The organism is Streptomyces sp. NPDC002206, from assembly GCF_053593595.1.
Genome location: NZ_JBSFCW010000015.1, coordinates 1 through 56,661 on the forward strand (window position 1 = coordinate 1; position 56,661 = coordinate 56,661).

General features: G+C 70.5%; 51 protein-coding genes. 25 read left to right on the forward strand and 26 right to left on the reverse strand.

Features of this window, described 5'->3' with window-relative positions; translation table 11 throughout:
• Positions 1 to 672: 672 nt before the first annotated feature.
• Positions 673 to 4,443, reverse strand: coding sequence for a S8 family peptidase (locus tag ACWCP8_RS24860; protein ID WP_451118206.1), 3,771 nt, complete (start codon positions 4,441 to 4,443; stop codon positions 673 to 675).
• A 211-nt stretch (positions 4,444 to 4,654) separates the two neighbouring features.
• Here ACWCP8_RS24860 and ACWCP8_RS24865 point away from each other — a divergent pair, with 211 nt between their 5' ends.
• From ACWCP8_RS24865 to ACWCP8_RS24875, 3 genes are all read left to right on the forward strand, one after another.
• The gene (locus ACWCP8_RS24865) at positions 4,655 to 5,644 is read left to right on the forward strand and encodes a helix-turn-helix domain-containing protein (protein ID WP_352264936.1); all 990 of its coding nucleotides are present in this window, start codon (positions 4,655 to 4,657) and stop codon (positions 5,642 to 5,644) included.
• A 117-nt stretch (positions 5,645 to 5,761) separates the two neighbouring features.
• Positions 5,762 to 6,244, forward strand: coding sequence for a DUF456 domain-containing protein (locus ACWCP8_RS24870; protein WP_352264934.1), 483 nt, complete (start codon positions 5,762 to 5,764; stop codon positions 6,242 to 6,244).
• A 167-nt stretch (positions 6,245 to 6,411) separates the two neighbouring features.
• Positions 6,412 to 8,808, forward strand: coding sequence for a glycosyl hydrolase family 95 catalytic domain-containing protein (locus tag ACWCP8_RS24875; protein ID WP_451118209.1), 2,397 nt, complete (start codon positions 6,412 to 6,414; stop codon positions 8,806 to 8,808).
• A 142-nt stretch (positions 8,809 to 8,950) separates the two neighbouring features.
• Here the strand turns inward: ACWCP8_RS24875 and ACWCP8_RS24880 are convergent, their stop codons facing one another.
• The gene (locus ACWCP8_RS24880; RefSeq protein WP_451118211.1) at positions 8,951 to 10,303 is read right to left on the reverse strand and encodes a DNA-3-methyladenine glycosylase 2 family protein; all 1,353 of its coding nucleotides are present in this window, start codon (positions 10,301 to 10,303) and stop codon (positions 8,951 to 8,953) included.
• Positions 10,304 to 10,387: 84 nt separating this feature from the next.
• The gene (gene rsgA / locus ACWCP8_RS24885; RefSeq protein ID WP_451118213.1) at positions 10,388 to 11,560 is read right to left on the reverse strand and encodes a ribosome small subunit-dependent GTPase A; all 1,173 of its coding nucleotides are present in this window, start codon (positions 11,558 to 11,560) and stop codon (positions 10,388 to 10,390) included.
• A gap of 366 nt (positions 11,561 to 11,926) precedes the next feature.
• Between rsgA and ACWCP8_RS24890 the strand changes: the two genes are divergently transcribed.
• Positions 11,927 to 12,427 (forward strand): DUF5949 family protein, encoded by a 501-nt coding sequence (locus ACWCP8_RS24890; RefSeq protein WP_451118215.1) that lies wholly within the window; start codon positions 11,927 to 11,929, stop codon positions 12,425 to 12,427.
• Positions 12,428 to 12,553: 126 nt separating this feature from the next.
• On the opposite strand, the gene ACWCP8_RS24895 is transcribed toward ACWCP8_RS24890, so the two are convergent.
• The 6 genes from ACWCP8_RS24895 to ACWCP8_RS24920 all read right to left on the reverse strand — a co-directional run bounded on the left by ACWCP8_RS24895 (position 12,554) and on the right by ACWCP8_RS24920 (position 15,800).
• A complete protein-coding gene (locus tag ACWCP8_RS24895) occupies positions 12,554 to 12,961 on the reverse strand; it encodes a rodlin (protein ID WP_451118217.1) in 408 nt (135 codons plus the stop codon).
• Between the two features lie 134 nt (positions 12,962 to 13,095).
• A complete protein-coding gene (locus ACWCP8_RS24900; protein ID WP_451118219.1) occupies positions 13,096 to 13,299 on the reverse strand; it encodes a hypothetical protein in 204 nt (67 codons plus the stop codon).
• A gap of 233 nt (positions 13,300 to 13,532) precedes the next feature.
• A complete protein-coding gene (locus ACWCP8_RS24905; RefSeq protein ID WP_330246871.1) occupies positions 13,533 to 13,943 on the reverse strand; it encodes a rodlin in 411 nt (136 codons plus the stop codon).
• A gap of 191 nt (positions 13,944 to 14,134) precedes the next feature.
• Entirely contained in the window at positions 14,135 to 14,425 is a 291-nt protein-coding gene (locus ACWCP8_RS24910; protein ID WP_352264923.1) for a hypothetical protein, read from the reverse strand.
• Between the two features lie 439 nt (positions 14,426 to 14,864).
• Positions 14,865 to 15,098, reverse strand: coding sequence for a chaplin (locus tag ACWCP8_RS24915; protein ID WP_451118221.1), 234 nt, complete (start codon positions 15,096 to 15,098; stop codon positions 14,865 to 14,867).
• Positions 15,099 to 15,389: 291 nt separating this feature from the next.
• Positions 15,390 to 15,800 (reverse strand): rodlin, encoded by a 411-nt coding sequence (locus tag ACWCP8_RS24920; RefSeq protein ID WP_451118223.1) that lies wholly within the window; start codon positions 15,798 to 15,800, stop codon positions 15,390 to 15,392.
• Positions 15,801 to 16,232: 432 nt separating this feature from the next.
• Between ACWCP8_RS24920 and ACWCP8_RS24925 the strand changes: the two genes are divergently transcribed.
• A complete protein-coding gene (locus tag ACWCP8_RS24925; protein WP_451118225.1) occupies positions 16,233 to 17,132 on the forward strand; it encodes a chaplin in 900 nt (299 codons plus the stop codon).
• Positions 17,133 to 17,290: 158 nt separating this feature from the next.
• On the opposite strand, the gene ACWCP8_RS24930 is transcribed toward ACWCP8_RS24925, so the two are convergent.
• The 4 genes from ACWCP8_RS24930 to ACWCP8_RS24945 form a co-directional block, all read right to left on the reverse strand.
• Entirely contained in the window at positions 17,291 to 17,749 is a 459-nt protein-coding gene (locus ACWCP8_RS24930; RefSeq protein ID WP_352264920.1) for a MaoC family dehydratase, read from the reverse strand.
• A 32-nt stretch (positions 17,750 to 17,781) separates the two neighbouring features.
• Complete coding sequence (locus ACWCP8_RS24935) at positions 17,782 to 19,125, reverse strand: MFS transporter (protein WP_451118227.1); 1,344 nt, start codon at positions 19,123 to 19,125, stop codon at positions 17,782 to 17,784.
• Positions 19,126 to 19,549: 424 nt separating this feature from the next.
• Entirely contained in the window at positions 19,550 to 20,779 is a 1,230-nt protein-coding gene (locus tag ACWCP8_RS24940; RefSeq protein WP_382831821.1) for an acetyl-CoA C-acetyltransferase, read from the reverse strand.
• Between the two features lie 150 nt (positions 20,780 to 20,929).
• On the reverse strand, positions 20,930 to 21,829 hold the full coding sequence (locus ACWCP8_RS24945) for a LysR family transcriptional regulator (RefSeq protein WP_411089733.1): 900 nt from the start codon (positions 21,827 to 21,829) through the stop codon (positions 20,930 to 20,932).
• 157 nt (positions 21,830 to 21,986) lie between these two features.
• Here ACWCP8_RS24945 and ACWCP8_RS24950 point away from each other — a divergent pair, with 157 nt between their 5' ends.
• From ACWCP8_RS24950 to ACWCP8_RS24960, 3 genes are read left to right on the forward strand one after another with little or no spacing between them, the layout of a single operon-like run.
• Positions 21,987 to 22,898: a CoA transferase subunit A gene (locus ACWCP8_RS24950; RefSeq protein WP_352265162.1), complete on the forward strand. Its 912-nt coding sequence runs from the start codon at positions 21,987 to 21,989 to the stop codon at positions 22,896 to 22,898.
• Positions 22,899 to 22,924: 26 nt separating this feature from the next.
• The gene (locus tag ACWCP8_RS24955; protein WP_352264913.1) at positions 22,925 to 23,686 is read left to right on the forward strand and encodes a CoA-transferase subunit beta; all 762 of its coding nucleotides are present in this window, start codon (positions 22,925 to 22,927) and stop codon (positions 23,684 to 23,686) included.
• A 49-nt stretch (positions 23,687 to 23,735) separates the two neighbouring features.
• Positions 23,736 to 25,280 carry a 3-hydroxyacyl-CoA dehydrogenase gene (locus ACWCP8_RS24960; protein ID WP_451118230.1) on the forward strand — a complete coding sequence of 515 codons (1,545 nt, stop codon included), beginning with the start codon at positions 23,736 to 23,738 and terminating at the stop codon, positions 25,278 to 25,280.
• On the opposite strand, the gene ACWCP8_RS24965 is transcribed toward ACWCP8_RS24960, so the two are convergent.
• Complete coding sequence (locus ACWCP8_RS24965) at positions 25,210 to 26,241, reverse strand: aminoglycoside phosphotransferase family protein (protein WP_451118232.1); 1,032 nt, start codon at positions 26,239 to 26,241, stop codon at positions 25,210 to 25,212. The two genes, ACWCP8_RS24960 and ACWCP8_RS24965, sit on opposite strands and share 71 nt — an antisense overlap.
• 112 nt (positions 26,242 to 26,353) lie before the next feature.
• Here ACWCP8_RS24965 and ACWCP8_RS24970 point away from each other — a divergent pair, with 112 nt between their 5' ends.
• The gene (locus ACWCP8_RS24970) at positions 26,354 to 26,800 is read left to right on the forward strand and encodes a VOC family protein (protein WP_382831814.1); all 447 of its coding nucleotides are present in this window, start codon (positions 26,354 to 26,356) and stop codon (positions 26,798 to 26,800) included.
• On the opposite strand, the gene ACWCP8_RS24975 is transcribed toward ACWCP8_RS24970, so the two are convergent.
• The gene (locus ACWCP8_RS24975) at positions 26,737 to 27,480 is read right to left on the reverse strand and encodes a helix-turn-helix domain-containing protein (protein WP_451118234.1); all 744 of its coding nucleotides are present in this window, start codon (positions 27,478 to 27,480) and stop codon (positions 26,737 to 26,739) included. The genes ACWCP8_RS24970 and ACWCP8_RS24975 overlap by 64 nt on opposite strands.
• A 71-nt stretch (positions 27,481 to 27,551) precedes the next feature.
• A complete protein-coding gene (locus tag ACWCP8_RS24980; RefSeq protein ID WP_352264904.1) occupies positions 27,552 to 28,748 on the reverse strand; it encodes a YihY/virulence factor BrkB family protein in 1,197 nt (398 codons plus the stop codon).
• 17 nt (positions 28,749 to 28,765) lie between these two features.
• On the opposite strand from ACWCP8_RS24980, the gene ACWCP8_RS24985 reads away from it, so the two are divergent.
• The 13 genes from ACWCP8_RS24985 (at position 28,766) to ACWCP8_RS25045 (ending at position 42,287) form a co-directional block, all read left to right on the forward strand.
• Positions 28,766 to 30,403, forward strand: coding sequence for an acyl-CoA dehydrogenase family protein (locus ACWCP8_RS24985; protein ID WP_352264902.1), 1,638 nt, complete (start codon positions 28,766 to 28,768; stop codon positions 30,401 to 30,403).
• Between the two features lie 242 nt (positions 30,404 to 30,645).
• A complete protein-coding gene (locus ACWCP8_RS24990; RefSeq protein ID WP_451118237.1) occupies positions 30,646 to 31,929 on the forward strand; it encodes a GAF domain-containing protein in 1,284 nt (427 codons plus the stop codon).
• Between the two features lie 148 nt (positions 31,930 to 32,077).
• The gene (locus ACWCP8_RS24995) at positions 32,078 to 32,668 is read left to right on the forward strand and encodes a GNAT family N-acetyltransferase (RefSeq protein ID WP_451118239.1); all 591 of its coding nucleotides are present in this window, start codon (positions 32,078 to 32,080) and stop codon (positions 32,666 to 32,668) included.
• A 350-nt stretch (positions 32,669 to 33,018) separates the two neighbouring features.
• Positions 33,019 to 34,716: a nitrite/sulfite reductase gene (locus tag ACWCP8_RS25000; RefSeq protein WP_352264897.1), complete on the forward strand. Its 1,698-nt coding sequence runs from the start codon at positions 33,019 to 33,021 to the stop codon at positions 34,714 to 34,716.
• Positions 34,713 to 34,892, forward strand: coding sequence for a hypothetical protein (locus tag ACWCP8_RS25005; RefSeq protein ID WP_352264895.1), 180 nt, complete (start codon positions 34,713 to 34,715; stop codon positions 34,890 to 34,892). Before ACWCP8_RS25000 ends, ACWCP8_RS25005 begins: the two co-directional genes overlap by 4 nt.
• Positions 34,889 to 35,590, forward strand: a complete 702-nt coding sequence (locus ACWCP8_RS25010) for a phosphoadenylyl-sulfate reductase (RefSeq protein ID WP_451118242.1) — start codon at positions 34,889 to 34,891, stop codon at positions 35,588 to 35,590. The genes ACWCP8_RS25005 and ACWCP8_RS25010 overlap by 4 nt, the downstream gene beginning before the upstream one ends.
• Before the next feature lie 23 nt (positions 35,591 to 35,613).
• Entirely contained in the window at positions 35,614 to 36,159 is a 546-nt protein-coding gene (gene cysC / locus ACWCP8_RS25015; RefSeq protein WP_030917145.1) for an adenylyl-sulfate kinase, read from the forward strand.
• Entirely contained in the window at positions 36,156 to 37,091 is a 936-nt protein-coding gene (gene cysD / locus ACWCP8_RS25020; protein ID WP_352264891.1) for a sulfate adenylyltransferase subunit CysD, read from the forward strand. Before cysC ends, cysD begins: the two co-directional genes overlap by 4 nt.
• Positions 37,092 to 38,429: a sulfate adenylyltransferase subunit 1 gene (locus ACWCP8_RS25025; protein ID WP_451118244.1), complete on the forward strand. Its 1,338-nt coding sequence runs from the start codon at positions 37,092 to 37,094 to the stop codon at positions 38,427 to 38,429. It abuts the gene before it with no gap.
• 244 nt (positions 38,430 to 38,673) lie between these two features.
• Positions 38,674 to 39,789, forward strand: a complete 1,116-nt coding sequence (locus ACWCP8_RS25030) for an aliphatic sulfonate ABC transporter substrate-binding protein (RefSeq protein WP_356003004.1) — start codon at positions 38,674 to 38,676, stop codon at positions 39,787 to 39,789.
• A 38-nt stretch (positions 39,790 to 39,827) separates the two neighbouring features.
• Positions 39,828 to 40,619, forward strand: coding sequence for an ABC transporter ATP-binding protein (locus ACWCP8_RS25035; protein WP_030974941.1), 792 nt, complete (start codon positions 39,828 to 39,830; stop codon positions 40,617 to 40,619).
• Positions 40,606 to 41,514, forward strand: coding sequence for an ABC transporter permease (locus tag ACWCP8_RS25040; protein ID WP_356003008.1), 909 nt, complete (start codon positions 40,606 to 40,608; stop codon positions 41,512 to 41,514). The genes ACWCP8_RS25035 and ACWCP8_RS25040 overlap by 14 nt, the downstream gene beginning before the upstream one ends.
• 8 nt (positions 41,515 to 41,522) lie before the next feature.
• Positions 41,523 to 42,287, forward strand: a complete 765-nt coding sequence (locus tag ACWCP8_RS25045; RefSeq protein WP_451118247.1) for a sirohydrochlorin chelatase — start codon at positions 41,523 to 41,525, stop codon at positions 42,285 to 42,287.
• 36 nt (positions 42,288 to 42,323) lie between these two features.
• Here ACWCP8_RS25045 and ACWCP8_RS25050 read toward each other — a convergent pair whose 3' ends face one another.
• From ACWCP8_RS25050 to ACWCP8_RS25080, 7 genes are all read right to left on the reverse strand, one after another.
• A complete protein-coding gene (locus ACWCP8_RS25050) occupies positions 42,324 to 42,956 on the reverse strand; it encodes a mycothiol-dependent nitroreductase Rv2466c family protein (protein ID WP_352264881.1) in 633 nt (210 codons plus the stop codon).
• Positions 42,957 to 43,024: 68 nt separating this feature from the next.
• A complete protein-coding gene (locus ACWCP8_RS25055; RefSeq protein ID WP_451118249.1) occupies positions 43,025 to 43,609 on the reverse strand; it encodes a TIGR03086 family metal-binding protein in 585 nt (194 codons plus the stop codon).
• A gap of 82 nt (positions 43,610 to 43,691) precedes the next feature.
• Positions 43,692 to 44,693: a ketopantoate reductase family protein gene (locus ACWCP8_RS25060; RefSeq protein ID WP_451118251.1), complete on the reverse strand. Its 1,002-nt coding sequence runs from the start codon at positions 44,691 to 44,693 to the stop codon at positions 43,692 to 43,694.
• A gap of 306 nt (positions 44,694 to 44,999) precedes the next feature.
• On the reverse strand, positions 45,000 to 45,380 hold the full coding sequence (locus ACWCP8_RS25065) for a nuclear transport factor 2 family protein (protein WP_352264875.1): 381 nt from the start codon (positions 45,378 to 45,380) through the stop codon (positions 45,000 to 45,002).
• Positions 45,373 to 45,921, reverse strand: coding sequence for a DUF1697 domain-containing protein (locus tag ACWCP8_RS25070; RefSeq protein WP_352264873.1), 549 nt, complete (start codon positions 45,919 to 45,921; stop codon positions 45,373 to 45,375). The genes ACWCP8_RS25065 and ACWCP8_RS25070 overlap by 8 nt, the downstream gene beginning before the upstream one ends.
• Before the next feature lie 88 nt (positions 45,922 to 46,009).
• The gene (locus tag ACWCP8_RS25075) at positions 46,010 to 47,035 is read right to left on the reverse strand and encodes a S8 family serine peptidase (protein ID WP_451118254.1); all 1,026 of its coding nucleotides are present in this window, start codon (positions 47,033 to 47,035) and stop codon (positions 46,010 to 46,012) included.
• Positions 47,036 to 47,069: 34 nt separating this feature from the next.
• Positions 47,070 to 47,261 (reverse strand): hypothetical protein, encoded by a 192-nt coding sequence (locus tag ACWCP8_RS25080; protein ID WP_451118256.1) that lies wholly within the window; start codon positions 47,259 to 47,261, stop codon positions 47,070 to 47,072.
• Positions 47,262 to 47,392: 131 nt separating this feature from the next.
• On the opposite strand from ACWCP8_RS25080, the gene ACWCP8_RS25085 reads away from it, so the two are divergent.
• Complete coding sequence (locus ACWCP8_RS25085) at positions 47,393 to 48,259, forward strand: phosphotransferase enzyme family protein (RefSeq protein WP_451118258.1); 867 nt, start codon at positions 47,393 to 47,395, stop codon at positions 48,257 to 48,259.
• Positions 48,260 to 48,374: 115 nt separating this feature from the next.
• Here the strand turns inward: ACWCP8_RS25085 and ACWCP8_RS25090 are convergent, their stop codons facing one another.
• Both ACWCP8_RS25090 and ACWCP8_RS25095 read right to left on the reverse strand, forming a co-directional pair.
• Entirely contained in the window at positions 48,375 to 49,103 is a 729-nt protein-coding gene (locus ACWCP8_RS25090; RefSeq protein ID WP_451118260.1) for an exonuclease domain-containing protein, read from the reverse strand.
• Between the two features lie 163 nt (positions 49,104 to 49,266).
• Entirely contained in the window at positions 49,267 to 50,499 is a 1,233-nt protein-coding gene (locus ACWCP8_RS25095) for an SAV2148 family HEPN domain-containing protein (protein ID WP_037821892.1), read from the reverse strand.
• A gap of 358 nt (positions 50,500 to 50,857) precedes the next feature.
• On the opposite strand from ACWCP8_RS25095, the gene glgX reads away from it, so the two are divergent.
• Both glgX and treY read left to right on the forward strand, forming a co-directional pair.
• The gene (gene glgX, locus ACWCP8_RS25100; protein WP_352264867.1) at positions 50,858 to 53,053 is read left to right on the forward strand and encodes a glycogen debranching protein GlgX; all 2,196 of its coding nucleotides are present in this window, start codon (positions 50,858 to 50,860) and stop codon (positions 53,051 to 53,053) included.
• 157 nt (positions 53,054 to 53,210) lie between these two features.
• Entirely contained in the window at positions 53,211 to 55,610 is a 2,400-nt protein-coding gene (gene treY / locus ACWCP8_RS25105; RefSeq protein WP_451118263.1) for a malto-oligosyltrehalose synthase, read from the forward strand.
• Here the strand turns inward: treY and ACWCP8_RS25110 are convergent.
• Entirely contained in the window at positions 55,570 to 56,595 is a 1,026-nt protein-coding gene (locus tag ACWCP8_RS25110; protein ID WP_451118265.1) for a cytochrome P450, read from the reverse strand. The two genes, treY and ACWCP8_RS25110, sit on opposite strands and share 41 nt — an antisense overlap.
• Positions 56,596 to 56,661: the final 66 nt, after the last annotated feature.

Below are 56,661 nucleotides of genomic sequence, written 5' to 3' on the forward strand. Positions count from 1 at the left end.
GGCGGAGCCGGGGCCGGGGCCGAAGGCGGAGCCGGGGCCGGGGCCGGAGGCGGAGCCGGGGCCGGGGCCGGAGGCGGAGCCGGGGCCGGGGCCGGAGGCGGAGCCGGGGCCGGGGCCGGGGCCGGGACGGGTGGTGGTCCATCGACGATCCCCGGCCGCTCAGCGCCGGGCGGCGGGGCCGGGGGCGGCTCATCGACGAGCGGCGGCGCAGGAACCGGCGGCGCGGCGAAGATGCCTGGCTCTGCGGCGCCGCGCGGTGGCTCCCACGGGGCGCGCTCGGCCTCCGCCGGCGGCTCCCACGGCGCACGCGCCTGTACAGGTGGCTCGGGCGGAGTCCGAGGATGTGGCACGGCCGCGTCCACCCCTCCGTACCCGTCATCACGACCGGGCCCGCCCCACCCCGCCGGACCCACCGCGTCCGAGGCCGAGTCGAAGCGCTCGTCGAGACTGTCGGCCGCGTTGGTCGACCCCGTGTCCGCGGCGGTTTCGTCGTACAGCCTGCGCCACCAGTCGTCCTCGTGGGCGGCGGGCCTCTCCCCCTGCTGACTCATGCCCTTATTGTCCACCGCACGGGCCGTACGAAAACGGGTCATCAGGAAAAAAGAGGTCCGCCGGGCGACCCCACCCCCCACGGGAAGGACGCCCGGCGGACCGGTTCTGGTGTGACCCGGGTCAGCGCACCGCGTATGCGCCGACGATGGTCTGGACGACGGAGTTGCCGTTGGCGTCCGTCAGTTCCGTCTTCAGCGTGACCGACTTGCCGGCCGCGCCCGCGTGATTCACGGTCGCGGTCCAACGCCCGTCCCGCTGTGCGGTGGTGGCCTGGGTCCAGGTCGTGCCACCGTCGTACGAGTACGAGACCTTGGCTGCGGTCAGCTTGCCGGGTGTGTAGCCCGCGTGACCGGTGACGCTCAGGCCGATCTTCTGACCGTCCTGCGCCGCCAGGGTCTTCATCCCGTCCGTCGCCAGGTCGTAGCCCGGGAAGAGGAGCGGGATGCCCTGAGAGTACGCGTTCTCGTCCCGCTTCGAACGGAATTTCCAGGTGGTCTCGGTCTGGGTGGACCGCTTCCACACGGCTGCGGGCTGACCGACCTTCATGGTGACCATGGTCAGTTCGTACGGTGCGTCCTCGGCCGGCACCTCGAACACGCCGGACGGGTATCCGGTGCTGCCGAAGTCCTTGTCGCCGCTGGTCAGCGTCATGTTGCCCAGATCGCCGAACGAGCCCTGGATACCCCCGTGTTCGCTGTCGGCCCAGAAGCCCGGGGCGACGCCGATCAGGTTGTCCTGCCGCTCGGCGGCGAGCACCTCCTTGCCCTGGAGGTCGCGCGGAGTGGACGGGCCGACGATCCCCCGGTACCAGTTCTCCGTGCGCTGCGAGCCGGACTTGTAGGTGTGGGCCGGGTCGACCATGGACTCGCCCCAGGGGAAACTGGAGGAGACGAAGCGCCCCCAGGCACTGTCGCCCGCCGAGTAGTACTCGGTGCGCTTGCCCGGGACAGCGACGGTGTCGAACACGGCGGAGAAGCGCCCGCCGTACGGCCGGTCCATGACCAACGAGTCGACGTAGTCGGCTGCCAAGCCCATCGCCTCGTATGTGGCGATGGACTTGCCGAGCGTGCTGTCACGGACCTTGTACGTACGGTCCGAGGTGACCGGACCGGTCTCGGGGAAACCGAGGTTGTAGACGAACGGGCTGGCGGCGGTGGCCTTCCAGCGCAGCGTCACGGGACCGTCGGCGAGGGCAGCGGTCAGGCCGGCGGCCTCACTCGTCTCGATTGCCAGGGAGGGCAACGGCGCCGAACCGAAGCCGAGGGACGGCAGCCATGTGCCCGCGGACGGCCGGTACACGATGATCGCCTTGGCGCCGGCGGCCTTGGCGTTCCGCGCCTGGACGGACATGAATCCGTTGTCGGCGACCTTCACCAGAGCGATCTTGCCCGCGACGCCGGCGGCCTTCAGCTCGTCCGGAGTGCCGGTGCCCGCGTCGACGAGCTCGGCCTCGCCCGTACCGTCGAGGTTGACGGCGCCGGTGCTCGCCGTCTGCGGGTGCAGTTCGGCACCGCCGACGACCGAGAGCCTGTCGATCTGCGGGGCGTACGCACGCCAGAAGCTGGCGAACTCGAAGTCGCCGTCACTGGCCCTGCCCTCGACGTCGGCCAGGTAGTTCTTCACGATGCGGCTGCCGGTGACGGAACCCGAGTGCAGCCACGTGTCGTCCCAGCTGCGGCCGAAGCTGAGGGTCGTGGAGCGGTTCTCGGACCTGCGGTCCTCGGTCTTCACCTGGAGCCGGTGGGCCTTGCGGGCGTCCAGTACCAGGGTGGTGTCCTTGGTGACGTTCAGCTGCGGCCTGGCGAGGTAGCCGACGGACTCGACCATCCTGCCGGTGGCGTCCTTCGGGTCCGGCGACATGACGAAGCTGGAGACGAAGTACGCGCCGGGGCGCACCTGGTACACCTGGTCGGCCGCCCCGTCGTTGAAGCGCCGCTCGCCGCCGGCGGTGTCGGTGCCGATGACGTCCAACGAGGAGGAACCCGCGGCGGGCTTGCCGGTGCGGTCGATGAGCTTGACGCGCAGGGTGACCGTCTCGGCGCCGACGTACAGCGAGAACGGAGTGGAGACCTTGACGCCGTCGGCGTCGGTGGCCAGTACGCGCCCGGTGACATCGCCGTACTGGGCGGCCTTCAGCTGCGCGGTCGGGTCGATGTGCAGCGGGACCTTGACGGTCGCTCCGGCCGGCACGGTGACACTGCTCGCGTCGAGCTCGGCGACGGAGGAGCGAACCGCCGAGCCGTCGTTGCCGGTGACGCCCTGGACCTTCAGCGACAGCTTCACCGGCTTGGTGCCGGAGTTGGTGTACGGGACGTCGACCGTGGTGCGGTCGCTCCTGTCCTGCGGCCAGTTGAACGTACCGCCCTGGACGGCGGGGGCGCCGACGACGGTGGTGTCGATGGCGGCCTTGACATCGAGGCGGCCGCCGCCGGTCTCCCGCACGTCACCGGGGATGTCGCTCTTCGCGGACGACACGAGGGCCGCCTTGATCTGCTGCGCGGTCCAGTCCGGGTGACGCTGCTTCACGATGGCTGCGGCGCCCGCGACATGCGGGGTGGCCATCGACGTACCGGACATCGTCCGGTACGCGTACACCCCGCGGCCACCGGCCGCAGCGGCCGAGATGTTGACGCCGGGGGCGGAGATCTCGGGCTTGAGGGTGTGCGAGCCGATCACGGGTCCGCGGCTGGAGAACTGGGCCGTGGAGTCGTCGCGGTCGACGGCGCCGACGGTCAGCACGCTGGGGGCGCATCCCGGCGAGGAGACGGTGTTCAGCGACGGACCGGAGTTGCCGGCCGCGATCACGAACAAGGTGTCCTTGCTCTGGGCGAGTTCCTCGGCGGCGACACTCATCGGGTCGGTGCAGTCGGTCGGCGTCGGGCTCCCGAGACTCATCGAGACGACGTCGGCCTTCTGGTCGACGGCCCACTGCATACCGGCGATGATCCAGGACTCGGCGCCGAAGCCGCTGTCGTTGAGGACCTTGCCGGCAAGGAGGTCGGCGCCGGGGGCGACGCCCTTCTTCTTGCCGTCGCTGGCCGCTCCGGAGCCGCCCACGGTGGAGATGGTGTGGGTGCCGTGGCCCTGCCGGTCGTCGGTGGTGTCGGAGTCGGTGAAGTTCTCCGAGGCAGCGATCCGGCCCTTGAGGTCGGGGTGTTCGGCGTCGACACCGGTGTCGAGCACGGCGACCTTGGTGCCCTTGCCGTCGTAGCCGGCGGCCCAGGCGAGGTCCGCGCCGACCTGCTTCGTCGACTGGTCGAGAGTGGCCTGAACCTTGCGGTCGAGCCAGAGCTTCTTCAGACCGGAGACCGAGCGGGAACGGGTGTCGGTGACGTCCGACCAGAAGTCGGCGGCCTTCTCCTTGTCCGCCTTGAGCGCGACGCCGTCGATGGCGTCGAGTGCGAGTCCGCGCTTCGCACCGCGCGGGGTGACGGGCGCCGAGCGGGCCAGGTCCTTGCTGTACACCGCGATCAGCGGCAGCGACTTGGTGCTCGCGTCGTCGTAGCCCTGGCGGATCAGTCCGGTGACGTTGAAGAGTTCCTCGTCGACCTTGCCCGCGGCGAGCGCCCCGGTCGCGGTGTCCGGGTAGACGTACAGGTCCTTGCCGGACTGCCGGGTCTGGATGAGCGGCACGGTGCCGTCCTCCCGTGGCAGCGCGGTGGCGGACGCCGCCCCCGAACGGTCCGTGCTCACCAGAACCTTGTCCCCGGTGACCAGGGTGACGGTGACCGGCTTGCTGCCCTTCCCGGCAGTGGTGGCTGCCGCACTGCCGGTGAGCGGTCTTGTCGCGGCGGGCGCGTCCTGTGGCACGGCCACGGACGGCGCTACCACGGTGGCGGCCAGGACGGCGGCTGTCGCCGCTCCCAGCGCCGTACGCGATATCGGGCGCATCGCACTCCCCAGGTGATTCCGGAAGAAGGGCGCACAAAGGCCTTGTTTCCGGAGGTTGTTGGTACTGCGGTGGCGCCACATTGGCAGAGGTACGTGCGATACAGGGATGATGTACACGGCGGGTTTACGCCGTGGCCGCTTTCCGCCACGGCCGACCGGTCGAAGAGTGCGCAACGATGCGGAAATGACATGTCCGGGGAGGGGTCCGAGGGTGCTGGGAGCCATAGGTCTCGACGAGAGACAGGAGTCCGCCTACCGCGCACTCGTCGCGATGGGGGCGGCGGAGGTCAACGACCTCGCGCACCGGCTGGGGCTTCCCGAGTCGGAGACCGAGCGGGCGCTGCGCCGCCTGGAGCAGCAGGGCCTCGCCGCCCAGTCGTCCGCCCGCACCGGCCGGTGGGTGGCAGCGCCTCCCGGGGTCGCACTGGGTGCGCTGCTCACCCAGCAGCGCCATGAGCTGGAGCAGGCGGAGCTGGCGGCGGCGCTGCTCGCCGAGGAGTACCGGGCGGATGCCGCGGAACCCGCCGTGCACGATCTGGTCGAGGTGGTCACGGGCGCGAGCGCGGTGGCGCACCGCTTCCACCAGTTGCAGCTGGGGGCGGCGACCGAGGTGTGCGCCCTGGTCACCGGGAACCCGATCGCGGTCAGCGGGCTGGAGAACGAGTCGGAGGAGCGGGCCGTCACCCGTGGGGTGTCGTTCCGGGTGGTGATCGAGCGCGAGGTGCTCGCGCTGCCGAGCGGGATCCTGGAACTGTCGGCGGCGCTGAGCCGGGACGAGCAGTGCCGGGTCGTCGACCGGGTGCCGACCAAGCTGGTCGTCGCGGACGCCTCGCTGGCCATGGTGCCGCTGACCGGCCGCGGCGCCGAGCCGGCAGCACTGGTCGTCCATGCCTCCGGGCTGCTGGAGTCCCTGATGGGGCTCTTCGAGGCGGTGTGGCGCGAGGCCATGCCGCTACGGCTCGGCGAGAGCGGCTGGGCCCAGGAGACCGCCGTGGGACCCGATCCGACCGACCTGGAGATTCTGTCGTTGCTGCTGGCCGGGCTGACGGACGCGAGCGTGGCGAAACAGCTGGAGCTGGGGCTGCGGACCGTCCAGCGGCGGGTGAAGGGCCTGATGGAGCTGACCGGCGTGTCGACGCGGCTGCAGCTGGGCTGGCATGCGTACGAACGGGGCTGGGTGGCCCGCACCCCGCGGGCCTGAGGGGCCTGCCCGGCAGCGCCTCGCGACTACCTCATTACGCCTCTGAGCTGCATCGACGGCTCCCGCCCGGCACCTTGCTGACGAGCGGGACCTGCCGGACTCCGGCAGGCTGGTCAGATGGGTGTGTGGCAGCTCATCGCCGTGGGCCTGGTCATTCTGCTCGGCCTGGTCGGCGTGCTGGTGCCCGGGGTGCCGGGGCAGGCGATCGTCTGGGCGGCCGTGCTGTGGTGGGCACTCACCGACAGGAGCCCGGCCGCCTGGGCCGTACTGATCGGCACCACCGCCCTCCTGCTGCTGAACCAGGCGCTGAAGCCACTGCTGCGGCCGCGCCGCCCGCGCGAGTCCGGCGCGCCGCGCAAGACGCTGATGCTGGGCGGGATCGCCGGGATCGTGGGCTTCTTCGTGCTGCCGGTCGTGGGCGGGATCGTGGGGTACGTCGGGGCGATCTACGGTGCGGAGCGGCTGCGGCTCGGCAGCGGCGGGGCCGCCCGGGCCTCGCTCCGTTCGGTGATGCGGGCCACCGGCTACTCCGTGCTCGTCGAGCTGTTCGCCTGTCTGCTGGTGACGGGGGCGTGGCTGGTCGTGGTGATCCGGAGCTGACCGCTCACCTCTCTCTCGATGGACATCAGGGTGGACGCCGTCCAGATAGGCAGTAACACATCGGATCTCTCCCGCTCTGTTGACGCCAGGATCACCCTTGCCTACCTTCCATGAAGGAATAGCTCGGATGAATTGATGCGCCTGCGTACGAGTCGCCAGGAGACGCCTTGCCCACAGCACCGGACCCTTCCTGCACGCCCCGGACTCCCCGGACGGCCTCCTCGCCGCCGTCCCCCTCCCGAAGAACTGTTCTCGCCACCGGCACCGCGCTCGGCGGCGCCCTGGTGGTGGGCGGGACGGCCGCCGTCGCCCAGGCAGAAGCCCCGGCCACCGCACCTGCCGCCTCCGCCGCGCCCGTCGTGCACTCCCCCGATGACAGCTGGCGCACCGTCCTCGACGATGCCGATCTGCTCTGGCAGAAGCTGCCGAAGACCTGGTACGAGGGCCCGTATCTGGGCAACGGCCGCCTCGGCTCCGGCATCTACGCCGAGCCGGGCGCCACGACCACGGCCGTCCGTTTCAACGTCCAGCACTCCGAGGTCCAGGACCACCGCCCCGAGTTCGGCTCCCTCTTCGGCCTCGCCCGCCTGCCGATCGGCCACTTCACCCTGGAACCGGCCGGCACCATCACCGGCATCGAGTGGTGGATGCGACTGCGCACCGCCGAGCTCGAAGGCACGATCACCACCACCGCGGGCACCCTGAAGCTCCGCGCCTTCGTCCACTCCTCCAGCGACCTGCTCGCCGTCGAAATCACCCCGAGCGAGGGCGAGCAGGGCTTCCGCTGGGTCTTCCACCCGGCCGACGCCATCAGCCCGCGTGCCGACTTCAAGCCTCTGCCGGACGGTTACACGGGCAACCCGCCGGCCGTCGTCGAGCAGCACGGCGAGATGACCGCCGCCGTCCAGCCGCTGCTGGCGGGCGGCCAGCACGTCACCGCCTGGCGGGAGCGCACCAGGGGCGACAGCCGCACGCTGTACGTCACCGTCACGCACTCCCACCCGAAGACGACCGCACGTGACCGCGCGCTGCGTACCGTCAAGACCGCATCCGCGCTCCCGTACGCGCTGCTCGCCACCCCGCACCGCTCCTGGTGGGACCGGTTCTACCGGAAGAGCTTCCTGTCTCTTCCGGATGCCCGGCTGCAGCGCTTCTACTGGATCCAGCTCTACAAGACGGCGTCGGCGGCCCGCAAGGACGCGCCCGTGATGGCGACGTCGGGCCCCTGGCTGGAGCCCACCCCGTGGCCGAACACCTGGTGGAACCTCAACGTCCAGCTGGAGTACTGGCTGATCCACGGCTCCAACCACCTGGAACTGGACGCCGTCACCCGCGCCCTGAGCGAGTTCCGGGACCAGCTCTCCCGCGAGGTCGCGGCCCCCTACCGGGCGGACTCGGCCGGCATCCCGCGCACCACCGACCCCCAGCTGGTCAACGGCGCGTCCGTGACCGACGGCGGCTACGGCGTCGGCATCCCCGGCCAGGACCCTCCCACCCCCGAGGTCGGCAACCTCACCTGGGCACTGCACAACGTGTGGCTCTCCTACCGGCACACCATGGACGAGTCGATCCTGCGCGACACGCTGTTCCCGTTGCTGCGCAAGGCGGTCAACTACTACCTGCACTTCCTGGCGCCCGGTGCGGACGGCAAGCTGCACCTCCCGGCGACGTTCTCCCCCGAGTACGGCGTCAACGCCCCCGACTGCAACTACGACCTCATGCTGCTGCGTTGGGGCTGCCGCACCCTGCTGGACTCGGCCGAGCAGCTCGGCGTCCACGACCCGCTGACGGCCCGCTGGCAGGAGGTGCTGGCCAAGCTCGCGCCCTACCCGGTCGACGCCAACGGGTTCATGATCGGCGCCGGGGTTCCGTTCGCGAAGTCGCACCGCCACTACTCGCACATGCTCGCGGTGTATCCGCTGTACGAGCTGACGGGCGCGACGCCCGACGAGCGCGCCCTGATCGAGAAATCCCTCGCCCACTGGGTGGGGTTCGAAGGCGCCCTGCAGGGCTACACCTTCACCGGTGCCGCCTCGATGTCCGCGCTGCTCGGCAAGGGCGAGGACGCGCTGAAGTACCTCGGCCAGCTGATGAGCCGCTTCATCCAGGCGAACACCATGTACAAGGAGTCGGGCCCGGTCATCGAGACCCCTCTCTCGGCGGCCCAGTCGCTGCACGACATGGTGTGCCAGTCCTGGGGCGGCACGATCAGGGTCTTCCCGGCGCTGCCCGCCGCCTGGCAGGAGCTGACCGTCCACGACTTCCGTACCCAGGGCGCGTTCCTGCTCAGCGCGGTACGGGAAGAAGGCCGGACCCGCTGGGTGCGGGTGACCAGCGAGGCCGGCGCCCCCTGCGTCGTACGCCACGGCATGGACGGCCCGATCGAGATCCGTGACCGCCACGGACGGCCGTTGGGGTACGAGGAGGTGGCGGACGGCACGGTGCGGATCGGCCTCCGCAAGGGCGACTCGGCGCTGATCACGGCCCGGGGCGACCGCCCGGACCTGACGATCCGACCGGTCGCCCCGAACGCGGCGGCGCCGCGCTGGGGTCTGCCGGTCTGAGCCGGCCCGGTCGCAGGTCGTAAGGACCACGGTCCGATGCGACGGCCGACGGGGCCGGCACACGGGGCCGGCCGATGTGCCGGGAGGCCGGTCCCGAATTCCGGCCGGGCGAAGGGAATGCGCGCCCTCGACGGGGCCGATGTCACCGGCAGTCCAGATGGCGCACGGCGTACGAGCGCCAGGGCCGCCACCGCTCCGACCCGGGCGACCCGTGCGGATCCACATCGGGATCGCCGAGCGCCCGCATCCTGATCAGCGCCGCGGCTGCCGGACCGATCCCCGGCAGCCGCAACAGCGCCTGCTCGGCCTCGTCGCGGTCGGCCCCGGCGTCGAGACGCACGGTCCCGTCGGCGAGCGCGGCCGCCAGTGCCCGCAGCGCCGGCTCGTCCGCCGCACCGGCCAGCACTCCCGGCTCCGGGAACACATGGGTCAGACCGCCGCACGGCACGTCGAGGACCTTCCCGTACGTCTCCACGAGCCGCTCCGCCGCTTCCCGGCCGACGAGCGTCCGTACGGCGAACTCCTCGGGGTCCGCGGCCCCGGGCGACCTCAGCCCGGGACGGGCCGTGACGCGCGGTGCCAGCGCTGGGTCGGCGCCGAGCCGCTCGTCGACGGCATACGGATCGGCATCGAGGTCGAAGAGGCGCCGCAGCCGCTGCACGGCCGTGGTCAGATCGCGCAGATCCGTGAGGTTGATCCTGGCGTCCAGCCACGCCCCGGCGGACCGCTCGTCGACGGCGACGACGCCCGTGCCGTACGGCAGCCGCAGGGTGCGCCGGTAGGTGCGGGCGCCGGGCTCGCCGCTGACCTCCTCGACCCGGGCGACCGCCTCGCAGGCCAGCAGATCGAAGACCTCCCGGGCGGCGTACGGTCCCCGGTGGGCGAGCCGGAGCGGGATTCCGGCCGTGCGCGCCTCCCGTACCGCCGCTCCCAGTCCGGTCCCGGCCTCGGCCCGCAGCGCGCTCGGCGTGCGGGCGTAGATCTGCCGGATCGTGTCGTTGAACTGACGCACGCTGGCGAAGCCCGACGCGAACGCGATCTCGGTGACGGGCAGCCCCGTCGTCTGGAGCAGCACCCGTGCGGTGTGTGCCCGCTGGGCGCGGGCCAGCGCGACGGGTCCGGCACCCAGTTCGGCGTTGAGCTGCCGCTGCACCTGGCGCGAGCTGTAGCCGAGTCGGTGCGCGAGCCCGGGCACGCCCTCCCGGTCGACCACGCCGTCACCGATCATCCGCATGGCACGGCCGACGACATCGGCCCGTACATTCCACTCCGCGGACCCCGGGACGGCGTCCGGGCGGCAGCGCCTGCACGCCCGGAAGCCGTTGCCCTGGGCAGCGGCGGCGGTCGGGAAGAACCGGACGTTCTTCCGCTTGGGGGTGACGGCGGGGCAGCTCGGCCGGCAGTAGATGCCGGTGGTCTCGACGGCGAAGAAGAACTCCCCGTCGAACCGCGCGTCGCGGCTGCTCACCGCCTCGTACCTGGTCCGTTCGTCCATCACACCGTCCAGTCTGCGCCACCGAGCGGTGCCGCACTCGCGGTTTTCGGACGTCGACCCGGTGCCCCCGGCCGGGGCGCGGCACTACCGCACCCGGCCCCGCTTCGCGTCCATGGCGGCCCGGCCAGCGGCCCCCCTGCGCTTCCATTCACGCAGCATCTCGGACCGCACCCGGGCGTCGGTCTTGGCGACGATGCGCTGGTTCTCGCGCAGCAGCTTGCGGAAGCTGTCGAGGCGCCGCTCGGAGAGCGAACCGTCGTCGATCGCGGCGAGTACCGCACAGCCGGGCTCGGACTGATGGGCGCAGTCGTGGAACCGGCACCGCCGGGCCAGGTCCTCGATCTCCGAGAAGACCTGGCCGACGCCGGTCTCGGCGTCCCAGAGTCCGACCCCGCGCAGTCCGGGTGTGTCGATCAGTACGCCCCCGGAGGGCAGAACCAGCAGATTGCGGGTCGTGGTGGTGTGCCGGCCCTTGCCGTCGACGTCACGGGCGGCCTGTACGTCCATCACGTCCTCGCCGAGCAGCGTGTTGGCAAGGGTCGACTTGCCCGCACCGGACACCCCGAGCAGCACACTCGTGCCGCCCGAGACGACGGCACCGAAGACGTCGAGCCCCTCCCCGGTGGCGGAGCTGACGGGCAGCACCTGCACACCGGGCGCAATGGCTTCGATGTCCTGGACGAAATACGACAGCGTGTCGGCGTCCGGCACCAGATCGGCCTTGGTCAGCACCACGATCGGCTGGGCTGCACCGTCCGTGGCCGACACACCGTCCCGCAGCAGCGCGTCACCGCTGGAGCTGGACATGGCGAGCGCGAGGAAGCGCTCCACCCGCCCGAGGTCGAGCTCCAAGGCGAGCGAGACGCAGATGGCGATGTGGTCGACGTTGGTGGCAAGCACCTGCCCTTCGGAGCGCTGCGACGACGTCGAGCGCACGAAGGCGGTGCGCCGCGGCAGCAGTGTCCGTACGAACTGCGGATCACCGTCGGGGTCGACGGCGACCCAGTCGCCCGTGCAGACGATCCGCATCGGGTCGCGGGGGACGACGAACGCGGTGTCCGCGCGGACGGTGCCGTCGGGGGTGACGACATCGCACTGACCACGGTCCACCCGCACCACCCGTCCGGGCAGCAGCCCCTTTGCGGCGTGCGGTGCGAACTCGGCCGCCCAGGCGTCGTCCCAGCCGTACGGCGACAGCGGATGCGACGAGGACGGTCCGGCGTTGGAGGAGAGCGGGGAAAGCGGGGAGAAAGACAAGGGAAACCCTTCGGAGGGTGGCCCCGGCAACGCGCACTCGGGCGCGGAGAAGTACGAAAGAAGGTCAGCCGGCGACCACGGGGGTGAGAACAATGCTCTTCCGGTTGTGGGCAGCGCCCATCGCAACGACAGTCATCAATGTCCTCACCTCCTGGTTCACAGCACGGGCCGACACCGGCGGTTTGTCCGCCGGCCGCAACGCTGCACACGATAGCCGGGAGCCGCCCGACGCCGTCAACGCATTTATTGCCTCAGGTCCTCGTGGGCGGACCGGTCCGGGACGTTCGTCGGAGTTATCACGAACTCTCCCTCGATCAGGTGAAACAGGCGCACAACGACCGATCCATGGCCGTTATGGTGCCGAGCATGACCTCACCCCGGACCGCCACCGGCACGTTCACACCAGCCCAGTTGGGCACGCTCTCCCTGATCGGGTGGAGCGGCGAGCACCCCGACGGCAGACACGACGTCGCCTTCCTGCTCGTCTACTCGCTGGGTGACGGGACGGACGGCCCGGCCGCCGGTGAGGCCGCGATGCGAGTGGCCCTGGAGCGCTGCGGGCTGCCGGTCGGTGCCGGTCTCGTGCGCGCCGCCGAGACGCCGGGCCTCCTGGTCAAGCTCCTGGTCCAGGCCGGCCAGGCCGTGCTGACGCTCCCTCACTTCACCGCGCAGTACCGGGTGCCGCCCGAGTGGCTGGTCGCGGCCCGCAACCAGGGCGAGGTCCACGCGATGTTCGCCACCCGCCCGTGGCCGGCGGCGGTGCCGGGCCGGCCGGTCAGCGAAGAGCTGCTGCGTTCCTTCGCCGCCGACGAAGAGGTCGTCATGACCTCCGCCCACTGTCTTCTGCCGGTGCGCTCCCTGGGCTGATCCGCCCGCCCGGTCCGTCCGATGCCCACCGCCCCCCGTCGAGCGGTGGGCATCGTCGTGCGCGGCCTCACATGGGAGAGCGGGCGGCCCGGGGGTACCCCTGGACCGCCCGCAGCTCACGCGGCGTCAGCTGTTGTCGGCGCCGTTGCCCGACAGGACCGGGACGTCGTCCACGATGTGCGAGAGAGCCTCGTCACCCTTGGCCTGGGTGGAGTTCTCGGCGCACTGCTGGTTCTGCGGCGAGTGCAGGGCGTTGACGTCCTGGACCGCGACGGGCACCAGACCCACGACCGAGCCGACGTTGGCCTTGGCCGGCAGGCCGACGCACGCCTTGTTCAGCGAGCCCTGGACGAGCTGCAGCTGCGGGCTCCCATCGCCCTGGGTCACGCTGTTGCCGAACTGCTGCTGCGTCCCGTTCCCGTTGACCGACGTGGTGCCCTGGTCATTGCCGATCGCCATGGCCGAGGGGGCCGCGGCAGCCGACAGACCGACCAGGGATACGGCCACTGCCGCGCCGGCCATCATCTTCTTCATCACGCTTCACCTTTCAGAGCGTCCCGTTCTGCAACGTACTGATCAACCGGATACGGAAGCGTCGGTTCCGCAGTACCACTCAAATGGGTTGGATCCAGGGTGAGTTCACTGCGGCCGACCGCCTTCAGGTCCGATCAGTCACCGAACATCTCGCCGGAGGTGCGCGCCGCGGGGACGAGGCGACCCGCGCAGGGCGGATCGGACTCGGGGCGCGGCAAGGCCTGCTGCCTGGCCCGCTGGGCTGCCTGCCACTCGGCGAGCAGCCGGTCGTAGATGGGTGTGACGTCCTCCGTGTGCCGGTGGCGGCCGCACGGGCGCTGACTGTCGTAATGGTCCATGACGTGCCTTTACCCGGTGCGGCGGCCGACCGCAGCCGCCACTACGGCAACCGGCCCAGTGCGCCCCTCCATCGAGGGTTTTCGGCAGGCTGAGGCCTGTCCCGCAATCCCCGGTGGATCGCCCCTGGGCGCACGACGAGGGGCCAGTCCGTCCGGGGCGCCGAGGAATGGCCGCCGCGCGGAAGAACTGGCCCCACGGAGTATCAGGGAATGGTGTCCGGAGCGGTGAGGCTCTAGTTGTTGCCGGTGCCGTTGCCGGACAGGACCGGGATGTCGTCCAGGATGTGCGACAGAGCCTCGTCACCCTTGGCCTGGGTGGAGTTCTCCGTGCACTGCTGGTTCTGCGGCGAGGACAGGACGTTGACGTCCTGGACCGCGACCGGGACCACGCCGACGAGCGAACCGACGTTGGCCTTGGCCGGCAGGCCGACGCAGGGCTTGTTCAGCGAGCCCTGGACCAGCGCGAACTGCGGGCTCCAGTCACCCTGGGTGGCCGAGTTGCCGAACGACTGGGCGTTGCCGTTGCCGTTGTACGACGTCGTACCGGTGTCGTTGCCGATGGCCATGGCCTGCGGGGCGATCGCGGCCGAGACGCCGACGATCGCAGCAGCTGCGGCTGCCGAGGCCATAATCTTCTTGATCATTAAATAGCCCTTCTGGGGTTTTCCGTTGTCCGCCTGCCCGGAGCGCTTTGATCAACTCGCTCCGGCGGGATTGGATGTGACACTTCACCCGAACGGGGCTTCTGCCTTCCGAATGTTGCCGAATGCGCGGTAGCGATACCGGAGAATTACAATCGCCGCGAATGCGATGGGAACTGCCGTCTTTTGACGGATCAGCCGCCGAGGGGCACGCCACCGAGCAGCGGAGCCGCGCTCCTGGCCGCACCGGTGGCCTGACCGGCGACCTTGGTGACGGTGCCCTTCTTCTGTACCGATTCCGTGGCGCCACCGACGGTGTCGACGATCGGGTCGACGCCCTGCGGGGCTGCGGCCAACACCTGGTTGACGCCGCCGTCGAGGCTGAAGCTGGGGGCCGTGGCGGTGGTAACGGCGAAGGCGGGAGCAGCCGTTCCGAGAGCAACCACGGAACCGGCAACGAACGCAGCAGTCTTCGCGTACTTCACTTTCAGGTTCCCTTCTGCAGCGGCATCTGTTTCGGTCGCGTCCCCGCGCCGCACAAGCCTTCTTTACCTGTGACTTCTGCCGCTTTCGACCTGGGTAACGATTCGGTTCCGGTCGGGAAACTGCGCGGTCCACCTTTTCTGGTGGACCACTCGATCGATCGCATGACTATTCACTGGAACGAGTGTTGCAGGGGTTCCACGGCCGGAATGGGTGGTGCACTGTCAAGTGCTCCGTTCCGCGCAGCTGTCCGGGTGTCCGCCTCCAGCCGCCGGCGCACCGCGCCGCGGGCGATGCGGAACGACTTCGGCCGTTCCACTGCATCCGGAAGCATGGCGAGCTCGCGGAACGGAGCACGCGGAAAGAGGAAAGCCCCGGATCGCACACGAGGCGCGATCCGGGGCGGACGGGCGGTGAGCACTGGGCTCAGCCGACCGGAATTCAGCCGTTGGAGCAGGCGTTGCCGAACGCGGGGTTGAGCAGACCGATCACGCTCAGCGTGTTGCCACAGACGTTGACCGGGATGTGGATCGGAACCTGAACGACGTTGCCGGAAAGGACACCCGGGGAGTTGTTGGCCGCGCCCACGGCACCGGAGTCGGCGAAGGCGGGAGTTGCGGCACCGATCGCCATCAGGGTTCCGGCGGCGATGGCGGCAACCTTGGTGTACTTCACTTTCATCCCTTTCTTTGACGGAGTCCGGAGCGGCCACGACTTTCGTGCCGCACGAGCGCAGTCCTGAACGCTCGTAACTCCGCCACTACAATTCGTAACGACTTAAGACCGTACGCGAAACTCTTCAAGAAGAAGATTCCTGAAAATCCGCCCGAATGATGCAACATTCCTTACTCGGCACAACCGCAGGGATCATTCGATTTTCCGATGCGCCGAGGGACCGAAAGGCAACAGCAGGCCCGGGCCGCACGGAGGGAGGAACCCCGGCGGGCCCGGGCCTTTGCGTCCGGCTCAACTGTTGCCGGTGCCGTTGCCCGAGAGCACCGGAATGCCGTCCAGGATGTGCGACAGCGGCTCGTCACCCTTGGCCTGGGTGGAGTTCTCCGTGCACTGCTGGTTCTGCGGCGAGGACAGGACGTTGACGTCCTGGACCGCGACCGGGACCACGCCGAGGAGCGAACCGGCGTTGGCCTTGGCCGGCAGGCCGACGCAGGGCTTGTTCAGGCTGCCCTGCACCAGGCCGAACTGCGGGCTCCAGTCACCACGGGTCTCGGAGTTGCCGAACGACTGCGAAGAGCCGTTGCCGTTGACCGAGGTGGTACCGGTGTCGTTGCCGATGGCCATCGCCTGCGGAGCAAGCGTCGCCGAGATGCCGACGATGGAGGCGGCGACAGCACCCGTAGCCAGGACCTTCTTGATCACGATTAACCCTTCTCGTACTTGATGCCCCGCGTCGGAGCGCCCTGACCAACTCACCGCCGGGCGTTTGGTTCTCTCCAATCACCCGAATGCCGGGTGTCCACGGATGCTCGCACCGAAGCGCGTTGCGGAACCCGTCATTCTTTCTGCGTTGCAGAGTGACGAACGCGCGTACGTAATCCGTCCGGGTGGTTACATAATTTCCACGAAATTCTGAGTTTCCCCCACCAAATCCTTGTCGTTATGGCTGTCGTCAAGCGCGACTTCGGGACGCGTGTCAGAGGAGTCCGTGTGAGTTCCGCTGAGCCGTGACCGCCGCTTGCCGAATCGCGTATGGCGAGCCGCCGGGGCGATATCCCCGGCGGTAGCTGCACCGCCTGATGAATGAACTGCGGGCGATCCGCCCGCGCGAAATGTCCTAAGGAAGGGCAACCAATGCGAAAAGCCTTGAGTAAGAGCATGCTCGTCATGGCGGCGGCGTCAGGCATCCTGACCGCGGCAGGCGGATACGCACAGGCGGATGCTTCGGCCGACGGCTCCGCCGTCGGCTCGCCGGGCGTCGGCTCGGGCAACGCCGTACAGGTGCCGGTGCACGTTCCCGTCAATGTCTGCGGCAACACCGTCAATGTGGTCGGTCTGCTGAACCCGGCATTCGGTAACACGTGCGAGAACGCGAGCGACCGCTCGGACGACGGCGGCGCCCAGGGCGCGAGTGCCGTCGGTGGCACCAGCAACTCCCCCGGGGTGCTGTCGGGCAATCTGGTCCAGGTTCCTGTTGACGTCCCGGTCAACGCCTGCGGCAACACGGTCAATGTCGTCGGCGCACTGAATCCCGCGGTGGGCAACCATTGCTCCAACGGAAGCCGGCCGTCGACGGGCGAGCCGCCCGTCGTGGAGCCCCCCGTTGTCGAACCGCCCGTCGTGGAGCCCCCCGTTGTGGAGCCCCCCGTTGTCGAACCGCCCGTCGTCGAACCGCCCGTCGTCGAACCGCCCGTCGTCGAGCCGCCCGTCGTCGAGCCGCCCGTCGTCGAGCCGCCCGTCGTCGAACCGCCCGTCGTCGAACCGCCCGTCGTCGAACCGCCCGTCGTCGAACCGCCCGTCGTCGAACCGCCCGTCGTCGAGCCCCCCGTCGTCGAACCGCCCGTCGTCGAGCCCCCCGTCGTCGAGCCCCCCACCGTGGAGCCCCCCACCGTGATCCCTGCCGGCGTGAACACCCCCGGCTCTCAGCTGGCCCACACCGGCGCAGCCGACCTCGGGCTGGCGGCCGGTGGCAGCGCTGCTCTTCTACTCGGAGGCACCTTGCTGATGCGCCGCGCCCGCGCTTCGCGGAACTGACGTATGCGCAGAATTGTCGTAACAGGGAAATAGCGACAGGTCCGGCAGGACAGCCTCAGCTGTCCTGCCGGACCTGTCGTGTTCCGCCGGCCTCGCGTACATGCGGGCCATCTCGCTGCGCGTCACCCGCGCAGTCGGTGCGCACAGGGCCGGCGCCCCTACGGGTAGAAGTGCGTCAGCGACTCGGCCACGCAGGCCGGTTTCTCGGACCCTTCGAGTTCGAAGGTGAAGGCACGGGTCATCTGTACGCCGCCCCGCGCGACCTCCTTCACCCCGACGACCGACGCATGCAGCCGCACGCGGCTGCCGACCGGTACCGGCGCGGGATAACGGACCTTGTCGACCCCGTAGTTGAGTGCCCGGCCCACGCCTTGCACCTGGAGCAGTTCACCGAACATCGGGATCCCCCAGCTGAGGACCATGTACCCGTGGGCGATGGTGCGTCCGTACGGGCCTGTGGCGGCGCGTTCGGTGTCGGTGTGGATCCATTGGTGGTCCCCGGAGACGTGCGCGTAGGCGTCGATGAGTTCCTGGGTGATCTCCTTCCAGCCGGAGTGGCCCAGGTCGCGCCCGCTCAGGGTGAGGATCTCCGGGATGCCGTGCACGGTCAGCGGCATGGTCCGCGCTCCGTTCCTGCTCGCAATGGAAGTCAGGCGGTGACGGGGGCGGTGCGCGGTGCGGCAAGCGCCTCCGCGGCCTGTTCGTCGTGGTTGGGGCGCTTGAGCAGGAGCAGCATGCAGCCCAGGGTCAGCACCACCTGGAGGACGGCGTAGGCGATGACGGCGGTGATCGAGCCGGTGCGGTTCAGCAGGAACTGGCCGATGATCGGGGTCGTTCCGCCGAGGAGCGTGCCGCAGAGCTGGTAGCAGAGCGAGATGCCGGTGTACCGCAGATGGGCCGGGAAGCGGCTGGCGAGCATGCCGGCGAGAGCTGCGTAGTAGAGGCAGTGCGGGATGGTCGCGACGGCGACGCCGACCATCGCCAGACCGTAGTTCTCGGTGCCGATCAGGATGAACATCATTGGCATCAGGACCAGTTCAGGAAGCAGCATCACCGTCACCGCCCGGGACCAGCTCTTCATCCGGGTGGCGATGAGCGCGCCGAACGGCTGGACGACGATCTGCGTGATGTTGGCGACCAGGATGATCGTCAGGAAGGAGCTGCGGTCGAAGTCGAGCGACGAGGTGGCCCAGGACAGGGCGAACGTCGACTTGAAGTACGTCGCCGACAGGCCGATGGTGCAGGCGCCGATGCCGAGGACGATCAGCATGGGCTGGGTGCGCAGGACTTCGGTCAGCGGAACCTTGACGACTTCCTTCTTCTGGATGAGGTTCGCCATCGCCGGGGACTCTGCGACCTTCAGCCGGACAAACAGTCCGACGATGACGAGGGCGGCGGAGAAGAGGAACGGCAGGCGCCAGCCCCAGGAGACGAACGCCTCGTCGGGCAGCTGGCTGATCACCAGGAAGCTCAGCGTGGAGAGGGTGTTGCCGACGGGCGAGCCCTGCTGGGCGAACGCCCCGTACAGCACCGACTTGCCCTTCGGGGCGTGCTCGGAGGCGATCAGGACCGAGCCGCCCCACTCGCCGCCGAGGCCGATGCCCTGCACCATGCGGATGGCGACCAGCAGGATCGGGGCGGCGATGCCGATGGAGGCGTAGCCCGGCAGCAGACCGATCGCGGTGGTCGAGATGCCCATCATCAGCAAGGTGATGACGAGCGTCTTCTTGCGGCCGAGGCGGTCGCCGTAGTGGCCGAAGATGATGCCGCCGATGGGGCGGGCGAGGAAACCGACCCAGAAGGTCGCGAAGGCGACCAGGGTGCCCATGGCGCCGTCGAGTTCGGGGAAGAACACCTTGTCGAAGACCAGCGCCGCCGCGGTGCCGTAGATGTAGAAGTCGAACCATTCGATGGTCGAACCGATGAAGGCGCCGAATCCGGCGCGGTTGGCGGCTCTGGTGCGCTCTCGTGGGGTGGCGGTGGACGCACTCATGCATGGCTCCTGTGAACGTCGTCGATCAAGCGGATGGTGGGGGCGTCGCCCGAGACGCCTGTGGCGGCAGCGCAGCGAGGGACCTGGGGACGGCTGCCGGGTGGGGTGGCGGTTACGGTGCCGGCCGGGACCTAGGGTCTTTCGTTTGGATCAGGCTGGATCAGGGAGCGGGGTCTGGTGCGTGCAGCTGCCAGGCGGATGAAGGAGCCTACGCGGAGCAAATGGGGGCTCCCCTGCTCGAGCGAAGCCGAGAGCTTGGGGAAGACTGACGACAACGCGGCAGATGTGCGTGCCAGACCCCGCGAGCCCAGCATGATCCAAACGAGAGGCCCTGGAACGGCCCAATACCGAATTGCTGGTGCAGTGAGATGCCAGGCGTCTCACTGCCGGTCAGCTGCCGTTGGTGCGACGAGCACGGTATCCGTCAGGCCGCGATGCGCTCGAAGATCGCGGCGAGGCCCTGGCCGCCGCCGATGCACATGGTCTCCAGGCCGTAGCGCGCCTCGCGCCGGTGCATCTCCCGGGTCAGCGTGGCCAGGATGCGGGCGCCGGTGGCGCCGACCGGGTGACCGAGGGAGACCCCCGAACCGTTGACGTTGATCCGCTGCTCGTGGTCGGTGTCGCCGAGGCCCAGTTCGCGGGTGCAGGCCAGGACCTGGGCGGCGAACGCCTCGTTGAGCTCGATCAGGTCGAGGTCGGCGAGGCCGAGTCCGGCGCGGGCGAGTGCCGCACGGGTCGCCGGTACCGGGCCGATCCCCATGGTCGCGGCCGGGACTCCGGCGCGGGCGAAGGAGACCAGACGCACCAGCGGAGTCAGGCCGAGGCGTTCGGCTGTCGCCGCGCTCGTCACCAGGCAGGCGGCGGCCGCGTCGTTCTGTCCGCTGGCGTTGCCCGCGGTGACGGTGGCATCCGGGTCGGACTTCAGCATGATGGGACGCAGGGCGGCGAGTTGTTCGGCGGTGGTGTCGGGGCGCGGGTGCTCGTCGGCGGTGACGGTCGTCTCGCCCTTGCGGGTGCGTACGGTGACCGGGACGGTCTCCGCGTCGTAGCGCCCCTCGGCCGCGGCCCGGGCGGCCCGCTGCTGCGAGCGCAGGGCGAGCGCATCCTGGTCGGCGCGGCTGATGGCGTACTCCCGCCGCAGGTTCTCCGCGGTCTCGATCATGCCGCCGGGGACCGGATGGTTGACGCCGCCCGCGGTGACCCGGCCGCGGGCCAGGGAGTCGTGCAGCTGGAGGCCGGGGCCCTTGATGCCCCAGCGGCCGTCGTGCGTGTAGTAGGGGGCGGCGCTCATCACGTCGACGCCGCCGGCGATCACGACCTCGCTGAAGCCCGCCCGGATCTGCATCGCCGCGTCGAGTACAGCCTGCAGGCCGGAGCCGCAGCGGCGGTCGATCTGGGCGCCGGTCACCGACTCCGGGAGCCCGGCGTCGAGGGCGGCGACCCGGCCGATGGCGGGGGCGTCGGAGGACGGGTAGGCGTGGCCGAGGATCACCTCGTCGACCTGCGCCGGGTCGATGCCGGTACGGGCGACGATCTCGGCGATCACACGTGCGGCGAGCGCGGCCGGTGTCTGCTGGGCGAAGGCCCCGCCGAAGCGGCCGATGGGGGTGCGCAGCGGTTCACAGATGACGATGTCGGGCTGCTGGTCGGGCACGGCGGGACCTTCCGATGGCACGGGCGGGTGACGGGGACGAGTGCGCGTACACGCGGTTGTAAATGCACTGGTGGGTGCCCACCGACCCTCGCACCCGGTGACTGAGTCGGTCCAATATCCAGTTCACCCTGGTTCAAGACGCCACGCGTCTCAATGACCGACCGGGGTCGGCAGCGCGCTCTCCGCGACAGCGAGTACCGCGCGCAGGGCGGCGGACGGATTGTCGGTCCGCCAGGCCAGCGCCGCCTGAAGCCGGATCGGCGGCCCGGCGAGCGGTCGGTAGACCAGGCCGTTCTGCTGGATGTGCTGGCAGGAGGTGACGGTGAGCGTCACGCCGACGCCCGCGGCGACCAGGGCCAGGATGGTGTACGAGTCGGGGGCCTCCTGCACCACGCGCGGGTTGAATCCGGCCGCCTCGCAGGCCCCGACGGTCGCGTCCCGCACGGTGGAGCCGGTGTTGGCGGGGAAGGAGACGAAAGGTTCCTGGGCGAGCACCTCGATCGGGACCCGCTCCAGCCTGGCGAGCGGGTGGTCGGAGGGCAGTGCACAGACCAGCTCCTCCTCGTCGATGACCCGGTACTGCACGCCCGGCCGGGTCACGGGCAGCCGGACGAATCCGAGGTCGAGCGAGCCGTCCGCCACTCCGGCGAGGGCGACATCCGCGTACGTCTGGCCTTTCATGACCAGCTCCAGGGCGGGATGGGCGGCGCGCACCGCCCTGGTGAGCAGCGGCAGTGTCTCGTGGCTGGAGGCGCCGGCGAAGCCGATGGTGACCCGCCCGTACTCGCCGCGGCCGGCCGCCCTGGCGGCCCGTACCGCCGTGTCGAGGTCGTCGAGCACGGTCCGCACCGGCTGGAGGAACGACTCCCCCGCGCTGGTGAGCCGCACCGAGCGGGTGTTTCGCTCGAAGAGCTGGACGCCGAGCTCCTTCTCCAGCTGCCGGATCTGCTGGCTCAGCGGCGGCTGGGCCATCTGCAGGCGCTTGGCGGCCCGGCCGAAGTGCAGCTCCTCGGCCACTGCGATGAACGCGGACAGATGACGCAGCTCCATTCCCCACCTCATTCATAAATCAGGAGTCTTGATTCGACCTTAATTTGGTATTGGACAGCAATCAATGGCCGCTGACACGGTGGGGCAACGCGCACGCACACGCAGAGGAGCACCGAGCACCGTGGCCACAACGGACAGGGCGGACAAGACGCTGTCGATGAGGGAGGCCATCGCCTCCTTCGTCCACGACGGCGACACCGTCTGCCTCGAAGGTTTCACCCATCTCATCCCGACCGCCGCGGGCCACGAGATCATCCGCCAGGGCCGCCGCGACCTCACCGTCGTCCGGATGACCGCCGACATCGTCGTCGACCAGATGATCGCGGCGGGGTGTGTCTCGCGGCTGGTCTCCTCCTTCGTCGGCAACTCCTCGGCCGGTTCGCTCGGCGAGCTGCGACGGCGGGTCGAGACCGGCGATCCCGCGCCGCTCGTCTTCGAGGAGTACAGCCACTACGGCATGATCTGCCGCTATCTCGCCGGCTCCCAGCGGCTGCCGTTCTATCCGCTGCGCTCGTACGGCGGCAGCGATCTGCCGTCCGTCAACAGCGATCTACGGAAGGTCACTTCGCCCTATCCGGGCCCGGACGGCGAGCCCGAGCAGATCTATGTGGTGCCGCCCGTCAACCCGGATGTCACGATCATCCACGCCCAGCGGGCCGACCGTCGCGGCAACACCCAGATATGGGGCCTGACCGGCATCCAGGCGGAGGCCGTCTACGCGGCGGACAGGGCGATCGTCGTCGTGGAGGAGATAGTCGACGACGAGGTGATCCGCTCGGACCCGAACCGTACGCTCGTCCCGGCCCATGCGGTCGACGCCGTCGTCGCCTGCCCACGCGGCGCGCACCCCTCGTTCGCGCAGGGTTACTACGACCGGGACAACGCCTTCTACCGGGCCTGGTCGCAGATCAGCAAGGATCCGCAGCGGCTGCAGGAGTGGCTGGACGAGTGGGTGCGCGGGACGGCCGACCACGCCGAGTACGTCGACAGGCTCGGCGACGACTTCTGGGCGGGTCTGGCGGTCGGCGAGGCGCTCAGCGAACCGGTGAACTACGGGCGGCGGCTGTGAGTACGGAACCCGAGAAGGAGCAGGGCATGACCACCGTCACCTCGTCGGAGCTGCTCTCCGTCGTCGCCTCGCGCGAACTGGTCGCGCGCCGCACCGTGTTCGCCGGCATCGGCCTGCCGACCCTCGCCACGGAGCTGGCCCATCTGACGGTCGCCCCGGACATCGAGGTCGTGTACGAGTCCGGGGTCTGCGGCGCGCACCCCTCCCACCTGCCGGAGACCATCGCCGACGCCGTCCTCATCACGGGCGCCGAGGCGGTCCTCTCCATGCCGGCGCTCTTCGGCTGCGTACTGCAGGGCGGCCATATCGACGTCGGGTTCCTGGGGGCCGCGCAGATCGACCGCCACGGCAATCTCAACACCTCCGTGATCGGCGACTGGGACAGCCCGACGGTCCGGCTGCCCGGCTCCGGCGGCGGCGTCGAGGTGATGGCCAACTCCCGTGAGGTCTTCGTGGTGATGCGCCGTCACACCCCGCGCTCCTTCACAGCCACCCTCGACTTCTGCACCACACCCGGACCCGACCGGGCGCTCGCCGAGGGCATCCGGCCGCTGGGCATCGGCGTCACCCGGGTCATCACCGAACTGGGCATCCTGGCCCGCGCGGGCATCGGCGAGGAGCTGCGGCTGGTCGCCGTCCAGCCGGGTGTCACGGTCGAACAGGTACAGGCGGCCACGGGATGGGACCTGTCGGTCGCCGACACGGTGGAGACCGTACCGCCGCCGACCGCCGAGGAACTGCGGCTGCTGCGCGAGGACGTCGACCCCGAACGCGTCTATCTTCGCTGAGACGACTAATCGCACCCGCTCACCCGCATCCGAGAGGACCCCAACTGCCATGCGTATCAGGATCGTCGGCGCCGGAGCCATGGGCCGTGGCATCGCCCAGTGGGCCGCGACCGCCGGACACACCGTCGAGCTGTGCGACGTACGCACCGAGGCGGTGACCGCGGCCCTCGATTTCGTACGGTCCATGCTCGACCGCGCCGTACAGAAGGGCCGGCTGTCCGCCGAGGACTGCGCCGCCACCCTGGAGCGGCTGGTTCCGCTCGATGATCCGTGGGCGGACGGGCCGGACGTCGAGCTGGTCATCGAGGCGGTGCGGGAGGACCTCGGCACCAAGGCGGAGGTCTTCGGCCGGCTGGAGCAGGCGCTGCCCGCCTCGGCCGTGTTCGCGACCAACACCTCCTCCCTGTCGGTCACCCGGATCGCCGCGGCGCTGAAGGACCCGACTCGCCTGGCCGGGCTGCACTTCTTCAACCCGGTGCCGCTGATGAAGATCGTCGAGATCGTGCCGGGCGCGGCCACCCGCCCGGAGATCCCGCCGGCCCTCACCGCGCTCGTCGAGAGCTGCGGGCACCGGGCGGTGACGGTCGCCGACACCCCCGGCTTCCTCGTCAACCACGCCGGTCGCGGTCTGGTGACCGAGGCGCTCGCACTGCTGGAGGAGTCGGTCGCCGATCCGGCAGGCATCGACCGGATCGCGCGTGACGTGCTCGGCCTGCGGATGGGCCCGTTCGAGCTGATGGATCTCACCGGTCTGGATGTGACGGCAGCGGTCATCGACTCGATCTGGGAGGGCTTCCGGTACGTGGACCGGCTCCGCCCCTCGTACCTCACCCCGAACCGGGTGGCCGCGGGGCTGCACGGCCGCAAGACCGGGCACGGCTGGTTCGCGTACGGCTCCGACGCGCCCGCCACCGCTCCGGAGCCGCCGGTCGCCGGCGATGCGGACCGACCGGTGTACGTCGTCGGGGACGCGGCGGACCCCGACGCGGCCGCGCTGCGAGAGGCGCTGGTCGCGTCGGGCGCCACCGTCGAGACCGGCGCCGAACCGTCCGCCGACGCCCTGGTGCTGGTCCCGGTCTGGGGCACGACCGTGGCCGCCGCGGTCGCCGCGTACCGCCTGCCCGCCGGGCGCACCTTCGGAGTGGACCCGCTGCCTCCGGCCGGCCGCCGCCGGGTACTCGCCGTGACGGCGGCGGCGGACCCGGCTGCCGCACGGGACGCCCGCGCGGTGCTGGCCCGGGCGGCGGAGGACGACGGCGAGCCGTACGCGGTGTCGGTGGTACGGGACACCGCGGGTTCGGTCGCACAGCGGCTGCTGGCCTCGATCGTCTCGGTCGCCGCGTCGATCGCCGAGCGCTCCCTCGCCACCCCGGCCGACATCGATCTGGCTGTCACGATCGGTCTCGGCTATCCGGTGGGGCCGCTGGCCTGGGGCGACCGGATCGGCGCGGACCGGATGCTGGAACTGCACCGGGCGCTGCACATGACGACCGGCGACCCGCGCTACCGCCCGGCCCGCTGGATCACCGAGCGCGCCCAGCTGGGCCTGGCACTGACGGACCCGGGAACTTCCCCGGGCGACTGCCTGGGCTGAGGGCTGTCGCGTTCGGACCGGGCCCGCTCGGGCCCGGTCCGAACGGTCTAGAGGTCGGCGACGAGTTCGTCGAGGTGACGCAGGGCGGCGCGGGCCCGCGCCGGGTCGTCGAAGTACGGGTCGTCGGGCACCGGCAGGGAACTCGCCAGGGCCCAGCCCCGCCCCGTGCCCAGGTCGCGTCGTCGACGTCGAGCGCTGTACCGAAGACGTCCCGCGCCGCGGCGGGCAGGAACAGCCACGCGGGCAGCAGATCGACCGCGGGATCGCCGACGGCCAGCGTGCCGAAGTCGATGACGGCGCTCAGCCTGCCCTGCACCGCGAGGAGGTTGCCCGCCGCGAGATCCCCGTGGATCCAGACCGGCGGGCCCTCCCAGGCGGGCGCCGTCAGTGCGGCCTCCCACACCGCCGTCACCGCGTCGGTGTCGACCATGTCCCGCAGTGCCGCGATCCTGGGCCGGACGCGCGCCTCGAAGGCCACGGAGTCGCGCTCGTCGCCCATCGGCACGCCACGGAACGCGTTGCTCCACTCGGGGCCCGGGCCGCCGGTGGAATCGATCCCCTGCAGGGCGCTGATGAACCCGGCGAGTTCGGTCGCCGTGCCGACAGGGTCGGCGAGGCCGTCGCTGGTCGCGGTCTCACCCTCCAGCCACCGGTAGACCGACCACGGGAACGGATAGCCCTCCCCCGGCTTCCCCATCGCCAGCGGCGCCGAGACGGGGAGCGGCAGCTGCGGTGCGAGGCGCGGCAGCCACCGGTGCTCCCGCTCCACCTGTCCGACCCACCGGAGGTAGCGGGGAAGTCGTACGGACATGTCCTCGCCCAGCCGGTAGGTCGCGTTGTCCATCCCCGGCACCGGAACCGGCGTGAGCGGCAGATCCGCCCATTGCGGGAACTGTTCCACGAGCAGCCGTCGTACCAGCCTCGTGTCGATCGACGGATCGTCCGAACCACCTGCGGACATGCGCTGTCTCCCGGTCGTGGATGACGCCAAAGCCTGCCCCCTGTCCGAGCGCGGCATTCACCGCCGGTTCAACCGTTTTTTCACGGGCCCACCCACCACGCCGGGGCAGCACATGACCGATTCGTACAAGACCCGAAGTGCGGCTGCCTTCTACGTTCGGACCATGACTCCACGACTCGACGCGATCGGCATCACCACTGCGGATCTGGCCGCATCGCTCGCCTTCTACCGCCGGCTCGGGCTCGACATCCCCGCCGGCGCGGACTCCGCACCCCATGTCGAAGTGACCCTGCCGAACGGACAGCGCATCCTGTGGGACACCGAGGACGTCATCCGCTCCTTCGACCCCGGGTGGGCCGGTTCGCAAGGGGGTGACCGGGTCGGGCTCGCGTTCGTCTGCGACAGCCCGGCGGAGGTGGACGCGGTGTACGACGACCTGACCGGCGCCGGGTACCAGGGCCATCTGAAGCCGTGGGACGCCGTGTGGGGGCAGCGCTACGCGGTGGTCCTCGACCCGGACGGCTGCGCGGTGTCGCTCTTCGCCGACGCCTCGCAGTAGGCGGTCAGGGTCGTACCGGCCAGTTCGCGCATCTCCCGCGCGAGGTGCGCCTGGTCGGTGCAGCCGGCCGCGAGCGCCGCATCGGCGTACGGCATGCCGGTCCGTACGAGGGCCAGTGCGCACTGCAGTCGCAGGATCCGGGCCAGGGTCTTGGGCCCGTAGCCGAAGGCCGCCAGCGATCGGCGGTGCAACTGCCGGGCGCCGAGACCGGCCGTGTGCGCGGTGGCGGCGACCGACCGCCCCTGCGCGAGCTGCCCTGCGACGGACCGCATCAGCGGGTCGGGCGGTCCGGTGGCGGCCGCCCGCCGCAGCGCCAGGGACTCCAGTGCGGCAGCGGGGTCGGCGGCGTCGGCGATGCGCTCGGTGAGTACGCGCACCTGGGCGCCCGACCACAGATCGGCGAGGTCGACGCGCAGGTCGCGCAGCTCGTGTGCCGGTACGCCGAGGAGGGCCGGGGCGGTGCCGGGGGCGAACCTGATGCCGGTGTACCGGCCGCCGGTCCCTTCGGAGGGTCGGTACGCATGGGTGTCGGGCCCGGCGACGATCAGCCGGCCGTCGATCCAGAGCAGGTCCATGCAGCCGTCGGGCAGCACAGGCCGGACAGGCCCCTGCGGCACGTGCCGCGTCCAGACGATCGCCCCGTCGAAGCGGGACTCCCGCTCTGCGTACCTTTCGCCCATACCTCACACGCTATAAGTGTCACCGGGCAACCGATTCAGCTTCCTGGTCGCCCGGTGCGGTACCGGCGGCGCTACGGCCGCGACCTCGGGGACCCCTTGCCCTGCCGATCCGCGTCCTTGGACGTGTCCTTCGTCGTCGCCTTGTCGCGGCTCGGCTGCCGCAGCCTGGACTTCACATCGTCGGGCGGCAGGAACCTCGACCACCGCTCAGGGAACTCGGACGGCATATAGGGGGTGTCGCCCTCGTCGATGTCGTCCCAGTCCGCCTCGGCGTTCTCCGCCTGCGCCCTCGCCAGGAGCTCCGCGGCCTGGGCCGCCCGCACCCGGTCGTTGGCCGCACGCGCCGCCGCCGTCGCCAGCGAGGGCCACACCCGGTCGATGGCGGCGTTGACCGCCGCCCCCACCAGCACCGCGAACGCGGAGATGCCGATCCACAGCAATACGGCGATCGGGGCGGCCAGCGAGCCGTAGATCGTCGGCCCCTCGACCGTGCTGGTCAGATAGATCCGCAGCAGGAAGCTCCCGACCACCCACATCGCGAGCGCCACGAGCGCACCCGGCACGTCCTCGATCCACGGCGAACGGACCGGCACGGACACGTGGTAGAGCGTCGTCAGGAACGCGATCGACAGCAGGATCACCAGGGGCCAGTAGAAGATGCTTATGACCTCCGTGCCCCACGGGATGAACTCCACGACCCGGTCGGGGCCGACCACGAGCAGCGGCAGCACGACCGCGCCGAGCAGCAGCGCCACGATGTACAGCAGGAAGGACAGCAGCCTTGTCTTGACGATGCCGCGCTGGCCGTCGAGGCCGTACATCACGGTGATCGTCTCGATGAAGACGTTCACCGCGCGGGACCCCGACCAGAGAGCGATCGCGAAGCCGATGGAGATGACATCGGGGCGGGCGCCGGTCGTGACGTCCGCCAGGAGCGGTTTGGCGAAGTCGTTGACGCCCCGCTGGGACAGGACCGTCTGCGCCGCATTGAGGATGTTGCGCTCGATGGACGCGACCGTGGTGGTGTTCGTCCACACATCGACGTAACCGAGCAGTCCGATCAGCCCGAGGAGCAGCGGCGGCAGCGACAGCAGGGTGAAGAACGCCGCCTCGGCCGCGAGTCCCAGAATGCGGTACTCCATGCACGAATTCACGGTGTCCTTGAGCAACTGCCAGACCATCTGCCGCTTGGATACATTGCGGTAGAGGACTCGGGCCCGGTGGAGCCGGCCCGGTGGCCGCTCGGGTGTTTCATTTGCTGCCTGCACATCCTTACCGTATCGGCATGGCAGCCACCACCCACACAGTGTCCAACCAGGTCCCGCCCCTGGTCGACTACGACGTCTTCGCAGCCGACCGTGCGCTCACCGAGGCCGTCGAGCGGCACCTCGCACCCGAGCTGCTCGCCGGTGCACGCGACGAGCTCGGCGAGCTGGGCCGGTCCGCCGGGTCCGCGCAGGTCCAGCGATGGGGTGCGCAGGCGAACGACTACCCGCCGAAACTGCGTACCCATGACCGGTACGGGCATCGCATCGACGAAGTGGAGTTCCATCCGGCCTGGCACCGGCTGCTGGGGCATGCGGTCACCGCCGGGCTGACCGACGCCTGGGGCCGGCCGGGCGGTCATGTGCGGCGCGCCGCCGGGTTCCTGGTGTGGACGCAGCCCGAGGGCGGGCACGGCTGCCCGCTGTCGATGACGCATGCGGCGGTACCCGCGCTGCGGACCGATCCGGTGCTGGCCGCCGAGTGGGAGCCGCGCCTGACGTCGTGGGTGTACGAGGCGGGGCTGCGGCCCCCCGCGCAGAAGGCCGGAGTGCTCTTCGGAATGGGCATGACGGAGAAGCAGGGCGGCTCCGACGTGCGGGCCAACACGACGCGGGCCGAGCCGCTGTCGGCCGACGGCGAGTATCTGCTGACCGGGCACAAGTGGTTCTGCTCGGCGCCGATGTCCGACGGCTTCCTGGTGCTGGCGCAGGCGCCCGGCGGGCTGACGTGCTTCCTGCTGCCCCGGGTGCTGCCGGACGGCACCCGCAACGTGTTCGCGATCCAGCGCCTCAAGGACAAACTGGGCAACCGGTCCAACGCGTCGAGCGAGGTCGAGTTCGACGGGACCTGGGCGCGCCGGGTCGGCGACGAGGGGCGCGGGGTGCGCACCATCATCGAGATGGTCGCCGCGACCCGGCTGGACTGTGTGCTCGGTTCGGCGGCGCTGATGCGGCAGGCGGTGGCGCAGGCGATCCACCACTGCACGTACCGCAGCGCGTTCGGCGGGGTGCTGATCGAGAAGCCGCTGATGCGCAACGTGCTGGCCGATCTGGCGCTGGAGTCGGAGGCGGCGACGGTGCTGGCGCTGCGGCTGGCCGCCGCGTACGACGCCGATACGGAGGCGGAGCGGGCGTTCCTGCGGATCGCGGTGCCGACGGCGAAGTACTGGGTGACGAAGCGGTGCACACCGCTGGCCGGCGAAGCGCTGGAGTGTCTGGGCGGCAATGGTTACGTCGAGGAGTCCGGGATGCCGCGGCTGCTGCGCGAGGCGCCGCTCAACTCGATCTGGGAGGGCTCGGGGAACGTACAGGCGCTGGATGTGCTGCGGGCACTGCAGCGCGAGCCGCAGGCGCTGAACGCCTTCCTGCAGGAGGTCGGCAGGGCGCGCGGCGCGGATCACCGGCTGGACGGGGCGATCAAGGACATGCTGACCGAGCTGGCCGATCTGAACGGGATCGAAGCGCGGGCCCGGCGGCTCGTCGAGCGGATGGCGCTGGTGCTGCAGGGTTCGCTGCTGGTGCGCTGGGCGCCGCCGGAGGTGGCCGACGCGTTCTGTGCGTCACGGCTGGGCGGGGACTGGGGATCGGCGTTCGGGACGCTGCCGCACAGCCTGGACCTGGCCTCGATCGTGGAGCGGGCCCGGCCCGTCGCGCCCTGAGCAGGAACAGCGACGAAGGGTGGTGCTGCGCCGACACGGCACCACCCTTCATGCTGTGCACACCGAACAGCGGTGCACAGGCTCCGCCGCGCGGTATTACGCCACTCTCGTACGTATCGACACGCGACCGCCAGAGTTGCAAAGGGTTGCAACGAGTATGTGGAGTGCGCAGTATCGGGAACCCCACAACGACAGAATGGAAGCGGCGGGCCGTGGACTCGGCTCCGGCAGCTGGGGGGTCGATGGTGGAGACAAGTCCGGTCGAGGTGACACGGCTGGCCGCCCTGGGTTCGGACCGGGCCACGCGCTTACTCCACAAGGCCCGGGAGGCGAGGCTCGCCGGCGACCGCCCGCCCGTCGCACCACGGGCCGAGATCGGTGCCTCCTGGGATCGGGTGCTGCGCAGCGGTATCGACCCCGAGCAGTCCACCCAGAGTGTGCTGCTGGAGACGGACGAGATCGAGCACCGGCGCCGCAGTTCCGTGCTGGGTGAGGTGATGCCGCTGCTCAGCGACGGTCTGGTCTCCATCGCCGACACCGCGCAGCAGATCATGGTCGTCACCGATGTCGAGGGCCGGGTGCTCTGGCGGCAGGGCAACTCGGCGGTGCTGCGCCGGGCCGACGGCATCTGTCTGGAGGAGGGTGCGTCCTGGGCCGAGGCGATCACGGGCACGAACGCGATCGGTACGGCGCTCGCCTCGCGCGCCCCGGTCCAGGTCCACTCATCGGAGCATTTCATCCGCAGTCTGCACTCCTGGACGTGTGCGGCGACCCCGGTCCGTGATCCGCGCGACGGCCGGCTGATCGGCATCGTCGACATCAGCGGCCCCGCGACCACGTTCCATCCGATGACGCTGGCGCTGGTCGGTTCGGTGGCCCGGCTCGCCGAGAACGAGATCCGGACCCGGCATCTGGTCGCGGTCGACCGGCTGCGTTCGGTGGCAGCCCCGCTCCTCGCCCGGCTGGGCGGCCGGGCGTTGGCGGTGGACCCGCACGGCTGGCTGGCCGCCGTCACCGGAATGCCGCCGGTCGACCGGCTGCCGCTGCCGAAGTCACTGCAGGCCGGCCGGGCGTGGCTGCCGTCGCTCGGTATGTGCCGGGTGGAGCCGCTGCCCGGCGGATGGCTGGTGCAGGTGACGGACGAGCCGTCGGACGCGCCGCCGCGCCGGGTGGTCCTCGATCTGAGCCGGCCGCCCGGGCTCACGGTCACGGTGACGGGCCCGGTCGGCTCGTCGACCCAGCGGCTCTCGCCGCGCCATGCCGAGCTGCTGTACGCGCTGGCGCTGCACCCCGAGGGGCATACGGCGTCGGAGCTGGCGGAGGACATCTTCGGCGATGCGACCCGGACGGTGACGGTGCGGGCGGAGATCTCACGGCTGCGGCGCCATCTGGCCGAGGTGCTGGCGCACCGGCCGTACCGCTTCGGTGAGGGGGTCGCGGTGGAGGTGATCCATCCGGAACACCCGGGCGATCTGCTGCCGCGCTCGACGGCGCCGGTGGTGGTCAGGGCCCGTACGGCGGCGTGACAGGAGCCGGGTCGGCACCGGAGCCGGTCCGGTCGGGCGAGCAGGCGCGAGGTCAGGCGGTGACCGGAACCGGGCCGTAACCGGAGTCGCAGTCCAGGCAGCGGGACAGGCTTTGGCCAGAGCTGCACAGCATGATTCCCTGGCAGGCATGAGCAACCTTGAGCCCGCCCCTGCCGCCGCCGAGGTGACCATCTGGTCCCTGGAACAGACCTCACCCGACGATCTGCGGCCCGCAGCGGCCCCCGAGGGTGACGTCCGGATCGTACGGTCGGCGGTGCCGCTGCCGGAGTTCAGCCGCTTCCTGTACACGGCGGTCGGCGGTGACATCCAATGGACCGACCGGCTCTCGATGACGTACGCCGAGTGGCAGGAGGCCCTGGACCGGCCCGGGGCGGAGACCTGGGTGGCGTACGAGAACGGGACCCCGGCCGGCTACATCGAGCTGGACCCGCAGGACGACGGCGTGGTCGAGATCATGTACTTCGGCCTGATCCCGGCCTTCCGGGGGCGCCGGATCGGCGGTCACCTTCTCGCGTACGGGGCCGCACGCGCCTGGGACCTCGCGGAGCGCTGGCCGGAGCGGCCGCCGACGAAGCGGGTATGGCTGCACACCTGCTCCAAGGACGGCCCGCACGCCATGGACAACTATCTGCGCCGCGGGTTCAGTCTCTTCGACACCAAGGTCGAGCTGGAGGCGGACGTGGTGACGCCGGGACCGTGGCCCGGCGCCGCCCGATAGCGCGGAACGTTTCGACCAATACCCCCAATTACGGACGCCGTGACACAGGCGGCGAGGTGACGGCCGCCACACCGTCTCACTTTTCGGGACAGTCTCGTCCACATCCTGGATTGCGGTGGACTGTCCCGAGAGGCGCGTGACACGCTTCCGTCATGTCTGGAACTGGAATTGCCTTGGTGAGTCGACGCCACGTCGACTTCGGCCGCATGTCCAGCGCCATCTGTCCGGCGGGCTGAGAGTCCCAGCACCGCCGCGATCCCCTTTTCTCTGCAACACCTGCGCACCGCCGCGCCTCAGCGCGAGTGTGCAGTTCAGAGCCGCCCTCCTGCAGTCCCGAAGGACGTACTGTCATGGCCGCTACCCCGGAACAGCCTGCGACCACCACGCCCCGCCGCAAGGCCGGTCGCCACCGTGGCGAAGGCCAGTGGGCCGTGGGGCACCACACTCCGCTCAACGGCAATGAGCAGTTCAAGAAGGACGACGACGGTCTCAACGTGCGGACACGCATTGAGACGATCTACTCCAAGCGGGGTTTCGACTCGATCGACCCGAACGACCTGCGTGGGCGCATGCGTTGGTGGGGTCTGTACACCCAGCGCAAGCCCGGGATCGACGGCGGCAAGACCGCGATCCTGGAGCCGGAGGAGCTGGACGACAAGTACTTCATGCTGCGGGTACGGATCGACGGTGGCCGGCTGACCACCGCGCAGCTGCGGGTCATCGGCGAGATCTCGCAGGAGTACGCGCGCGGCACCGCGGACATCACCGACCGGCAGAACATCCAGCTGCACTGGATCCGCATCGAGGACGTCCCGGCGATCTGGGAGAAGCTGGAGGCCGTCGGGCTCTCCACCACCGAGGCGTGCGGCGACTGCCCCCGCGTGATCATCGGCTCCCCGGTGGCGGGCATCGCCGCCGACGAGATCATCGATGGCACGCCCGCCGTCGACGAGATCCACGACCGCTACATCGGCAACAAGGAATTCTCCAACCTGCCGCGCAAGTTCAAGACCGCGATCTCCGGCTCGCCGGTGCAGGACGTGGTGCACGAGATCAACGACATCGCGTTCGTCGGCGTGGTCCACCCCGAGCACGGTCCGGGCTTCGACGTCTGGGTCGGTGGCGGGCTCTCCACCAACCCGCGGCTCGCCGAGCGGCTGGGCGCATGGGTGCCGCTCGACGAGGTGCCGGACGTCTGGGCCGGAGTCGTCGGCATCTTCCGCGACTACGGCTACCGTCGGCTGCGCACCCGCGCACGGCTGAAGTTCCTGATGGCCGACTGGGGCCCCGTGAAGTTCCGCCAGGTGCTGGAGGACGAGTACCTGAAGCGCCCGCTGCTCGACGGCCCCGCCCCCGAGCAGCCGAGCAACCGCTGGCGCGACCACGTGGGTGTCCACGAGCAGCAGGACGGCCGTTTCTACGTCGGGTTCGCGCCCCGGGTCGGCCGCGTGGACGGCACTACGCTGGCCAAGATCGCCGACCTGGCGGCCGCACACGGCTCGGACCGGCTGCGCACCACCGTCGAGCAGAAGATGCTCATCCTCGACGTGGAGCGGGACCAGGTGGACTCCCTGGTTGCCGGTCTCGAGGCGCTCGACTTCCAGGTGAAGCCCTCGCCGTTCCGGCGCGGCACGATGGCCTGCACCGGCATCGAGTTCTGCAAGCTGGCGATCGTCGAGACGAAGGCGCGCGGCGCCTCGCTGATCGACGAACTGGAGCGCCGCCTGCCGGACTTCGACGAGCCGCTGACCATCAATGTCAACGGATGCCCCAACGCCTGCGCCCGCATCCAGACCGCGGACATCGGCCTCAAGGGCCAGCTCGTCCTGGATGCCGACGGCAACCAGGTCGAGGGCTTCCAGGTGCACCTGGGCGGCGCACTGGGTCTGGAGGCCGGCTTCGGTCGCAAGGTCCGTGGCCTGAAGGTCACCTCGGCCGAGCTGCCGGACTATGTCGAGCGGGTGCTCGGCCGGTTCCAGAAGGAGCGCGAGGACGGCGAGCGGTTCGCGACATGGGCGGCGCGGGCCAGTGCGGAGTCGCTGTCATGAGCGGCCGCGCCGCGCCGTTCTACTGCCCGTACTGCGGCGACGAGGACCTGCGCCCGCACGAGACCGGGCACGGGGCCTGGGAATGTGCTTCCTGCAACCGCGCGTTCCAGCTCAAGTTCCTGGGTCTGCTGACCCGGGGACTTCAGCGCAACGACGTTGAACGGGACGGGATATGACGGACACTCTGCAGACCGATGACCTCAAGAGCCTGGCCGAGCGAGCGGGCCGGGAGCTGGAGGACGCCTCCCCGCTGGAGATCCTGAAGTGGGCCGCCGACACCTTCGGCAAGCGGTTCTGCGTCACCTCCTCGATGGAGGACGCGGTCGTGGCGCACCTCGCCTCCCGCGCCTTCCCCGGCGTCGACGTGGTCTTCCTCGACACCGGGTACCACTTCGAGGAGACGATCGGGACCCGCGACGCGGTGGATGCCGTGATGGACGTCAATGTCATCACGCTGACCCCGCGTCAGAGCGTCGCCGAGCAGGACGTCGAGTACGGGCCGAAGCTGCACGACCGCGACCCAGACCTGTGCTGCAAGCTGCGGAAGGTCAAGCCCCTCGAGGAGGGCCTGACTTCGTACGCGGCCTGGGCGACCGGGCTGCGTCGCGACGAGTCCCCGACCCGGGCGAACACCCCGGTGGTCGGCTGGGACGAGAAGCGGCAGAAGGTCAAGATCTCGCCGATCGCCCGCTGGACGCAGGACGACGTGGACGCGTATGTCGCGGAGCACGGGGTCCTCACCAACCCGCTGCTGATGGACGGGTACGCCTCCGTGGGCTGCGCGCCCTGCACCCGCCGGGTGCTGGAGGGCGAGGACGCGCGCGCCGGCCGCTGGGCCGGACGGGGCAAGACCGAGTGCGGGCTGCACGACTGATGACGACTGATCAGGAGACTTCGATGAGCGTGACGGAGACGGGAGCCACCATCTGGCTCACCGGTCTGCCGAGCGCGGGCAAGACCACCATCGCGTACGAACTGGCCGGCCGGCTGCGTGGCGAGGGCCACCGGGTGGAGGTGCTCGACGGCGACGAGATCCGGGAGTTCCTCTCCGCGGGGCTCGGCTTCTCCCGCGAGGACCGGCACACCAACGTCCAGCGGATCGGCTTCGTCGCCGAACTCCTGGCCGCCAACGGCGTGAAGGTGCTGGTCCCGGTCATCGCCCCGTACGCGGACAGCCGTGACGCCGTACGCAAGCGCCATCAGGCGGAGGGCACCGCGTATCTGGAGGTGCATGTCGCGACTCCGGTCGAAGTGTGCTCCGTACGCGATGTGAAGGGCCTCTACGCCAAGCAGGCGGCGGGCGAGATCAGCGGGCTCACCGGGGTCGACGACCCGTACGAGGCGCCCGAGTCGCCGGACCTGCGGATCGAGTCGCACCAGCAGACCGTGCAGGAGTCCGCGGCGGAGCTGTATGCGCTGCTGAGCGAGAGGGGTGCAGCGTGACGACCGTCGCGACTGTGTCGGAAGGCACCGACAATCCGTACGCACTCAGCCACCTGGACTCCCTGGAGTCCGAGGCGGTGCACATCTTCCGTGAGGTGGCGGGGGAGTTCGAGCGGCCGGTGATCCTGTTCTCCGGCGGCAAGGACTCCATCCTGATGCTGCATCTGGCGCTCAAGGCGTTCGCGCCCGCGCCGGTGCCGTTCACGCTGCTGCATGTGGACACGGGGCACAACTTCCCGGAGGTCCTGGAGTACCGCGACCGCACGGTCGCCGAGCACGGGCTGCGGCTGCATGTGGCCTCCGTGCAGGAGTACATCGACGCCGGGAAGCTCCGCGAGCGCCCCGACGGCACGCGCAACCCGCTGCAGACCGTGCCGCTGACCGAGGCGATCCAGCAGCACCGCTTCGACGCCGTGTTCGGCGGCGGCCGCCGCGACGAGGAGAAGGCGCGCGCCAAGGAGCGGGTCTTCTCGCTGCGCGACGAGTTCTCCCAGTGGGACCCGCGCCGCCAGCGCCCCGAGCTGTGGCAGCTGTACAACGGCCGGCACGCCCCCGGCGAGCACGTCCGGGTCTTCCCGATCTCCAACTGGACCGAGCTCGACGTCTGGCAGTACATCGAGCGCGAGGGCATCGAGCTCCCGGAGATCTACTTCGCCCACGAGCGGGAGGTCTTCAACCGCTCCGGGATGTGGCTGACCGCCGGTGACTGGGGCGGCCCCAAGGAGGGCGAGCGGGTCGAGACCCGGCAGGTGCGCTACCGCACCGTCGGCGACATGTCCTGCACCGGCGCCGTCGACTCCGACGCCACGACGCTCGCCGCGGTGATCACCGAGATCGCCGCCTCCCGGCTCACCGAGCGGGGCGCGACACGCGCCGACGACAAGATGTCCGAGGCCGCGATGGAAGACCGCAAGCGCGAGGGGTACTTCTAAATGACCACCGTATCCGAGCAGTTGTCGACCACGACCCTGTTGCGGTTCGCCACCGCGGGGTCCGTCGACGACGGCAAGTCCACCCTCGTCGGACGCCTGCTGCACGACTCCAAGTCGGTCCTCACCGACCAGCTGGAGGCCGTCGAGCACGCCTCGCGCAACCGGGGCCAGGAGGCGCCGGACCTGGCGCTGCTGACCGACGGTCTGCGGGCCGAGCGCGAGCAGGGCATCACCATCGATGTCGCCTACCGCTACTTCGCCACGCCGCGCCGCCGGTTCATCCTGGCCGACACCCCGGGGCATGTGCAGTACACCCGCAACATGGTGACGGGTGCCTCGACCGCCGAGCTCGCCGTCGTCCTGGTCGACGCCCGCAACGGTGTCGTCGAGCAGACCCGCCGGCACGCCGCCGTCGCCGCGCTGCTGCGGGTGCCGCACGTGGTCCTCGCCGTCAACAAGATGGACCTGGTCGACTACGCGGAGCCCGTATTCGCCGCCATCGCCGAGGAGTTCACCGCGTATGCGGCCTCGCTCGGCGTCCCGGAGATCACCGCGATCCCGATCTCCGCGCTGGCCGGTGACAATGTCGTGGAGCCGTCCGCGCACATGGACTGGTACGGCGGTCCGACGGTGCTGGAGCACCTGGAGACGGTGCCGGTCAGCCACGACCTCACCGCCTGCCACGCGCGCTTCCCCGTCCAGTACGTGATCCGGCCGCAGACCGCCGAGCACCCCGACTACCGGGGCTACGCGGGCCAGATCGCCGCCGGCGCGTTCCGCGTGGGCGAGGCCGTCACCGTCCTTCCGTCCGGCCGTACGTCGACGATCGCCGGGATCGACGCGCTCGGCGAGAGCGTGGACATCGCCTGGGCGCCCCAGTCGGTGACCATCCGGCTGGCCGACGACATCGACGTCTCGCGCGGTGACCTGATCGCACCGGCCGACGATGCACCGGCAGTCACTCAGGACGTCGAGGCGACCGTCTGCCACGTCGCGGACCAGCCGCTCGCCGTCGGCCAGCGGGTGCTGCTCAAGCACACCACCCGCACGGTCAAGGCGATCGTCAAGGACATCCCGTCCCGGCTGACGCTGGACGACCTCTCGCAGCACCCGGCGCCCGGCCGGCTCGTCGCCAACGACATCGGCCGGGTCGTCGTCCGTACCGCCGAACCGCTCGCGCTCGACGCCTACGCGGACTCGCGCCGCACCGGTTCGTTCCTGCTGATCGACCCGGCGGACGGCACCACGCTCACGGCCGGCATGGCGGGCCAGGCATTCGCCGCCACGGCCACGGGCAAGGACGCCGCCGCCGCCGACGACGCCGAATGGGACTTCTGATGAGTATCGACGTCTTCGCGACGTTCGCGAAGGAGGGTGGTCGCGTCGGCAGCGGCACCCTCGGCAGCGGCCAGGGCGGGGTTGCGCGATGTGCGCGATGACGTACGCGCACTGCCTGCGCGCCCGCTTGCACCAACCGCACCGCCTGTACCGCCAGTTCAGACGAAGACATGCCGACTTCCCGGCCGCGTCCCCGTAACCGACGAGGGACGCGAGTACCGGGCCAACGAGAGGAAAGCCTCCCGTGCCTGCCACCCGTATCACCCTGCGCCGCAGCCTCGCCGCTGCCGCCGCTCTGCCGCTGCTCGCCGTGGCGCTCACCGCCTGCGGTTACGGCTCCGAGGCGAAGGACGACGACGCCAAGAAGGCGAACGTCTCCTCCGGCGGCAAGACGCTCTCCGCGGACACTGTGAAGATCGGCTACTTCCCGAACCTCACGCACGCCACCGCCCTGGTCGGCATCCAGGAAGGCCTGATCGCCAAGGAACTCGGCGGCACGACGGTCAAGCCGTCGACCTTCAACGCCGGCCCGTCCGAGATCGAGGCGCTCAACGCGGGGTCGATCGACATCGGCTTCATCGGCCCCTCCCCCGCCATCAACGGCTTCGCCAAGTCCAACGGCAAGAGCCTGCGGATCATCGGCGGTTCGGCGTCCGGCGGTGTGAAGCTGGTCGTCAACCCCAAGAAGATCAAGACCCTGGACGACCTCAAGGGCAAGAAGATCGCCACCCCGCAGCTCGGCAACACCCAGGATGTGGCGTTCCTCAACTGGATCTCCGAGAAGGGCTGGAAGGTCGACGCCCAGAGCGGCAAGGGCGACGTCTCCGTGGTCCGTACGGACAACAAGGTGACCCCGGACGCCTACAAGGCCGGTTCCATCGACGGTGCCTGGGTCCCGGAGCCGACCGCCTCCAAGCTGGTCGCGCAGGGCGCCAAGGTGCTCCTCGACGAGTCGGCCCTCTGGCCGGACAAGAAGTTCGTGATCACGAACATCATCGTGTCGCAGAAGTTCCTCAGCGAGCACCCGGACGTCGTCGAGGCGGTGCTGCGCGGCTCGGTCAACACCAACGCGTGGATCAACGCCAACCCGGACAAGGCGAAGGCCTCCGCCAACGCCGCGCTCAAGGAGCTGTCCGGCAAGGCGCTGCCGCCCGAGGTCATCGACCCGGCGTGGAAGTCCGTCCAGTTCACCGATGACCCGCTGGCCGCCACCCTCGACACGGAGGCCAAGCACGCGGTGAAGGCCGGTCTGCTGGAGCAGACGGACCTGACGGGCATCTACGACCTGAAGCCGCTCAACAAGATCCTCAAGGCCGCGGGCAAGCCCGAGGTCGCCGACGCCGGTCTCGGCGTCAAGTAACCCCCGACCGATCCAGGATCTCCCAGGAGGTGACGACCATGGCGACGACCACTCTCACCAAGGCCGAGGACCGTGTGTCGGCCGGGCACGCCGCCCGTATCGCGCACGTCTCGAAGTCCTTCGGCGGACCGGAGGGGACGCAGCTCGTCCTGGACGACATCACGCTCGATGTCGCTCCCGGCGAGTTCGTCACCCTCCTGGGAGCTTCCGGGTGCGGCAAATCGACGCTGCTCAACCTGGTGGCCGGACTCGACCGCCCGACCGCTGGGTCCATCGAGACCCCCGGCGGGCGGCCGGCCCTGATGTTCCAGGAGCACGCCCTCTTCCCGTGGCTGACCGCGGGCAAGAACATCGAACTCGCGCTGCGGCTGCGTGGCGTACCGAAGTCCGACCGCCGTGCCGAGGCGGAGCGGCTGCTCGAACTCGTACGGCTCGGCGGGGCGTACGGGAAGCGGGTGCACGAACTCTCGGGCGGCATGCGCCAGCGGGTGGCGATGGCCCGCGCGCTCGCCCAGGACAGTCAACTGCTGCTGATGGACGAGCCGTTCGCCGCACTCGACGCCATCACCCGGGATGTGCTGCACGACGAGCTGACCCGGATCTGGCGCGAGACGAACGTCTCGGTCCTCTTCGTCACGCACAACGTCCGGGAAGCGGTCCGGCTCGCCGAGCGGGTCGTCCTGCTGTCGTCGCGGCCGGGCCGGATCGCCCGCGAGTGGACGGTCGACATCGACCAGCCGCGCCGCATCGAGGACACCGCGGTGGCAGAGCTGTCCGTCGAGATCACGGAACAACTGCGTGGGGAGATCCGCCGACATGGCCAGCACTGACACCACCACCACCGGGGACGCCGCCGTCAAGGACGCCGCCCAGGACCTGGCCGGCCTCGAGGCGGGTCTTGACGCACTCGACGCGGTGCGGGTGAGCCGCACCCCGGTGCGCCAGGTGCTGGTGCAGAAGGTCCTGCCGCCGGTCGTGGCCATCGCACTCGTCCTGGTCGTCTGGCAGATCCTGATCTGGGCGAAGGTCACCGACGACTACAAGCTGCCGTCGCCGTCCCAGGTCTGGGACGAGGTGAGCAACGCCTGGGCGCAGGGCACCCTGCTCGGCTACATCTGGACGAGCGTCTCGCGCGGTCTGTTCGGCTTCCTGCTGGCGCTCGTCATCGGCACCCCGCTCGGGCTGCTGGTGGCGCGCGTGAAGGTGGTGCGCGCGGCGATCGGACCGGTGCTCTCAGGTCTCCAGTCGCTGCCGTCGGTGGCCTGGGTGCCGCCCGCGGTCCTCTGGCTGGGGCTCGACGACAGGATGATGTACGCGGTGATCCTGCTGGGCGCCGTCCCGTCGATCGCCAACGGTCTCGTCGCCGGTGTCGACCAGATCCCGCCGCTTCATCTGCGGGCGGGGCAGACGCTGGGCGCGACCGGGCTCCGCGGTACCTGGCACATCGTGCTGCCCGCCTCGCTGCCGGGCTATCTGGCGGGCCTGAAGCAGGGCTGGGCGTTCTCCTGGCGCTCGCTGATGGCCGCCGAGATCATCGCCTCGTCGCCCGATCTGGGCGTGGGCCTGGGGCAGTTGCTGGAGCAGGGCCGGGAGACCAGCAGCATGTCGATGGTGTTCCTCGCCATCTTCCTGATCCTGATCGTCGGCATCGCCATCGACCTGCTGATCTTCAGTCCGCTGGAGCGGTGGGTGCTGCGCAGCCGCGGCCTCCTCGTCAAGAACTGAGTACTGTCATGGCTTCCCCCGTTCTCCTTGTCATCGCCCACGGCAGTCGCGATCCGCGGCACGCGGCGACCGTGCACGCGCTCACCACGCGGGTCCGGTCGCTGCGGCCGGGACTTCGGGTGGAGACCGGCTTCCTGGACTTCAACGCCCCGTCGGTGCCGCAGGTCCTTCAGCGGCTGGCCACGGACGGAGCGAGGGACGTCATCGCGCTCCCCCTGCTCCTCACCCGGGCCTTCCACGCCAAGTCCGACATCCCGTCGGTGCTGCACAAGGCGCGGACCGGACTGCCGCAGCTGCACATCCGACAGGCCGAAGTGCTCGGCCCGTCACCGCTGCTGAACTCCGCGCTGGAACAGCGGCTGTACGAAGCCGGGGTCCGTCCCGGCGACAGAAGCTCGACCGGGCTCGTCCTGGCCTCGGCGGGCTCCACAGACCCGGAGGCGATCGCAGTGATCGCTGAAATCGCGCGGGAGCTGCGGCACACCGGTTGGTGTTCCGTGCGGCCTGCGTTCGCCTCCGCTGCATCTCCCGCGGGGTTCCCCCGCACCGAAGACGCGGTACGGGCCCTGCGGACCGAGGGCGCGCGCCGGGTGGCGGTGGCGCCGTACGTCATCGCGCCCGGCCGCCTCCCGGACCGTATCGCTGCGGGTGCCCGGGGGGCGGGGGCGGACGTACTGGCCGACGTGCTCGGCCCTTCGCCGGAGTTGGCACGGCTGCTGCTGCGGCGCTACGACGAGGCGTGTGTGCCGCGCGTGGCAGCGCTCACCGCCTGACCGGGAGCAGCAAGTACCGGCAAGAGCAGGTGACTGTCAGCTGAAGTCGAGACTGCCCGTGCGGGTGCGCTTGAGCTCGAAGAAGTCCGGGTAGCCGGCCATCACCCGGAGGCTGTCGAACAGCCTGGCCGCCTCCTCGCCGCGCGGGACGGAGTTGAGGACCGGGCCGAACCAGACGCCGCCGTCGACATGGATGGTGGGGGTGCCGACATAAGCGTCGGCCTCCGGATCCTTGCCCGCGTCGTGGCTGCGGCGCAGCGCCTCGTCGTACGCCGTGGAGTGCGCGGCCCCGGCAAGCCCGCCGGGCAGGCCCACTTCGGCGAGCGCCTGGGCGACCACCTCGTCGAAGTCCGCGTTCTTCTGTACGTGGATACGGGTTCCCAGGGCGGTGTAGAGCTCGCGGAGCACACCGTCGCCGTGGCCCGCGGCCGCGGCGACCGCGACCCGCACCGGGCCGATCGACTTGTCGACCAGTTCCCGGTACCAGTCGGGGAGTTCATTGCCGACGTTGTGCAGGAAGAGGCTCATGACATGGAAACGGAGCTCGATGTCGCGCTGCTGCTCCACCTCCAGCATCCAGCGGGAGGTGATCCAGGCGAACGGGCAGGCCGGGTCGAAGTAGAAGTCGACGACGGTCCTGCCCGTGGCCGGGGTGGGGTGAGTGGTCATGCGTCGAGCCTATCCAGGCATTGGTCTAGAGTTCCGGGCCATTCACCACTCGTTCTACTGGGCCACTTTCAAGCGGTGGTCCAGTGCGGGTCGCGTCCGCTGTGGGCCAGCGCCCGTTCGAACACCGGCGCCGAATCGGACACCGGGACCTCGTCGGCGAAGCCGTCGTACTGCCGGTAGAGCTCGGCGGACTTGTCGACGACGCCGAGGACGTACCCGGCCGCCCCGTCGGAGAGCCTGAACTCCTGTCCTGTCGCGCGGGCCACGTCCCAACTGTGCAGCGCTGTCTCCATGATGAGCATCGCGGCGATCTCGGCCGCCGGGGAGGACGCATTCCCCAGGTCGATGTCCCCCTCCCAGACCGCCGGGTCCGACCAGGCGGCGACGGCCCGGTCCAGCTGCACCGCGTACTGCTCGGCCCAGTCGGCGTCGACGGCGAAGTCACGGGCGGTGAGCTCGTTCGGCAAAGGGGTGCGCCGGGCCCGGTGCTCCAGACCGTGCGAGGTGTACAGCACCCAGTGGTTGATCAGTACCCGCAGTTCCCAGTCGCCGCAGGGAGTGGCGGTCGCGGCCGGCTGTCCGGCGCCGATACCGAGGGCGATGCGGGCGGCCTCGGCAGCGCATTCGGTCATATGGGCGTACTCGGTCTTCATGCACCGGACGGTACGGCCGGCCGCTGTCGCCGGTCTTGAAAAAATGCGACAGGGGACCGGCCGAGCCGGACGTCCGGCCCGGTCAGGAGGCCGCGTCGATCAGTGCGGTGAGTTCGGCCACCGACATCGATCCGGGCTCCCGGCGCTCCCGCGCGAAGGCATTCGCGGTGCGCTGGAGTACGTCATTGACCGGTGTGGCCACCCCGTGCTCCCGGCCGAGCAGCACGATCTCACCGTTGAGATAGTCGGCCTCGATGGTGCCCGTGCCGCGGCTGAGGCTCTGCCAGGAGGAACCGGCGCCGCGCGGGGAACCGTCGAACGGCTCGAAGCGGATCCGGTCGCCGCGCGCCTTCGTCTGTTCCTCCTGGCCGATCGCGTCGATACCGGCGGCCTCCAGGACCGCGCGGCCCTCGGCGAGTGCCCGCTTGAACAGGGCTACGGCGTCGTCTCCGGTGAGCAGGCCGGTGACGGCCTCGATCGCGTTGGCGAGGTTGGAGAGCAGCTTGGCGTACTTCCAGCGCATCACGTCCGGGACGACCGGGGCGAGCAGCTTCGACTTCTCCAGGTCGGCGGCGATCAGCCGGGCCGTCTCGTCGGTCCCGGTGGGGTAGCGCCCCAGGTGCAGGATGCCGGTCAACGGCGTTCCGGCCGCGGACACCTGGCCGGGTTCGACGAAGGTGGCGGGCAGCCAGACGCACATGCCGTACACATGCCGGAAGCGGCGCAGCGCGAGACGTTCGCTCTCCACGCCGTTCTGCGCGCAGATCAGGGGCAGTCGTTCGCCCGCGGTACCGCCGCCCGCCACCGGCCTGATGCACCAGGCGTCGAGCGCGGCGGTGCTGTCCTGGGTCTTCACGGTGAGGACGAGTACGTCGTCCGGGGTCAGGTCGAGTGCGTCGGGCCGGTCGACGACGGGGAGGGAGTGGGTACGGGGGCCGTCCGGTGTGGTGAGCCGGAGTCCGCCCGTGCGCAGCGCCTCGTACTGCGCGCCGCGCGCCACCAGGACGACGTCGTGGCCGGCCTCGGCCAGCCGTCCCCCTATGGCGCCGCCGACGGCGCCCGCTCCCACGATGATGTAGCGCATCCCGGCTCCGTTCGGTGCGGCCGTGTGTACATATGGCGGTCAAATCCTATGCGGGGAGGCGGACCTGTCGAGGGCCCGCCCGTGACCACCACCGCCCTCACCACCTCTGTCTCCGCGACCCCGGTGCCGGTGATCCGGGCCGACGGCGTCCGGCTCCTCGGGTCCGGGCGACGACGTGCTGACCACGGATCAGGTCAGCGACTGCTTCGGGCATCCGGTGCGGATCGCCCGCACGGACGGCCGGTGGACGGCGCGGGCGCAGCGCGTCACGCGCGGCTGACGGCAGCCGATCGCCGTCGGGCGCCGTCAGCCGTCGGACGGTTCGGCGACGAACGGCGTGGCCTGGTGGAAGTAGCGGAGCCAGCCGCGCCCGGTCAGCCGCCACAGTGAACTGCGGTGAGCCCTGAGCCCCTTGTGCTCGGAGTCGAAGGTCAGATGGACGAGTTCGTCGGCGAGCTGGACACCGTGCATCCGTGACGCGGTGAGCTGTCCGGGCCGTGGGGCCTCGTCCGCGGTCAGCGAGGCGATGGTCGCATCTCGGTCCCGCAAGCGGCCGGCGATGTCGATCTCGCGGAACTCCGGGTGCAACACCTGGACGAGGAGATCGGCGGAGCAGCACACCAGCGGGTCGAGGAGTCTGAGTTCGCCCTCGACGGCGGCGGTCACACCGGGCGGCGGCTCAGTCACGGGTCATCTCCACGAGTTTCGCGACGGTGTTCCAGTTACGTGTGGTGGCGGTGAGGCCCTTGGTGAGGGATGGGCGGTGGAGCGCCTCGGCAAGCTTGGAACGGCCCAGTCCGTCGGGGGCGTAGAGGTAGAGCGCACGGTCGCCGAGCCGGAACTCCTCGGGGCGGAAGGCGTCGGCGTCGATCGTGGCGAAGCGTGCGGCGTCCACCGGCCGGTCGAAGTAGGTGACGTGCAGCTGCTTGCCCTCGAGGGCGGCGGCCGGGAACGGGCAGGCGTCGGCGACCGATGCGAGATAGGAGCCGTTCCGGATCAGACACGGGACGGCGAAGCCGAAGCGTTCCTCGATGGCCTGCTCGAGCTGTGTGGTGAGCGCGTCCTCGTCGCCCGACGCGCTGTTGAAGACGGCATTGCCGCTCTGCAGGTAGGTACGGACTTCCGCATGGCCCAGCTCCGTGAGCAGTGTGCGGAGTTCGGCCATCGGGACCTTCTTGTAGCCGCTCACATTGATCCCGCGCAACAGCGCCGCGTACCTGGTGGTCATGGCCACACCATAGGACGGTCCGCCGGAGGTGTGCGGCCGCCGCGCCCCGTGGGGGAGAGCGCGGCGGCCGCCGTCTCGGTGGTGCCTGCTACTCGACGATCTTCAGCAGCTTGTTCGGTGTTCCCTCGGTCGCATGGGAGATCGCGTCGGGGGTGGCGCCGTCGGTGAGGGCCGTGGCGACCTCCGCCGGGGTGGCGTCCGGGTGTCCGGCGAGGTACACGGCGGCGGCACCGACGACGTGCGGAGTCGCCATGGACGTACCGGAGATGGTGTTCGTCGCGTCGTCGCCGTCGTTCCAGGACGAGGTGATGTCCGAACCCGGGGCGTAGATGTCCACGACCGGGCCGTAGTTGGAGAACGACGACTGCTCGTCGTCCACCGTGGACGAGGAGACCGTGATGGCCTCCGGGACGCGGGCCGGGGAGCCCTGGCTCGCGTCGGCGGACTCGTTTCCTGCGGCCACCGCGAAGGTCACTCGGGAGGCGATGGCCTTCTGGAACGCGGCGTCGAGAGCCGGGTCGGCACTGCCGCCGAGACCCATGTTGGCGACGGACGGGCCCTCGTGGTGCGCGGTGCCCCAGTCGATGGCGGCGACGACCTGCTCGGTGGTGCCCGAGCCGGAGTCGTCGAGAACCCGGACGGCGACGATCTTCGCCTTCTTGGCGACGCCGAACGTCGCACCGGCTATGGTGCCGGCCACGTGGGTCCCGTGGCCGTTGCCGTCATCCGCACTGTCGTCGTTGTCCACGGCGTCGAAGCCCGAGCTCGCCCGCCCCCCGAACTCCTTGTGCGTGACACGGACACCGGTGTCGATGACTGACGCCGTGACGCCTTCGCCCGCGCTGTCCGGATAGGTGTACGCATGGTTGCCTGCGGTCTCGGCCTGGTCGATCCGGTCGAGACCCCACGACGGCGGGTTGTCCTGGATGGCGTCGATGTGGAACTTCTTGTTCTGGACGACCTTGGAGACGGCCGGGTCGGCCGCGAGCTGCATGGCCTCGGTCTGCGAAAGGCCGCTGGCGGAGAAGCCGTTGATGGCGGAGTTGTAGGTGCGCTTCAGCTTGCCGCCGTACTCCTTGGCGAGCTTCGCCTTGTCGGCCTTCTGGTCCAGCATCACGATGTAGCTGCCCGAGACGGCAGTCGCCGCGTCACGCCAAGGCGACGCCGTAGAGCAGCGGGCCGACGCTGAGGATCAGGATCGGGATCATGGCGGGCAGCACCAGGAACCAGGTGCCGGCGTTCCGGTTGATCCGCGGAGCCTGTCTGCCCCGTCTGCCCCGTCGGGACAGCGGACTGCCGGGCGGACCGCGCTGTCCGGACTGTGCGGCTTCATTCGCCAACGTAATGAATTCGACCCCCTTGCGTCATTGGATCGCTTTCACCCAGTTCCGGCCGCTCAGGTGGCCCCCGCCATGGTGCTGACGGGTCGTCGGTTCGTCAAGGTGGTGTGCACGGATGCGAAAATCGGACCATGAACGAGATGCGTGCGCGCGAGGTGCTGACCGCTGCCGGGCTGTCCGGCGACGCCGAGCTGATCGCGCTGGGCGAGAACGCGGTGTTCACGGTCGGTGACCTGGTGGTCAAGGTCGGCCGGGACGCCGTACGGAACCCGGAACTGCGCAGCCGGGCCGAGCGCGAGGTGGCCGTCGCGCAGTGGCTCGCCGCTTCGGGCATCCCCGCCGTGCGGGCGGCGGAGCCGGAGGCGCGGCTTGTCGAAGGACACCCGGTGACGGTCTGGCACCGGCTCCCCGACGCGGTGCGCCCCGCCGAGCCGCGGGATCTGGCGCCGCTGCTCGCCCTGGTCCACGCGCTACCCGCCCCGGACGGACTGGCGCTGCCGCGGCGGGAGCTGCTGGGTGGGGTGGAGCGGTGGCTGCGGATCGCGGGCGACGCGATCGATCCGGCCGACGCCGCATATCTGCGGGAGCGGCGGGACGGGTTCGCCGCGGCCGCGGCCGCCTTGGTGCCGCACCTGTCGCCGGGGCCGATTCACGGTGACGCACTGCCGCGCAACGTCCATGTCGGTCCGGACGGGCCGGTGCTGGTGGACCTCGAAACGTTCTCCGCGGATCTGCGGGAGCACGATCTGGTGGTCCTTGCGCTGTCCCGCGACCGGTACGGGCTGGCGGCGGAGGCATACGACGCGTTCACCGCTGCGTACGGCTGGGACGTCCGGGAGTGGGACGGCTGCGCGGTGCTGCGCGGCGCCCGGGAGACGGCCAGCTGCGCGTGGGTCTCGCAGCATGCGCCGGGCAACCCGAAGGCGCTCGCGGAGTTCCGACGCAGGGTTGCGTCCTTGCGTGACGGTGACCCCGAGGTGCGGTGGTATCCGTTCTAGTGGTTGTGCCGGGGTCGTCCGGCGGCCGCTTTGTCCTCGATCTCCCCTATGGCCCCCAGGGCATGGAGGACCCCGGGCTCGGGTCTGCGGGCAGACTCGGGTTTGCGGGTGGGGTTCAGGTGGTGATCTGCGCCGGTTCCCGTACGGGCCAGTGGGGGTCGATCACCGCGTCCGGGGTTCCCTTGCGGCGCAGGAAGGACTGGAAGTCGGACGCCCAGTCCGCGTACCAGGTGATCTGGCGCTCGTGCAGTTCGGTCGCCGTCAGCGCGGCCACCGAGCCGTGCCGTTCGGCTATCGCGTACGCCACGCGCACCGCGGCCAGCGCGTCCGCGCCCGCGTCATGGGCGCCGCCGTGCACCACCCCGTACTCGACGCAGACCGCCTCCAGCGTCCGCTTGCCCTTGCGGTAGCGGTCGACCGCCCGGTCGATCGTGTACGGGTCGACGACCGGGCCGATCCCGCCGCCGTCGAGCCGGTCGCTCAGCGACGGCAGTCCGTGCCGGCGCAACTCCGCCGTCAGCAGCGTCAGATCGAAGGCCGCGTTGTACGCGACGACCGGCACCCCCTGGCGCCAGTAGCCCGCAAGCGTCTCGGCGATCTCGTCCGCCACCTCGCGCGCCGGCCGCCCCTCCGCCGCCGCCCGCTCGCTGCTGATGCCGTGGATCGCCGAGGCCTGTGCGGGGATGCGGATCCCTGGATCCGCCAGCCAGGTGCGCTGCCGCACCGGCTCCCTGTCCCTGCCGTCGACGCAGACGACCGCAGCCGTCACGATCCGGGCCTCCAGCGGCTCCGTGCCCGTCGTCTCCAGGTCGAAGCCGACCAGCGCCTTCCGGTGCCAGCTCATCCCGTACCTCCTTCGTGGTGCTCTCCCCCAGGTGATGACCACCCTGCCATGCACCACTGACAACGGTCTCAGAGCCTGTCGGGTGAGCTCTGATCGGGCGGCCACGCCCTGGCACGCACGCTTCCCGATCGAAGGCCACCCGACAGGCTCTCAGGCGGTTGGCTCAGGAGACGGGGCGGGAGTCCGTCCACACGGACTCGAACTCCTCGCGGTATGTCTCGAACAGCCCGTGCTCGTTGTCCTGCCCCGCGCGGACCACCGCCCGGCCTCCGCCCCGCAGCACCAGCACCGGCGCCTCCATGCCGCGTGCGCGCCGCAGATACGGCTGGACGACGCCTACCGCGTCCGCCCCGTCACCGTCCACCAAATACGCCGTGAAGCGCGGCGTCTCGTCGAAGACATGGATCTCGAAGGCGCCCGGGTCGCGGAGCTTGGAGCGGACCCGGCGCATATGGAGGATGTTCATCTCCACGGACCGGCTCAGCTCGCCCTTCTTGAGGCCCAGTTCGCGCTCGCGGCGTTTGACCGCACTGCTCGCCGGGTTGATGAAGAGCAGCCGGATCCGGCAGCCCGATTCGGCCAGCCGGACGAGCCTGCGGCCGGAGAAGTTCTGCACCAGCAGATTGAGGCCTATGCCGATCGCGTCGAGGCGGCGCGAGCCGCCGAAGAGGTCCTCGGCGGGGAGCTGGCGCTGCAGCCGGACCCGGTCGGGGTGGACGGAGACCACATCCGCGTAGCGGTCACCGACCAGTTCCTCGACGGCATCGACCGGCAGCCGGTCGGCGGACGGCACCGCGGCGCCGCTGCCGAGGATCTCCAGGAGCCGCGCCGAGGCGCGCTCGGCCTGGGCGAGGACCGCCTCGTTGAGTGCGCGGTTGCGGGAGACCACATTGCGGGCGACCTCCAGCTCGTCGAGCGCCAGCTCGACATCGCGCCGGTCGTCGAAGTACGGCTCGAAACACGGCCAGTGCTGGATCATCAGCTCCCGCAGTTGCGGGAGTGTGAGGAAGCTGAGCACATTGTCGTCGGCCGGGTCGAGCAGATACCCCTTGCGGCGGGAGACCTCGCGCACGGCGACGGCGCGCTGCACCCATTCCTGCCCGGCGGGCCCGGCGGCTGCGACCACCCAGTCGTCGCCGTGCACCGGTTCGTAGATGGGCCGCAGCACCGCGGCGACGACGGCGCGCAGCCGCTGTTCCACGAGATTCAGCCAGATGTAGGCCCGCCCGGCGCGCTGGGCCCGGGTCCGGACCTCGCTCCAGGCATCCGCACCCCAGTCCAGTTCGGCGCCGATCTCCATGGGCTGCGCAAGCGATACCGCCCCGGGCGGGGCGTCGACGGATTCCCCCTCGTGACCTGCGTCACCTGGGGGTAGCTCGAACCCTCCCGAGCTCACCCGCGCACCGCCTTCCGCTCCCCCACCAATGATCAAGGAAGGGTACTCCGGGAGCGGGAGCCGGTGCAGCCGGATGCACAGGCTCCTTTCCCAACTCCCCGATGAGTAAAGCCTGTTCCCGGCAGCGAGATCTGCCGGAGTGAGCTGATTCACGGTGATTGGGCACCCCGTCAGGTGCCGCATACCGGACGTGTGCCCCGGTCAGGTTCTCGGATTCCGGTTCCGGGCGACAGGGAGAGGACCGATGTTGACAGGACCGGGCGACATCCTAGGTGCGGGGCACTCTTTCGGGGAAGATCTGGCCGGGTCGGTCCCAAGTGCCCCCAGCACCCGGATCAGAAGTGGAAGAGTCATATCTATGCAGGTCTGGCCGGGACAGGCGTATCCCCTCGGTGCCACGTACGACGGCGTCGGCACCAACTTCGCGGTCTTCTCGGAGGCCGCCAACAGAATCGAGTTGTGCCTGCTGCACGACGACGGTTCCGAGACGGCGGTGGAGCTGAGAGAGACCGATGCCTTCGTTCGCCATGCCTATCTGCCCGGGGTGATGCCCGGGCAGCGGTACGGGTTCCGGGTGCACGGACCGTACGAGCCGCAGCGCGGAACCCGCTGCAACTCGGCGAAGCTGCTGCTCGATCCGTACGCGCGGGCGGTCTCCGGACAGATCCGGTGGGGCGAGGCGGTGTACGGCTATCCGTTCGGCCGCCCCGACGCGCGCAACGACCTCGACTCCGCGCCGCACACCATGACGTCGGTGGTGGTCAACCCGTACTTCGACTGGGGCGACGACCGGCGGCCCCGTACGGACTACCACCGCACGGTGATCTACGAGGCCCATGTGAAGGGCCTGACCATGCTCCATCCGGGACTGCCGAAGGAGCTGCGCGGCACCTACGCGGCGCTCGCCCACCCGGAGGTCATCGCACATCTGACGGAGCTCGGTGTCACGGCGATCGAACTGATGCCGGTGCACCAGTTCGTCCAGGACCACCGGCTGGCGGACGCGGGGCTCGCCAACTACTGGGGCTACAACACCATCGGCTTCTTCGCCCCGCACAACGCGTACGCCTCCCGCGGCGACCGCGGTGAACAGGTGAGCGAGTTCAAGCAGGTGGTACGGGCGCTGCATCAGGCGGGTATCGAGGTCATCCTCGACGTCGTCTACAACCACACCGCGGAGGGCAACCATCTGGGGCCGACGCTGTCGTTCCGGGGACTGGACAACGCCTCGTACTACCGGCTCGCGGACGACCAGCGGTACTACATGGACACCACGGGCACCGGCAACTCGCTGCTGATGCGATCGCCGCACGTGCTCCAGCTGATCATGGACTCGCTGCGGTACTGGGTGACCGAGATGCATGTGGACGGCTTCCGCTTCGATCTGGCGGCCACGCTGGCCCGGCAGTTCCACGAGGTGGACCGGCTGTCGTCGTTCTTCGACCTGGTGCAGCAGGACCCGGTGGTCAGTCAGGTGAAGCTGATCGCCGAGCCGTGGGACGTGGGTGAGGGCGGCTACCAGGTGGGGAACTTCCCCCCGCTGTGGACCGAGTGGAACGGCAAGTACCGGGACACCGTGCGCGACCTGTGGCGCGGCGAGCCGCGGACCCTCGCCGAGTTCGCGGGGCGGCTGACCGGCTCCTCGGATCTCTACCAGGACGACGGCCGACGGCCGCTCGCCTCGATCAACTTCACCACCTGCCACGACGGATTCACGCTGCACGACATGGTCTCGTACAACGACAAGCACAACGACGCCAACGGCGAGGCCAACCGGGACGGCGAGAGCCACAACCGGTCGTGGAACTGCGGCGTGGAGGGCGAGACGGACCAGCCGGAGGTGCTGGAGCTGCGCGAGCGGCAGATGCGGAACTTCATCGCCACGCTGATGGTGTCGCAGGGGGTGCCGATGCTGAGTCACGGCGACGAGTTCGCACGCACGCAGCGCGGCAACAACAACGCGTACTGCCAGGACAACGAGCTGTCGTGGGTGCACTGGCCGGAGCCGCGCAAGGCCGGTGCCCAGGACGAGGACGAGGGCGAGGACGGGGCCGAGGACGAGGTCGAGGACGACGGCGGGGCGGGCTCCGTCTCCGCCAGCAGTCTGCTGGAGTTCACCCGGGCGATGGTCTGGCTCCGTCGCGACCACCCGGTCTTCCGGCGTCGCCGGTTCTTCCACGGGCGGCCGGTGGAGGGCACGCACGACGAACTCTCCGACATCGCCTGGTTCACGCCCGAAGGCAGTGAGATGAAACAGCGGGACTGGCAGGCGGCACACGCCAAGGCGCTGACCGTCTTTCTGAACGGGCACGCGATCTCGGAGCCGGGGCCGCGCGGTGAGCGGATCTCCGACGACTCGTTCCTGCTGATGTTCAACGCGAGCGCCGACACGCTGGAGTTCGCCGTTCCGGTGAACCACGGGCGGCAGTGGTCGATCGTGGTCGACACGGCCAGCCCGGACGGGGTACGGCCGGGGGCAGGGCCGAAGGTGGCGGCCGGCGAGCGGGTGACGTTGGTGGGGCGGAGCATGGCGGTACTGCAGCGGCCGGCTTAGGGTCTTTCTCTTTCCGATGCGGCGTGATCGAAAGAGAGATCCTGGGGGATGAGAGCGGTGACGGGAGCACCCGGGCCGCTCTGTGGTGACCGCTCGTCCGGATGGATAGGGCGCGTGCGGTGTCACAGTCGGCGTCAGGCTGGGTACGTACGTTCGCATGACGCCCACTGCCACGTACCGGCTTCAGCTCCAGCCCGACTTCCCGTTCTCGGCCGCCGGGCACGCGGTGCCGTATCTCGCCGCGCTCGGCGTCTCCCATCTGCATCTGTCCCCGGTTCTCGAAGCCGTGCCCGGCTCCACGCACGGCTATGACGTCGTCGACCACAGCCGTGTCCGGGCCGAGCTCGGCGGTGAGGAGGGGCTGCGGCAGCTGTCGCGCACGGCGCGGGAGCACGGGCTCGGGCTGGTGCTGGACATCGTGCCGAACCATATGGCCGCTGTCCCCCGGCACAACCGCGCGCTGTGGGAGGTCCTGCGCGAGGGCCCCGGGTCCCCGTACGCCCGCTGGTTCGACATCGACTGGGCGGCGGGCGGCGGCAAGGTGCTGCTGCCGGTGCTCGGCGGCCGGATCGGCGACGAGAGGGACCGGTTCCGGGTCGACGGGGAGGTGCTGCACTACGGCGAGCAGGAGTTCCCGCTCCGGGCCGGCACCGCCGGTCTGCCGCTTACGAAGCTGCTGGATGCGCAGCACTATCGGCTCGGCTGGTGGCGGCTGGCCCGCACCGAGCTGAACTACCGGCGGTTCTTCACCATCTCCGACCTCATCGGGGTGCGGGTCGAGGACCCCGAGGTCTTCGCCGCCACCCACGACAAGATTCTCGAACTGGTCCGGGACGGTGTGGTCGACGGGCTGCGCATCGACCATCCGGACGGACTCGCCGATCCCGCCGCCTATCTGGAGAGGCTCGGCGAGGCGACCGGTGGACGGTGGACGGTCGTCGAGAAGATCCTCACCGGCACCGAGCCGCTGCCGGCGGGCTGGGCCGTCGCCGGGACGACCGGGTACGACGCCCTGCACCGGGTCGACGGGCTGTTCGTCGACCCGGTGGGCGCCGCCGAGCTGGCCGTCGCGTACCGGGAGTTCGCGAGTCCGGCCGGGGACCGGGGCGGCTACTGGTCGGCGACGGTCCGCCGGGCCGCGTACCGGGTGGTGACGCATGAGCTGGCCGCCGAGACCGAACACCTGACCAGGCTCGCCGTACGCATCTGCGCCGAGGATCCCGCGCTGCGCGACCACGCCCCCTGGGCGCTGCACACCGCCGTGCGCGAACTGCTCGTCCGGGTTCCGGTCTACCGTCCGTACGTCACGGCCGGCGGGCCCTGCACGGCGGCGGCGGAGGCGACGCTGCCGGACACGGCCGTACGGGAGGCCAGAGCGGTGTTCTCCGTGCCGCAGGAGGCGACGGCCGTCGATGTGGTGCGGGAGCTGGCGCTCGGACGGCTCGGTGACGGGCCGGACCGGGCGGCGTTCTGCGCCCGGTTCGCGCAGACCGCGTCCGCGCTGCGGGCCAAGTCGGTCGAGGACACGGCGTTCTACCGGTACGCGCCGCTGATCTCGGCGACCGAGGTGGGCGGTGATCCCGGGTCCCCGGCGGTGGCTCCGGAGGAGTTCCATGCGTTCTGTGCCCGGCTGGCGCGTGACTGGCCTGCCACCGGCACGGCGCTGACGACCCATGACACCAAGCGCAGTGCGGATGTGCGGGCCCGGATCGCGGTGCTGTCGGAGTGCCCGGAGCAGTGGTCGGGGCTGCTGGCGGAGCTGGGGCGGGCGGCGCCGACGGCGACCGCACCCGATCCGCAGCTGGCCTGGCAGGCCTGGCAGACGGCGTTCGGCTGCGCGGGGCTGCCGGCCGCGGAGAGAGCGGGACGGCTCGAATCCGCACTGCTCAAGGCGGTTCGGGAGGCGGGTCTTTTCACCAGCTGGACCGAGCCCGATCCGGTGTACGAGCGGGCGGTGACGGATTTCGTCGCGGCGGGACCGGCCGCGGGCACCGGTCCGGCGCGGGCGGTGCTGGCGCGGTTCGCGACCGCGCTCGAACCGTTCGCGCGGGCCAACATCGCCGGCGCGGCGCTGGTGCAGCTGACGATGCCGGGGGTGCCGGACCTGTACCAGGGGACGGAGCAGGAGTACGCCGCCCTGGTCGACCCGGACAACCGGCAGCCGTTCCGGCGGCCACCCCAGGACGGGCCCGTAGGTGAGAAGGCCGCGCTCACGGTGGCGGCGCTCCGGCTGCGGCGTGAGCGGCCGGAGCTTTTCGGCGAATCGGGAACGTACACCCCGCTGACCGCGAAGGGTCCGGCGGCCGCGCACTGTCTGGCCTTCTGCCGCTCGGGCGAGGTGGTCACGGCGGTGACCAGGCTGTCGCTGCGGCTGGCCGGAGCGGGCGGCTGGCGCGGGACGGAGCTGACGCTGCCGGACGACGGCACGTGGACCGATCTGCTCACGCCGGGCCGGGAGTTCTCCGGCGGTGCGGTCGCGGTGGCCGAGCTGTTCGCCGAGCGGCCGGTGGCGCTGCTCAGCCGGGCCGGACGAGAAGGGTCCGCGGACCGCGGGTGATCAGGCCGGTGCCGGCCGGACGGAACCCGTCCGCCCAGCGGAGCCGGGGCATGGCGTCGAGCAGGGCGCCCAGTCCCTGCTCGGCCTCCAGCCGGCCGAGCAGGACGGCCGGGCAGGACTCCGGTCCGGCTGTGGACGTGCCCTGGTCGCGGCGGAATGGGTCGAAGAGGTCGGGTGAGGCGTACCGCTCCGGATCGCGGCCCGCCGCGCCGATCAGACAGGCGACGGGCGCACCGGCAGGGAGCGTGCCGCCGCTGACCCGGACCTCGGCGACGGTGCGGCGCAGCACGAACTGCACGGGAGGGTCGCGGCGCAGCGATTCGGTCCAGGCGCGGTGGGCGAGGGCGGGTTCGACGCGCAGGGCGGCCAGGAGGTCGGGGTCGTCCAGCACATTGGCGAGGAAGGAGGCGAGCGCGGTTTCGCGGAGGCCGGTCTGCCGGGTGCAGGGGGCGGTGGCGGCGTTGCGGGGCAGCGGGCCCAGGTCCGGGTACGCACCGGCGCCGACCGGCAGCCAGCGGCAGAACTCCTCGACGAGGTCCGCCTGTTGCCGCCCGGCGATGCGGCGGGCGAGGACGTAGGCGGTCCGCTCGACGCGCTCGGCAAGGTGACGGGGCGCGGTCGCTGCCGCCCGCGCGATGTCCTGCGGCCGGGGCTGGCAGAGCATGCTGCCGTGGCAGAGCCCGCGCGGCGCGGGTCCGCCGCGGGGCGCCCCGTCGTGCGGGAAGCCGGTGAACCGCGGGTCGGTGAGGGCGGTGGTCACATCGGCGTACCGGCTGAGCAGCCAGGCGCCGAGAAGTGCGTCGTAGCTGAGCGGGTACTCCTCGCGCAGCACGCGGTAGAGCCGGTACGGATCCTGCGCGGCGCCGGGGGCGAGGAGGCTCGGGCCGGTGCCGGGCCGGGCGGCGCGGCGGCCGAGGCCCGCTGCGGGCAGGGGCGCGGGCACAGGCGTGGGCACGGGTATACCGTCGGGGGCATCAGCCGGCATCCGCACCCCCTGGATCGGTGCGCCGCGGTACGGCGCGGATGAATTCAGGGGACCATCGCGGCGCAC

Excerpts from the sequence above, each read along its gene's own strand:
- ACWCP8_RS25070 (WP_352264873.1), bottom strand. The coding sequence starts at position 45,921 with ATGACCACCAGGTACGCGGCGCTGTTGCGCGGGATCAATGTGAGCGGC.
- ACWCP8_RS24900 (WP_451118219.1), bottom strand. The coding sequence starts at position 13,299 with ATGGACCATTACGACAGTCAGCGCCCGTGCGGCCGCCACCGGCACACG.
- ACWCP8_RS25110 (WP_451118265.1), bottom strand. The coding sequence starts at position 56,595 with ATGCCGGCTGATGCCCCCGACGGTATACCCGTGCCCACGCCTGTGCCC.
- ACWCP8_RS24895 (WP_451118217.1), bottom strand. The coding sequence starts at position 12,961 with ATGAAGAAGATGATGGCCGGCGCGGCAGTGGCCGTATCCCTGGTCGGT.
- treY (WP_451118263.1), top strand. The coding sequence starts at position 53,211 with ATGACGCCCACTGCCACGTACCGGCTTCAGCTCCAGCCCGACTTCCCG.
- ACWCP8_RS24905 (WP_330246871.1), bottom strand. The coding sequence starts at position 13,943 with ATGATCAAGAAGATTATGGCCTCGGCAGCCGCAGCTGCTGCGATCGTC.
- ACWCP8_RS24970 (WP_382831814.1), top strand. The coding sequence starts at position 26,354 with ATGACCGATTCGTACAAGACCCGAAGTGCGGCTGCCTTCTACGTTCGG.
- ACWCP8_RS25040 (WP_356003008.1), top strand. The coding sequence starts at position 40,606 with ATGGCCAGCACTGACACCACCACCACCGGGGACGCCGCCGTCAAGGAC.
- cysC (WP_030917145.1), top strand. The coding sequence starts at position 35,614 with ATGAGCGTGACGGAGACGGGAGCCACCATCTGGCTCACCGGTCTGCCG.
- ACWCP8_RS25060 (WP_451118251.1), bottom strand. The coding sequence starts at position 44,693 with ATGCGCTACATCATCGTGGGAGCGGGCGCCGTCGGCGGCGCCATAGGG.
- glgX (WP_352264867.1), top strand. The coding sequence starts at position 50,858 with ATGCAGGTCTGGCCGGGACAGGCGTATCCCCTCGGTGCCACGTACGAC.
- ACWCP8_RS25010 (WP_451118242.1), top strand. The coding sequence starts at position 34,889 with ATGACGGACACTCTGCAGACCGATGACCTCAAGAGCCTGGCCGAGCGA.
- ACWCP8_RS25005 (WP_352264895.1), top strand. The coding sequence starts at position 34,713 with ATGAGCGGCCGCGCCGCGCCGTTCTACTGCCCGTACTGCGGCGACGAG.
- ACWCP8_RS24935 (WP_451118227.1), bottom strand. The coding sequence starts at position 19,125 with ATGAGTGCGTCCACCGCCACCCCACGAGAGCGCACCAGAGCCGCCAAC.
- ACWCP8_RS24995 (WP_451118239.1), top strand. The coding sequence starts at position 32,078 with ATGAGCAACCTTGAGCCCGCCCCTGCCGCCGCCGAGGTGACCATCTGG.
- ACWCP8_RS25045 (WP_451118247.1), top strand. The coding sequence starts at position 41,523 with ATGGCTTCCCCCGTTCTCCTTGTCATCGCCCACGGCAGTCGCGATCCG.
- ACWCP8_RS25085 (WP_451118258.1), top strand. The coding sequence starts at position 47,393 with ATGAACGAGATGCGTGCGCGCGAGGTGCTGACCGCTGCCGGGCTGTCC.
- ACWCP8_RS25090 (WP_451118260.1), bottom strand. The coding sequence starts at position 49,103 with ATGAGCTGGCACCGGAAGGCGCTGGTCGGCTTCGACCTGGAGACGACG.
- ACWCP8_RS24880 (WP_451118211.1), bottom strand. The coding sequence starts at position 10,303 with ATGGACGAACGGACCAGGTACGAGGCGGTGAGCAGCCGCGACGCGCGG.
- ACWCP8_RS24925 (WP_451118225.1), top strand. The coding sequence starts at position 16,233 with ATGCGAAAAGCCTTGAGTAAGAGCATGCTCGTCATGGCGGCGGCGTCA.
- ACWCP8_RS25055 (WP_451118249.1), bottom strand. The coding sequence starts at position 43,609 with ATGAAGACCGAGTACGCCCATATGACCGAATGCGCTGCCGAGGCCGCC.
- ACWCP8_RS24870 (WP_352264934.1), top strand. The coding sequence starts at position 5,762 with ATGGGTGTGTGGCAGCTCATCGCCGTGGGCCTGGTCATTCTGCTCGGC.
- ACWCP8_RS25035 (WP_030974941.1), top strand. The coding sequence starts at position 39,828 with ATGGCGACGACCACTCTCACCAAGGCCGAGGACCGTGTGTCGGCCGGG.
- ACWCP8_RS24985 (WP_352264902.1), top strand. The coding sequence starts at position 28,766 with ATGGCAGCCACCACCCACACAGTGTCCAACCAGGTCCCGCCCCTGGTC.
- ACWCP8_RS24945 (WP_411089733.1), bottom strand. The coding sequence starts at position 21,829 with ATGGAGCTGCGTCATCTGTCCGCGTTCATCGCAGTGGCCGAGGAGCTG.
- ACWCP8_RS24965 (WP_451118232.1), bottom strand. The coding sequence starts at position 26,241 with ATGTCCGCAGGTGGTTCGGACGATCCGTCGATCGACACGAGGCTGGTA.
- ACWCP8_RS24975 (WP_451118234.1), bottom strand. The coding sequence starts at position 27,480 with ATGGGCGAAAGGTACGCAGAGCGGGAGTCCCGCTTCGACGGGGCGATC.
- ACWCP8_RS24960 (WP_451118230.1), top strand. The coding sequence starts at position 23,736 with ATGCGTATCAGGATCGTCGGCGCCGGAGCCATGGGCCGTGGCATCGCC.
- ACWCP8_RS24950 (WP_352265162.1), top strand. The coding sequence starts at position 21,987 with ATGAGGGAGGCCATCGCCTCCTTCGTCCACGACGGCGACACCGTCTGC.
- ACWCP8_RS24955 (WP_352264913.1), top strand. The coding sequence starts at position 22,925 with ATGACCACCGTCACCTCGTCGGAGCTGCTCTCCGTCGTCGCCTCGCGC.
- ACWCP8_RS25050 (WP_352264881.1), bottom strand. The coding sequence starts at position 42,956 with ATGACCACTCACCCCACCCCGGCCACGGGCAGGACCGTCGTCGACTTC.
- ACWCP8_RS24860 (WP_451118206.1), bottom strand. The coding sequence starts at position 4,443 with ATGCGCCCGATATCGCGTACGGCGCTGGGAGCGGCGACAGCCGCCGTC.
- ACWCP8_RS24930 (WP_352264920.1), bottom strand. The coding sequence starts at position 17,749 with ATGCCGCTGACCGTGCACGGCATCCCGGAGATCCTCACCCTGAGCGGG.
- ACWCP8_RS25000 (WP_352264897.1), top strand. The coding sequence starts at position 33,019 with ATGGCCGCTACCCCGGAACAGCCTGCGACCACCACGCCCCGCCGCAAG.
- ACWCP8_RS24890 (WP_451118215.1), top strand. The coding sequence starts at position 11,927 with ATGACCTCACCCCGGACCGCCACCGGCACGTTCACACCAGCCCAGTTG.
- ACWCP8_RS24990 (WP_451118237.1), top strand. The coding sequence starts at position 30,646 with ATGGTGGAGACAAGTCCGGTCGAGGTGACACGGCTGGCCGCCCTGGGT.
- ACWCP8_RS25075 (WP_451118254.1), bottom strand. The coding sequence starts at position 47,035 with ATGCTGGACCAGAAGGCCGACAAGGCGAAGCTCGCCAAGGAGTACGGC.
- ACWCP8_RS25025 (WP_451118244.1), top strand. The coding sequence starts at position 37,092 with ATGACCACCGTATCCGAGCAGTTGTCGACCACGACCCTGTTGCGGTTC.